This window comes from Archangium violaceum Cb vi76 (genome assembly GCF_000733295.1).
GTDB classification, from domain to species: domain Bacteria; phylum Myxococcota; class Myxococcia; order Myxococcales; family Myxococcaceae; genus Archangium; species Archangium violaceum.
Map to the genome: position 1 here is coordinate 1 of NZ_JPMI01000213.1, position 57,671 is coordinate 57,671.

Sequence of the window (57,671 nt, forward strand, 5' to 3'; positions counted from 1 at the left end):
CTCACCACGGAGACCGTGACACGGCGGTGGTGCGGTGACGTCCGGTGCTCCCAGACGTAGATGCCCTGCCACGTTCCCAGGTTCGCCTCGCCGCCCTTCACCGGCACGCTCAGCGAGTTCTGCGTCAGCACCGTGCGCACGTGCGCCGGCATGTCGTCCGGGCCCTCCGCGTCGTGGCGGAAGAGCGGGTCCCCGTCCTTCACCAGCCGCGAGAAGAACGACTCCAGGTCCTTCCGCACGTCCGGGTCCGCGTTCTCACACAGCAGCAGCGAGGCGCTCGTGTGGTGCAGGAAGAGGGTGCACAGGCCTTCCCGTGCACCGCTCTCCTCCACCGCTCGCTGCACCTCGCCCGTGATGTCGTAGAAGCCCCGGCCCCGCGTCGCCACCGTCAGTTCCTTCGCGCGATACATGGCTCGACTCCTCGGGGCCGGGATGGATTCAACGACTCGTGAGACGGGCGTGCAGGAACTCCGCCATCCGCTCCAGCACTTCCGGCGCGATCGTGTGCGGTCCGTTGAAGGGGAGGAACTCCACCGGCAGTCCCGCGGTCGTCAGGAGCTCATTCAGCCGCTCCGCCTGATGGAAGGCCAGGATGTCGTCGACGCGCCCGTGGCTCTGCAGCACCGGCAGGCTCGTGCGCTTCTCCGCCCGCTGCTTCCACTCGTCCTGGCAGATCAGCGTCCCCGACAGGATGCACAACCCCGCCGGTGCCTCTTCCAGCCGCAGCGCCACGTCCGTCGTGAGCATCGCGCCCTGGCTGAACCCGCCCAGGACGATCCGCCCATAGGGCAGCTTCGTCGCCGCCGCCAGCGCCGACACCAGGCTCATCACTCCGCGCCGTGCCTGGGCCAGCCCCTCCGGCGTCGAGACCGCGAACTGCTCCCAGTTCCGCTCCTGCCGCATCAGGACTTCCTCGGGCAGGTGGAACCACGCGGGGATCCGCTGCCCCATGAACTCCTGAGTCAGCGGCGCCGCCGGGAACACGAAGCGCACCTTCGGCCCCAGCTCCGGCTTCAGCTCCACCAGCTTCATCGCCGGTAGCATCAGGTCCGTGGCGGGCGCCCCGAAGCCGTGGCACAGCACCACCGCCAGCTCCGGGCTCGCTCCCTCGGCCACCCCATCCACCACCTGGCAGTCCAGCTCGCCCAGGCGCGTGCTCACACGTCGCATCGCGTGCCTCATTACTTGGGCTGCTCGTCGCTGATCGTCACCTTCTTGAGCACCACGTCCTTCTGCGGCCTGTTGCGATCGCCGGTCGGCACGTTCGAGATGCGATCCACCACCTCGTAGCCCTTCACCACCTCGCCGAAGATGGTGTGCCGGCCCGTCAGGTGCTCCGGCACCGACGTCGTGATGAAGAACTGGCTCCCGTTCGTCCCCGGTCCCCGGTTCGCCATCGCCAGCTGGCCCAGCTTCTCGAACTGCAGGCCGTTCTGGACCTCGTCCTCGAAGTTGTAGCCCGGCGAGCCCGCGCCCGTGCCCTCCGGGTCTCCGCCCTGGATCATGAAGCCCGGGATGACCCGGTGGAAGATGACGTCCTTGTACAGCGGCGCGCCCTTCTTCATCTCCCGCGTCTTCGGGTCCGTCCACGCCTGCTCACCGGTGGCCAGGCCCACGAAGTTCGCCACCGTGAGCGGCGAGGCCTTCGAGAAGAGCCGCAACACGATGGTGCCCTGGTTCGTGTCCATCGTGGCGAACAGCTCCTGGCCCTCCAGCGCCTTCTTCTGCCAGGGGCCCGGGTTCTCCGCGGGCGGCTTCGTCCGGGGCACCGCGCTGGAGCCGTGGACCTTCGGCTCGGTGGCGGCCTGCGTGTCCGCCGGGGGCGTCGCGGGCGCGGCCTCGGGAGGCTTCTGGGCCGCCGGAGGCGTCGTGCTCGGGGGAGGAGTCGTCTCGGCCTGCTTGTCCTTGCAGGCGGTCAGGGCGAGAAGCAGGAGTCCGGTCTTCAGCAGTCGATTGCTCATGGGACGGGCATCCTACAAAGCGAACGGAGGCTCGCAACCCGGCTCGTCGAGGAATGAACCGCTCTGAACCGGTGTTCAGAACCGCGCACGCCTGCTCCGAGCGTTCAGTGCCGTACCGTCCGGCGGATCCGGCCAGTCGGAACGGAACCGTAGAATCCCCGCTATCGTCAGTTCTCCTGGAGCTCGAGCGTGAGCGCCTGGGGGTGGGTGTCCCTCTCTGGAGGAAGCAATGGCCGCCGTCATCAAGGATGTCGTCGTTCTGCTGCCGGGTCTGCTCGGCAGCGTGCTCAAGCGGGACGGCAAGGAAATCTGGGGGCTGTCGGGCAGCGCCATCTTCCGCGCGCTCTTCAGCGGCACGGGCAGCGTGAAGTCCCTCACCCTGAAGTCCGACAGCGGGGGAGAGCTCGCCGACGATGGCGTGGAAGCCACCGCCATGCTTCCCGACACGCACCTCATCCCCGGGCTGTGGAAGGTGGACGGCTACACGCGCGTGGCCGAGACGCTGGTGAGCCAGCTCGGCCTCATTCCGGGCGCCAACTTCTTCGAGTTTCCCTACGACTGGCGGCGCGACATCCGCTTCACCGCGAAGCGGCTCGCCCAGCAGGCTCCGCGCTGGCTCCACGCGTGGCGCAACAGCCACGGGGGCCATCCCGACGCGCGCCTCATCCTCGTGGGCCACTCCATGGGCGGCGTCGTCTCGCGCTACTTCCTCGAGTGCCTCGGCGGCTGGAAGGACACCCGCGCGCTCATCACCTTCGGCACGCCCCACCGCGGCTCGTTCATGGCGCTGCAGGCGCTCGCGCTGGGCTTCCGCAAGGACCTCGGGCCGGTGAACCTCTTCGATCTGACGGCGATGGTGCGCTCGCTGCCCTCGGCGTACCAGTTGCTGCCCATCTACCCGTGCGTGCAGATGCCCGACGGGAGCCTCGTCCGTCCGGGCGAGGCGAAGGGCATTGGCGGGTTGGATCCCGTCCGCGCCGCGCAGGGCCTCGCCTTCCAGCGGGAGATCGAGAGCGCGATGCTGGCCAACTCGCGCAGCTCCGCGTACCTCGAGCAGGGCTACGACCTCCACCCCGTGGTGGGCACCTTCCAGCCCACGCTGCAGGGCGTGCGCGTCCAGGCGTCCGGCGCGGTGGAGATGCTCTACAGCGACCCGGACGGCACGGACAACGGCGGTGATGGCACCGTGCCGCGCGTCTCCGCCTTCCCCCTGGAGGAGCGGCACCACTCGCGCGTCATGTACAGCCCCACGTCCCACGCCTCGCTGCAGAACGCCTTCGAGGTGCTGGCCCACGTGCAGGGGGTGCTCACCGGCCAGGAGATCCACCTCGACAAGTACCGGGCGCCGGAGCAGGCGGCCAGGCAGCTCTCGTTGCACATCGAGGATGCGTACGCGCACGACGAGCCGGTGAAGGTGCGTGTCCGTCCCTCGGCCGAGCCCGTTTCGCTCCGGGCCTTCGTCACCCACGTGAAGACGCAGCAGACCTTCGCGGCGGAGCTCGAGCGGGACGCGGATGGCTTCCACGTGGGCACGCTGCCGCCGCTGCCGGCCGGCATGTACCGCGTGAGCGTCAAGGGTGGCCCCGAGGTCATCCCCGTCACCGACGTCTTCGCCGTCTTCCACCGTGCGGGCGAGCTGCCGGCGGACGGGGAGGACGTGGTGAACGAGCTGGTGAGCTTCCACACCTCGGGAGCCCCGGCTCCGGAGCCGGATACGCAGCGCAAGGTGACGAATCCGGTGGTGCCCGTGCTTCTCCAGCACAGCACCCTGGTGACGCCCGCGCCGGAGCCCACCGAGCCTCCGGTGTCGCGGGACGAGGGGCAGGCCATTACCCGCTATCCCTCGGTGGAGCCGCTCGTGCCCGCGCGGGCCGGGCAGAAGCTTCCGCTCACCGTGGACCTGACGCTGGCGGAGGTGGGGGCGGTGACGGAGTCCGCGGGCGTCACCCTGTCCGGACTGGCGCCGGACTGGAAGGATCTCCCCATCAAGGTCCGGCTGCTCTGCTCGGAGATGACGTTCCCCGCGGGACAGGATTCGGGCACGGTGTATGTGCGGCGCAACGAGGCCTCCACCCCCGTGACCCTGACCGGCACCGTCAATCCGGGCGCCTCGGGCGAGCTCACCGTGGTGGCCACCTTCGAGTACAACGGGCGGTTCTGCGGCGCGGCCCGCAGGCGCATCCCCATCGAGTCCTCTGGCTCGGGTGGTGTGGATCCGTCCTCCTCGCGTTCCCCCTCGACGCCGCCGGCGGGAATGACGCCCGCGTCCGCGAAGGAGGCGCCGGAGGGAGGGACGTTCGCCCTCGAGGCCGGTGCGCAGAAGCCCCACCTGACGGTGCAGATCCACAAGCTGGACAAGGGCAACCCGCGGCGCCTGTACTGGATGCTCCACGTGTCGGTGCCGTGCAAGGGATTGCCGGCGCGGCTCTCGGGAGACCTGGATCTGGGCTCGGACCCGTCCGCCTTCTTCCAGAGCGTGGCCGCCACGGCGCGCGAGCTGCGCTCCGGCGAGCACTTCCCCTGGTTCCTCGGGTTGGGGAAGCTGCTCTACCAGCGCACGCCCAACGCCTTCCGGGAGACGTTCCGGGCGCTGCGTCAGGAGTACGGGCCGGGCTTCCCCATCCAGTTCATCACGGATGATCCGCACATCCCCTGGGAGCTGATGGCGCCCTCGGATGTGCCGGACGCGGGGTTGCTGTGCATGGACCATCCGGTGGCGCGGTGGCTGCTGGACTACCAGACGTCGATGACGGCGCGCCTGACGCACGGGGACATTCTCACCATCGCTCCGGACTACCAGTACCACGCGCACCTGGCGCCGCTGCCGCAGGCGCAGGAGGAATCGAAGCAGCTCTCCAAGCGCTTCCGGGCGGTGCGTGTCGCTGGCAGGCGTCAGTCCGTGCTGAACCTGTTGGGCGGTGGCTACGCGCCCACCGTGGGGCTGGTGCACTTCGCGGGGCATGGCAAGTACAGCCCGAACAACGAGGTGTCGCCCTCCTGCGTGTTCCTGGAGGACGGGGAGCTGAGGACGCTCGAGGTCCGCAACTCCATGGTGATGCTGGGGCAGAAGTCGCGGCCGCTCGTCATTTTCAACGCCTGCGAGGTGGGCACGGCCACCGAGCTGCTCGGAGGCATTGGCGGCTGGGCCGAGACGTTCGTGAGCGAGTCCTTCGCGGGCTTCATCGCGCCGCTGTGGCCGGTGCAGGACGCGCATGCGCGCAACGCGGTGGAGCAGTTGGTGGCGGACCTGAAGGAGAAGCACCTCTCCGTGGGCGAGGCACTCCGCCGCCTGCGCCAGAGCGAGGCGAGGACGTCTCCCACGTACCTGTCCTACGTGTACGTGGGGGATGTGATGGCGCGCTTCGCTCCGGCGGTCGCCGCGGCCAGCACCGCCGCGGCGTGATGCTCAGGGTCGCGTCTCGAGGGCCAGGGCGACCATCGCCTCGGTGAGGTCGCCCGGGTAGTAGTTGGAGAAGCCGGGCAGGCCCGTGAGGGCCGCCTCCGCGTGGTCCATGTCGTCCAGCCGCACCACCCGCGAGCCCGGCACCTCCGCGTCCACCGCGTTCACCAATCCATCGCACGCCCACCCGTAGCGCTCGTGCACGTAGGCGCACAGCGGTCTCAGCAGCGAGCGCCTCGACAGCCGCGACGTCGCCAGTGACACAGTGGGGATGTCCATCGGGTGCGGGTGCTGGCGCACGAACTCCATCCGCCGCGCGTACGACAGGTCCTCCACCGAGCCCGCGTCCCCCTGGAACAGCGAGGGAAACGTCACGTCCAGCAACCGCCGCAGCGAGGGCGTCGTCACCAGGTCATTCGCGATGACCGAGCCGCCAAACGGCGACTGCAGCGTCACCACCGCGCGCACGTGCCGGCGCAACTCCGGATGGAGTGCCAGCGTGCTCAGCGCCTCCACGCCCCCCTTGCTGTGCCCCACCAGCACCACCGAGCGGCGGAAGTGGATGGCGTCCAGCAGTGCCTCGCGGACCACCTTCACGTTGTCCGCGAGCCGCCCCTCCGTGTCCACCGCCACTTCTCGCGTCTCCAGCCCCCGCTTCTCCAGCCGTGCCTGGTTGTCCTCCAGATAGCCGGGCACCTCGTCCCCCAACATCCCCTTCACCATCAGGTACAGGTGCCGCCGTGCCTCGTCCGGCAGCACCGGCTCGCCCTCGCGCACGCGCTGGTGCACCTCGCGGAACCGGGCCGTGACATCCGTGGGCGGCGGCGTCTCCGCCTTGAACCACCCGGCCAGCCCCCTGCTCCCGGGGCCCGGCTCGCGCACCGCCTCGGGCAGTTCTCTCAGCGACCGCAGGAGCCGGGCCACGGCCCCCGTGGCGGGCTGCCGCGGAGCGTTACGGAGAGTACGTACCCCCTCGATGGGGCGGGGGGGGCGGGGCAGGGGAAACGAGATCCTTCCGAGACATACGGGCCCTCAGCGTACCAGGACCGGGCCCGTCCGTTCTCCAGCACACACAGGCGGGGGGCTCGTGATAGAAGGTGGGGCTCGTAAGGGGAGGAAGGACGCTGACGACCGGACAGGAATGGCTCGTGGATGTGTGCGGGTGCCCGCCAGAGCGCCTGAAGGACACGGCTGCGCTCGCGGCCCTGTTCGAGGAGCTCATCGTGTTGCTGGAGCTGAAGGTGGTGGGTCAGCCGCAGTGGCACGTGTTCCCGGAGCCGGGCGGCATCACCGGTCTCACGCTGCTGGCGGAGAGCCACCTGGCCGTCCATACCTTCCCCGAGCACGGCTTCGCCGCGCTCAACGTCTACTGCTGCCGCACCCGCAAGCGCCCGGACTTCGAGGCGCTGCTGGCGCGGCACCTGGGCGCGGCCTCCTGCCGCGTCCGTGAGCTGCCCCGGGGGGTGGAGGCGTGACGCAGGGCAACTGTCCTTCCTGTGGAGCTCCCGTCGAGTTCTCCGCGGGCACGGCATTGGTGGTGGTGTGTGGCCACTGCCAGACGGTGGTGGCCCGTCAGGGCAAACACCTCGAGGCGCACGGGAAGATCGGCGCCATCGTCGACACCGACTCGCCCCTCCAGCTCAACGCCGAGGGCCGTATCGGCCGCGACGGCTACCGGCTGGTGGGCCACCTGCAGAAGGATCACGGCGCGGGGCCCTGGGACGAGTGGTACGTGGAGTTCGACGACGGGCGCACCGGCTGGCTCTCCGAGTCCGAGGGGGCCTTCCACCTGATGATCGCCTCCGGCACCGAGCCGGAGCTGGTGCTCGAGGACTTCGAGCCCGGCCACCGCTTCACGTTGCAGGGCCACCGGCTGGTGGTGGAGGAGCGCGGGCATGGCCACGTGGTGGCCGCCGCGGGCCAGCTCCCCAGTGACGTGGACCCGACGGCGGACAGCCACTACGTGGACGCCACGGGCCCCGGCGGCGTCTTCGTCACGCTCGACTTCGGCACCGGGGCGAGCGAGCCCGAGGTCTACGTCGGCAAGAAGCTGAAGCTGACGGAGCTGGGCATTCCCCCGGACCAGCTGCGGCCCAAGGTGCGCAAGGTGGCGCTGCAACAGGCGCGCTGCACCCAGTGCAACGGCCCCCTGGACCTGCACGCTCCGGACCGCACCAAACGCGTGGCCTGCCCCTTCTGTGGCGCGCTGTTGGACGCGAGCCGCGGCAAGCTGTCCTTCCTCCAACTGCTGGAGAAGCCGGAGCACCCGCCGCTCATTCCCCTGGGCGCCAAGGGCAAGCTGCGGGACGTCGAGTGGGTGTGCATCGGCTTCCTGATTCGCTCGTGCAGGGTGGAGGGGGTCCGCTACCCGTGGGAGGAGTACCTCCTCTTCAACCGCCAGCGCGGCTTCATCTGGCTGATGCAGTCCAACGGGCACTGGACCCTCCTCGAGCCGCTGGCCGCGGGTGACGTGGCGGTGGCCCCGGGCGTCGCCGCGCACCTGGACAACCGGCGCTACCGGGCCTTCCAGAGCGTGACCGCCGAGACCGAGACGGTGCTCGGCGAGTTCTACTGGGAGGTCCAGGCCGGTGAGACGGCACAGGCCGAGGAGTACGTGGCCCCCCCGTTCTCGGTGAACGTGGACCGCACCGACAACGAGGTGACGTACACGCTCGGCGAGTACGTGGCCCCCGAGGTCATCAAGGACGCCTTCAAGCTCGAGGAGCCCCTGCCCAAGCCGGAGGGGATTGCCCCCAGCCAGCCCAACCCGAACTCCAGCGCGGGCACCTGGAAGTGGACGGGCATCTGGGCCACGGTGCTGCTCGCCGTCTTCCTCGTCGCCAACATCAGCGCCGACAAGCGCACCGTGCTGGAGCAGGAGGTCCGCCTGGAGCCGGACGCGCAGTCCGGCACGCCCTCGGCCATGGCCTTCAGCGAGCCCTTCGAAATCCGCAAGCGCGGCAACGTGGAGGCCAACCTGTGGGGGCAGGTGAACAACTCCTGGCTCGGCGTCCAGGGAGACCTGGTGAACGAGGCGACCGGCGAGGCCGTCAGCTTCTACGAAGAGGTGAGCATGTACTCCGGCCGTGACTCGGACGGCTCGTGGACCGAGGGCAGCCAGCGCGAGACGGAATACCTGTCCGCGGTGGCCCCGGGGCGCTACGTGCTGCGCACCACGGCCTTCTTCGACGGCCGGCCCAGGTCGCCCCTGAGCTACAAGGTGAGGCTCGTGAGCGACACGCCGCGCGGCTCCTGGTTCTGTGTCGCGCTGGTGATGCTGTTCATCGCGCCCGCCCTGGCCTTCTTCCGCTCCTCCAGCTTCGAGTCGGCGCGCTGGGCGGAGAGCAACCTGGGTTCCAGCTCGGATGATTGAGAAGAGAGGGTGTCCATGAAGTACATCGGCGGAATCGTCGTCATCCTCTATGCCGTGGTGGCATTCACCGGCTGTGAGCCCTTCACCCGTTCGCAGCGTGGCCAGGCCGTGGCACGCGGCGGCGGTGTGCGAACCTGGACCGGCGGTTTCATGGGAGGGAAGTGATGTTCCTGGGAGTCCTGTCAGTGGTGGTGAGCCTGGACAACCTGCTGGCGAGCCTCGTGTACTCGCTCGTCGGTCTGGCGGTGTTCGTCGCGGGCCTGTTCGTCTTCCGGCTCATCATGCCCTTCGATGTGCACAAGGAGATCGAGGTGGACCAGAACACCGCCCTCGGTCTCGTCATGGGCTCCTTCATCCTCGGCCTGGCCATCATCGTGGCCGCGGCCATTTCGGGCTGACGCCCCGCCGCACAGGCAGTACCCGCTTTGAACAAGACGCTCCTCTTCTTCACCGTGCTCGTCATCGCCACGTGTGGGCTCATCTATGAGCTCATCGCGGGTGCGCTGGCGAGCTACCTCCTCGGCGACTCCATCACCCAGTTCTCCACGGTGATTGGCAGCTATCTGTTCGCCATGGGCATTGGCAGCTGGCTCTCGCGTTTCATCGAGCGCGGGGTCCCCCAGCGCTTCGTGGAAATCGAGCTGGGCGTGGCCCTGGTGGGCGGCCTGTGCGCGCCGATGCTCTTCCTCACCTTCGCCCTCACGGACATCTTCCGGGTGGCGCTGTACGGCAGCGTGCTGGTCATTGGCACGCTGGTGGGGCTGGAGATTCCCCTGCTGCTGCGCATCCTCAAGGACGAGCTCAAGTTCAAGGACCTGGTCAGCCAGGTGCTGACGTTCGACTACCTGGGCGCGCTGGCGGCGAGCATCTCCTTCCCGCTGCTCTTCGTGCCCAAGCTGGGGCTGGTGCGCACCTCGCTGCTCTTCGGGCTGCTCAACGCGCTGGTGGGCCTGTGGAGCACGTGGCTGCTGGCGCCCGTGCTGGCCCACCCCCTGCGGCTGCGGGTGAAGGCCGTGGCGCTCAGCCTCTTCCTGGTGGTGGGGCTCGTGCTGGGTGACCGGCTGACGAACTTCTCCGAGGAGCACCTCTACGCGGATGACGTGGTGCACGCGACGAGCTCGCCCTACCAGCGGATTGTGCTGACGCGCGGCAAGCGGGGCTTCTCGCTGTACCTCAACGGCAACCTGCAGTTCTCCAGCCTGGACGAGTACCGCTACCACGAGGCCCTGGTGCACCCGGCCCTGGTGCGCGCGGGCAAGGTGGAGCGCGTGCTGGTGCTCGGCGGCGGGGATGGGCTCGCGGCGCGGGAGATCCTCAAGTACCCCGAGGTGAAGAACGTCACCCTGGTGGACCTGGATCCCGCGATGACGGGGCTCGCCACGCGCTACGACGAGCTGGCCGAGCTGAACGCGCACGCGATGGCGGATCCGCGCATGCACGTCATCAACACGGACGCCATGGAGTACCTCCGGGAGAAGCCGGAGACGTGGGACGTCATCGTGGTGGACTTCCCGGACCCCAACAACTTCTCGCTGGGCAAGCTGTACACCACGGGCTTCTACAAGCTGCTCAAGCGGCGGCTGGGGCCGGAGGGCGTGGCCGTCATCCAGAGCACCTCGCCGATGTTCGCCCGGCGCTCCTTCTGGTGCATCGACACCACGCTGAAGGCGGCGGGTTTCTGGACGCAGCCCTACCACGCGCTGGTGCCCTCCTTCGGGGAGTGGGGTTACGTGCTGGTGGCGCATGAGCCCGCGCCGCCGCGCCGCCCGATGCCCGAGGGACTGCGCTTCCTCACCGAGGACACACACGAGGGCCTCTTCCAGTTCCCCATGGACATGAGCCCGCTGCCAGCGGAGGTGAACCGGCTGAACAACCAGGTGCTCGTCCACTATTACGAGGAGGAGTGGCGGCGGTGGAACTGACGCGGCGGGAGCTCGTCGCCGCGTTCCTCGGCTCGGCGGTGGCGGCCAGTGGGTGCCGGCGGATGCGTCCGCGAGAGCCGGTGCCCGGCGCCATCGTGGACCGCGCGGTGGACGTGGGGCACAAGCTGCGGGGCGGGGCACTGCCGCGCGCGGCGGAGGCCCAGACGGTGGACGTGCTGGTGGTGGGCGGAGGCGTGGCGGGCCTGAGCGCGGCGTGGCGGCTGGCGGCCGCGGGCGTGAAGGACGTGCGGGTGCTGGAGCTGGACTCGGAGCCGGGAGGCACGTCCCGCTCGGGGCGCAACGAGGTGTCCGCGTACCCGTGGGGCGCGCACTACCTGCCGGCGCCGCTGGTGGACTCCGGGCCGGTGATGCGGCTGTTGCGCGAGATGGGCGCGGTGTCGGGCGTGGATGCGCAGGGCTACCCCGACTACGCCGAGGAACTGCTCATCCACGAGCCCGAGGAGCGCATCTTCTACAAGGGCGACTGGTACGAGGGCCTCTACCTGCGCGCGGGGGCGAGTCCGGCGGAGCTGGCGGAGCTGGAGCGCTTCGAGGCGAGGATGAATGCCTTCGCGGCGGCGCGGGACGCCAAGGGGCGCAAGGCCTTCGCGGTGCCCACGGCGCTCTCCAGCGATGACGCCGAGTGGACGGCGCTCGACAAGGTGACGATGGCGCGGTGGATGGAGGCGGAGGGCTTCCGCTCGCCACGGCTGCGCTGGCTGGTGGACTACGCGTGCCGGGACGATTACGGCACCACGGCCGAGGGCGTCTCCGCGTGGGCGGGCATCTGGTACTTCGCCGCGCGGCAGGACGGGAAGGGCGAGCGCAGCGAGGGTTTCCTGAGCTGGCCCGAGGGCAATGGCCATCTGGTGAAGCACCTGCTGTCCTCGCTGGCGCCGGGACAGGTGGAGCGGAACGTGTTGGTGCATTCGGTGGAGCCCGTGGAGGGCGGCTGCCGGGTGGACGCGCTGGAGGCGGCGACGGGCAGGCCCCGGGCGTACCGGGCGCGGCAGGTGGTGCTGGCCTGTCCGCGCTTCGTGGCGGCGCACGTGGTGGCCCCGTGGCGCGAGAAGCGCCCCGAGTGGCTGGGCGCCTTCCAGTACGGGCCGTGGGTGGTGGCCAACCTGACGCTGTCGGACAAGCCGGCGTCCCATGGCTTCCCGCTGGCGTGGGACAACGTCTTCTACGAGAGCCGCAGCCTGGGCTACGTGGTGGCCACGCACCAGGGCCTGCGCATGGACGAGCGCGGGCCCACGGTGTTCACCTGGTACCTGCCCATGGCCGGGCTGGACGTGAAGGCCGAGCGCGAGAAGGTGCTGTCCGCCGGCTACTCCGAGTGGGAGGGGTTGGTGATGGCGGACATGCTGGCCGCGCATCAGGACATCGCCCCGCTGACCCGGCGCCTGGAGGTCATGCGTTGGGGCCATGCCATGGTGCGGCCCACGCCCGGTTTCCTCTGGGGACCGGCGCGCTTCGCGGCGCAGGAGAGCCTGGGCGACTCGCTGCACTTCGCGCACTCGGACCTGGGCGGCATGGCCCTCTTCGAGGAGGCCAACTGGTTCGGTGTGAAGGCCGCGGAGAAGGCATTGAAGGGACTGGGCCGCGCGGACCCGAGCTGGCTCTGAGGCCGCCCCCCATACCCTGCCACTGCTGTCCGGGAGTACTCTGGTGGGATGCGCCTACTCCCGCTCCTGCTCATGACCGCTGTCGGTGCCACCGCCTGCGATGATTCCTCCCAATCCGAGAAGTGGGCTCTCACCACCCGCCTCGTCGACAGTGACATGAGCCGGGCCGCGGGGGCCTCCAGGGCTCCTTCGGCCCGCTCCGCCCTCGCCGCTCGTTCCTCCCTCGTGCATGGCTTGCGTCTGGGTGAGCTCGAGGTCGTCGCGTACGACTACCGCCCCGGCAAGGCCGTGCAGCTCAACGCCCACTTCGGCTACGGCACCACGGGCATGGGTTCCACCGAATGGTCATACATGTCCCCCCTGCTGTCCGGACATGACAGCGCCCGGGACATCCTGCTGCGGAACAATGGTGTCGTGGACCTGTCGGTCCTGGCCAACGAGTACATCATGGGTCCTCCCACGTCTGGAGACCCATTCCTCACCCAGGTGGGTGCCTTCGACATCGACTTCCTCGAGGTCCACTTCTACCGCACGGGCATGCTCTACGACCTGGGCGGACTGGGGAATGTCGCCGACTTCCACTACTTCGGCATGGATGCCGACAACAACGGTCTGGACAAGCACCCGCTTCATCGCTACCCGCCGTTCGCCTCCGTCGGGGACTCCTACGTCACGCCCATCTTCCCTGACTGGAAGGCGAGGAGCGTGGCGCCGACTGGCAGGGTCCAGGCCATGAGTGTCCTGTTCTCGCGCAGGGACTGGTTCCCCGAGGCGCGCATCGTCGAGCTCGAGGACTCCGGCATGGGGGGCCCCTACCACTTCACCGGCATCGCCTATGACAGCCTGGCCGCGAGCACGCCGCTCTCCACCACCCAGAAAGGCTACCTGCTGAGCCTCGCCAACGAGGGGACGCATCGCCGGGGCTATGACCGCTTCGTCATCGTCCCGATGGACGGCCCCGTCCGCATCGAGTTCGACAAGAACGCCGCCGCCAGCGCGTCGCTCGAGCCGCGTGTCGCTCCCAGGACCTTCGATGCGGCGAACATCTCGATCGACCTTGGCTTCGACGTGGACGACCTCATCGACGAGCGGTGGACGAATCCGGTGCCGCACGAGTTCAATGCGCCCGGAAGGGTGGAGGCCTCGGTGGGCCTCGAGGTGGTGACGGTGGCGTCACCGGGCACCTACACCCTCAGCTACGAGGGCATCGACTACTCCTTCGATGTTCCCGCGGGGCTCTCCACCCCGTACGAGGTCATGCGCTCGCTGCATGAGCAGGCCAGGGCCGCCCTTCCCATGGCACGCATCGGCGAGACAGGCGGGGCCACCTTCGGAGCCTCCGGCTTCTATCCGCCACCCCTGGGCACCAGCGATGCCAAGCTCAGGCGCACCGAGACCCTGCCCACGCCCTTCGTGGTGTGGAAGGGCGACGCGAACCATGTGCCCTTCGGCCTGTCGGTGGGTTTCTCCACCTCGCATCCCCTCTGCGCGGTGAACGTGCCCTTCAACCCCAGCACGTCGTGCCACTCGGTCAGCCCGGGCAGCCCGCCGCCATCGGGATGCTGCGTCTGCCCGAACAACACCACGTACGCACCGGCTCCCGGCTCGACGGGCCAGTACCTGTGCAAGTGATGCGTCACTCCCAGGGCGTGTCCGCCCGCTGGGGGGCCGGGGAACGCGCGGCCTCCTGGCGGAGCATGCGCACCTCGCGAAGGAGCTCCGAGGCGGCCTCCAGGAGTCGTGGAGGCGCTGGGCGCGTGGCTTCGCCCGAGGGCCGTGGGCCCTGTTCGTCATCGGGGTCCCCCAGGCCGGAGTCGCGGGACTGCCGGAGGTGGTCGAGAATGCCGGCGCGAAGCTCCGCCGCGTTGTCCACCCCGCGCAGGTAGCCCACGTGCAGCCCGCCGTCGTGCGAATGCTCGCCAGCGTCTCCCTTGGCCTCTCCACCTCCCGCCGTCCACACCTCCACGTCGGCGATGCCCAGGAGCCGCTGGAGGGGACCCTGCCGGATGCCCACGTGCTGGACGTTGGCGAAGGTCATCGTCTGCTCCCGCATGGAGAGCACGCCCTCGCGGATGCGCAGGCCGCGGTCCGAGACCAGGTACCAGCGCAGCTCGTAGTCCAGCCGGAGGATCGTGTAGCTGATGAGAAGCTGCAGGAGGAAGCCCGCACAGGCCAGGCCTTCGATCAGCAGGGCGTACTCGATGAGGAAGGGGAGCCGGAGCCATCGCCACCAGAGGGGCAGCATCAAGTAGCCGACCACCAGGCCCACCGCGCCGCCGAACTGGGCGAGCCCCCAGCGCACCAGGCGGTAGCGGTAGTACGCGGAGGCCGCGCGGAAGACGCGGACCGAATCAGACGCACCCTCCGGGGGCTTCGGTTCCGGAGGAACCCGCGCCACCTGGAGCACCCAGTTCCGAAGCCGCTCAGTCGGCACGGGAGCCTCCCGAAGGGGGCCGCATGGCCTCTCGCAGCGCGCGCACTTCACTCGCCACTTCGCGAAGCGTCGCGGTCAGTTCCTCGAGCGTCGCTACCTCCGGCGAGGCGGCCCGGGACGGTTCGCGAGACGGAAGCGCTCCGGGCCGGGACCGGCTGCCGCGCATGCGGGAGTACAGGAAGTCCCGGAGCGGCTCGAAGAACTGAAGTCCCTCGATGACCATCTCCGCCTTCGAGCTCCCGCTCGCGGTCTGGACCTGGATGCGAGCGAGTCCCAGCCATCGCTCCACCACGTTGCTGGTGAGGTGGATGTCCTGGATGCGGGCATAGGTGAGGCTCACCTCTTGCCGGAAGAGGATGCCCCAGCGCATGGTGATGCCCTCCTCATCCACCTCGTACACGAGCGTGCGGAAGCGGAAGTAGGAGTACAGGAGCTTCACCCAGAACGCGGGGCCGAGAAGCAGGGACTCGAGCGCGGAGTAGGTGAGGAAGTTGGGATGCGGACGCAGCGTCGCGGGGAGGCGGGGGATGGGACCCCACACCGCCGGTGGGCCCGGGTCCGGCTGCTCGAGCGCGGGGTTCTCGTGTTTCATGAATCCCTTCCTCCAAGTCCACGTTACGTATCAGTCGGGCCCGCTATTGCGAACACCCCACCGATTCACGGGATGTTGCTGGGGAACTCACAGCCCTCGGCCGTGTCCTGGCCGGGGTCGTCGGCGCCGCCGCGTCACATCTTCCGGACGCTGGCACGCGCCAGGTCGCACTCCTCGCAGTGCTCCTCTGGTGCACAGAGGAACACGAGCGGGTCCGCCGCGAGGAGCTCGAGCGCCACGGAGACGATGGCGCTGGAGTCGCACAGCCGTGCCTGGGCGTGGCCCACGACGCCCTCGTGCTGCAACGCGCGCGCACGCAGCGGCGCGTCGACCCGGTTGAAGCCCCGGCAGCAGTGATCGGTCTCGGGAATCATCACGGTCCGGGCGGCACCGTCGACCTCGACGACGCAGGGGTGTTCGATGGAGTAGGGGACTCCCGCGAGGGCCTCCGCCAGGTGCAGGGTCGTGTCCTCGCTGTGGCTCACGCCGAGGAGCAACACCTGTCCGGAGAGGTCGTGGACCCGGCCCACCGGGCTGTCCGGGCCGTGTGGCGGCGCCAGCGGTTGGGGTGCGCAGATTCGCTCGGCCATCGGGCCCACGGCCGCGAACGAGCCTCCCGGGTGCGTGCTGCGCCGGACGCCCGGCTGTCTCCAGAACAGCTCGGCGGTGATGCCCATGTCGCACGTCGGCGTCGAGGCGGGATCGAAGATCGACTCACCATCGGTCATCGTCGGCATGACCAGCGTGCCCTCGTCCCCGAGCGCGGACCTCAGTGCGGCGATCAACCCCAGGGGGCCCCCCTCCACCGGGCGCACCGCCCTGAACGACGTGTGCACCAGCAACACGCCGCCCCGCCGTACACCCAGGGTCCGAAGCTGGGTGGTGACCTGCTCGATGCTCATCTCCACCATCGTGTCGCTCCGTCCGCCGGGTTCAAGGGAGGCGTTGGGACTCTACGATGGGGACCCGCCCCGGTGTCAGGCCACCGCGGCGGAGACGGGCGGGCGGCGCAGCGTGGCGGCGGCGGTGCCCAGGGCGGCCGTGACCACCAGTGCCAGGGCCCAGAGCCCCACCGCGTCCCACTGGACGAGGGACTGGCCCCGGAGCGCCTGCATCGCGAGCGCCAGCATCACTCCCGTGTAGGCGATGCCCGTGGCCCGGACGGCGGCCAGACGCTGCGCCTCGGAGCGGTGCCGCCGGCGCGCGAGCAGCGCCGCGAGGATGGGCAGCACCTGCATGGCGTGCAGCCCGAGGAAGTGCGCCGGCCGCATGTCACCGGCCTGGGTGCTCCAGCCGACCAGGGGCAGTCCCGGGCCACCGTCCGGCGCGCCGAAGGTGTGCGAGCCCGCTTCCACCACCCGCTGCCCGGCCCGCATGGCCTCGAGCTGCGCCGCGTTCGGGTTCGTCATGAAGTACCCGAGCCCCATGCCGATCACCGCCGCGATGAAGCCGATGCGCAGTGCCGCCGCGAGCGGGCGATCCGCCAGCCTCGAGCGCAGCAGGGCAACCGCGAGCACGATCATCGTCACCCACAGCACCGTGATGGCGATGCCCATCGTGCTGAAGATGGCGGCGTCGAACGGGGTGGCGATGTTGAAGTGGCTGCGGACCCCGCGCGCCGCCTGGAGCGTGATGGCGACCATCTCCAGGGCCCCCGCCGCGGCGAGGATGTTCCCCGAGATGCGCACGAGCCGCCGCTTCTCGGAGAGGAAGGAGAAGAAGTACAGCACGGTGGCGTTGTACGCGGCCAACGACACGTAGAACTTCATCGGCTTGAGCCAGATGGGCTCGCCCACCAGCTGCCGGGGATCCAGGAAGAGTCCCATCGTGGTGAGCACGGCCCCGAGCACCATGAGCACGGTGGAGATGGCGAGGGGCGGAGACAGGGCCCAGGCACGGCTCCAGAGCGAGCGCATGGACGGGGCGGAGGGGGTGGCGGACATCAGCGGACTCCTTCGTTGGCCAGGGGGGCGGCCGGCTGGGGCAGCGAGGCGATGGCGGGCAGGAAGCGCCGGGTGAAGAGACGGACGGCCGCGTAGGCGAGGTAGCCGGTGGGGCCGAGCAGGAAGGTCAGGACGAGGCAGGGCGCGACGAGCAGGTGGGGGATGCCGCGGCGCTGCGCATCCGCCAGCACGACCCGGCCCACCAGGAAGTCGAACGCGAGGTAGTGGATCCACCCGGCGAGCAGCATGCCGGGGCGCTGCAAGGCGGCACCGATGTGCTCCAGCGTGTCGAACTGGCTGAGCAACCCCGGCAGGTGCGGCGCCACCAGCGCCAGGTAGACGACACCAATCACCAGGGGAATCACGTCGCTCTCCAGCACCCACCGCGTGAACCGGGTCCGAGGGGCCAGGAGCATCGCCGCCCACCCCACCAGCACCGGGACGTTCAACACCTTCAGGATCAGCTCGCCGTCCATGGCTCCTCCAGCGGTTCATCCGCTTTGATGTTTCTCATGTAAACATCAGATGTGGTCAGTGTCAACATGCCGTGGAACGAAGGCCCGCCGGTGGGCGAGCCCCTGGCTCCTACTCGACCTTGCGAACCTGGAAGCCGAGGCGGGGGAAGTGCACGACGACCTCGCCCGCGCGCGCATCCACGCGCCGGACCGCGACCTCATTGGGGCGCGACAGCACGAGCTCACCCTCCACCGGGTCGAGGCCGTAGTCGGTGGGGGAGACCGTCACGCGTGCGCCTCGCGAGAGGCCGTGCAGGTCGAGGAAGGCCTCACCGTCCGTGGGCCGCGGCTTGCTGGCGGCGGCGAGCGCGACGGCCTCACCGCTCTCCATCTTGTCGAAGGTGCCGTGACCGATCGCCTGCATGCGCTCCATCCAGGCCACCAGGCGCGGGTGGGAATCGAGGAGGCTCGCGACGGCACCGGCCCGGCGGATGAACCAGAGCGGATGGTAGACGGAGAAGTCGGCGATGCTCGTGGAAGCGCCGAGCAGCCAGTGCCGGCCGTCCCCGAGCTGGGCTTCGAGTTGCTCGAGGTACAGCCGCATCGCTCCGGTGGCTTCCGCGGCGGCCATGGGTGGCACATTGGCGCGGAAGGCGGCGCGGTCGGCGAGGAACGCCTTGGCCTGCTCGGGCGGTAGACCCTCGAACATGGCCTTCAGGCCCGCGGGCTGGAAGGTGTAGGGAATGGCGGCCCAGAACAGCGCGGAGTCCGCCCACTGCGCCTGGGTGCGTGCCAACCCCGCCGATTCCACGGGGTACAGCGTCGGCGTGGGAGCGAGCCGCTCCAGCACGTCGGCGATCAACGCCGTATCACAATAGATGTCCGCGCCGATCTGCAGGAGCGGGGTCTTGCGATAGCCGCCCGTCAGCGCGATCACATCCGGCTTGGGCATGATCGGGGGAATGAAGACGGAGGTCCATTGCAGGCCCTTGAAGCCGAGAATGGCGCGGATCTTCTCGGAGAAGGGCGAGCGCGGGTAGTGGTGGAGGAGGAGTCGGGACATGCCCCGAGTCTTCCCGGGACGCGCTCACACAGGCGAGCGGGAAATTCCCGGGGTGCTCTCCACTCCGCATTCCGCTGCTGGAGCGGTGATCAGCCCGCTCTACCCGCCGGCCGTGGCTTGAAGCGCAGGCGCGAGCGCTCACGCGCTTTGTGGGCCTCGACCTCGCGGTCTCGTGGCTGGGCCGTCGTGGACAGGGAGTCGAGCAGCACGCGGGCGGTGGCCGTGACGTCCTCCACGGCTTTCGTGAAGGCCGCTTCGTTGGCCTGGGAGGGCTTGTTGAAGCCGCTCAGCTTGCGCACGAACTGCAAGGCAGCCGCACGGATCTCATCTTCCGTGGCGGGCGGCTCGAAGTTGAACAGCGTCTTGATGCTCCGGCACATGGCGGCCTCCAATGCTCGACCTGTGTGGAGGATAAGCGCAACGAGGCCCAGCGCGACGGGGTCCATCCCGGGCTCCTCTCCGCTCGCTCCGGACACGCCTCTCGGGCATGCCCCGAGGCTCGGCAGCCCCGTCACCGCACCGCCGGGCAGCCCGGGGCCCAGGCCTTGATTTAAGTCGGTTGACTTCATCAGTCGATTGACTTAATTCTCTTCGCGTGGGCTCGAGGACGAGCCACTACCCCCCGGAGGCCATGAGGTCATGATGAGTGCCGACGACCGCGCGCAGGTCCTGGATGAGCCGTTCCACGCTCCCCCTCCGCCGAAGCCTCCGATCGATCCCAAGACCCTGGTCCTGCCCGAGAACGCCTCCCTGTTCACCCGCCTGCGCCTGGCGACCCGGATCCTGAAGGTGATTCCAGGCAACGAGGGCAATCCCGACTACGGCCAGACGATCAACATCTGCCTGGACCTCAACGTCTACGCCACGCTCGTCCAGCGGCTCCAGCGCAGCGAGGACGGGCGCCGCATGCTGTCCGAGCGCCCCTCTCTCGAGGCCAAGGATCTGGATCTGAACGCGCTCGAGCGCCTGCCGGAGGGAACACTCGGCCGTGAGTACGCGCGCTACTACCGCGACAACAAGATCTTCCCGTTCGAGACGACGCTGAAGATCAAGAACGACATCGACTACATCGGCAAGCGCTACCGCGAGACGCATGACGTGTTGCACCTGCTGACGGGCTACGGCACGGACGTGGTGGGCGAGATGGAGCTGCAGGCGTACGTCCTGGGCAACCTGGGGATCCACACCGCGAGGCTCATCCTGACGATGGGCACGCTGGGACAACTCAAGACGCCGCAGTCCGGCGTGGCGCGCTCCGAGTACCTGCGGCGCGTGTGGGCCGCCTATCACCGGGGCCGTGCGTCCAAGCTGTTCCTCGACTTCTGGTTCGAGCACCACTGGGAGACGCCCGTGGCCACGCTGCGTGAGCGGTTGTGCGCCCACGTGGAGCCACTGCATTGAGCTCGGGCAAGTCCGACCGGAGCAGCGAGACCCGTGAGCTGCTCCTCGTCACGGCGGAGCGGTTGTTCGCGGAGCACGGGGTGGAGGCGGTCTCCAACCGCCAGGTGAGCGAGGCGGCGGGCCAGTCGAACAACTTCGCGGTGGGCTACCACTTCGGCACCAAGGATGACCTCGTGGTGGCCATCGTGCGCCGGCACTCCGAGTCGATCGAGCGGCGGCGGACCGAGATGCTGGCGGAGATCACCGGCTCACCTGATCTGCGCGACTGGATGTCCTGCCTCGTGAAGCCCAACGTCGAGCACCTCGCTTCGCTGGGCAGCCCCTCCTGGTACGCGCGGTTCCTCGCGCAGATCATGACCCATCCCTCCTTGCGGAAGCTGGTGAGCAGCGAGGCGGCGTCCTCGCCCTCGATGCAGGAGACCATCGAAGGCGTCTTCCGGCTGCTCCCGCGTCTCCCCGAGGACGTGAAGCAGGAGCGGGGAGACATGTGCCGGTTGCTGATCGTTCACATGTGCGCCGAGCGGGAACGCGCGCTGCAAGCAGGCACCGCGGCACCCCGCTCGACCTGGGAGTCCACCGCTTCCGGGCTGGTCGACGCGATCGTCGGATTGTGGCTGGCCCCCGTCACCGCCCGCCGGTGAGCTCGCTGGAGGAACATCGTGGCAATGGAAGAGCGCATCGTCATCGTGGGTGCCGGCCAGGCCGGTGGCGAGCTGGCCGCCGGCTTGCGGAAGCACGGCTACAAGGGGCGCGTCCTCCTGCTGGGAGACGAGGCGCATCCTCCCTACCAGCGGCCTCCGCTCTCGAAAGGCTTCCTGCAGGGGAAGGTGGCGCTGAGCGACCTCTACCTCAAGCCGCTGGCGACCTATGAGCGCTTCGAGATCGAGCTGAAGACCGGCACGCGCGTCGAGGCCATTCACCGCTCCTCGCGGGAGATCTCCCTCGGGGATGGGAGCCGGCTCGGTTACGACAAGCTCGTGCTGGCCACGGGAGGCCGGGCGCGTCCGTTGAATCTTCCCGGGCTGGAAGGGGCCCGGCCCGAGAACCTGTTCGCCCTGCGCTCCATCTCCGACGTGGAGGCGATGCGTGGGCGGTTCGTTTCCGGCAATCGGCTGGTCATCATCGGTGGCGGCTACGTGGGACTCGAGGTCGCGGCGGTGGCCGTACAGCTCGGGCTCCAGGTGACGCTGCTCGAGGCGGCGCCTCGCCTGCTCTCCCGCGTGACGGGGCCGGAGGTGTCCTCGTTCATCGAGCGGCTCCACCGCGAGCGGGGCGTACAATTCCGGCTCGCGTGCGAGGTGCGGGGCCTGGAGCTCGACGAGGCGCGGCGCCAGGTGCGCGGGGTGAGCCTCGCGTATCAGGGCGTACCGGAGCTGCTCGAGGCCGACCTGGTGCTGGTGGGAATCGGCCTCACTCCCAACACGGAGCTGGCCTCCGCGGCGGGCCTGGCCGTCGACAATGGCATCGTCGTGGACGAGTACGCCTGTACGGCCGATCCGGACATCCTCGCCGTCGGGGACTGCGCGAATCAGCCCAGTGCCTACACGGGTGGACGCATCCGGCTCGAGTCCGTGCCCAATGCCATCGAGCATGCGCGTGTCGCGGTGGCCACGTTGATGGGCAAGCGGGAGCCGTATGCCGCCATTCCCTGGTTCTGGTCGGACCAGTACGGCTTGAAGCTGCAGATGGTGGGGCTCTCCACCGGCTACGAGCAGTGCGTCACGCGGGGCTCCGCCGAGGGCAAGGAGTTCTCGGCCTTCTACCTCAAGGACAGACGGGTCATCGCCGCGGACGTCATCGGCAGGCCCGCGGAGTTCATGGTCGCGAAGCGGCTGGTGTCGAGCCGGGTGGAGGTGGACGCCACCCGCCTGGGCGATGCGGCCGTTCCGCTCAACAGCTTCGCTGCCTGAAGACAGACAACACCCGGAAGGAATCCAACATGGCGAAGATCACATTCATCGAGGCGGACGGGAAGGAGCACCAGGTCGAGGCGCAGGAGGGCCAGTCCGTCATGCAGGCGGCGATGGATAACCTCGTGCCGGGAATCGTCGCCGAGTGCGGCGGTTTCGCCAGTTGCGCGACCTGCCACGGCTATGTGGATGAGGCCTGGACGACGAAGCTCCCCGCGCCGGATGCGGCGGAGGAGGGGATGATCTCCTGCGCCTACCACGTGCAACCCAACAGCCGGCTGACCTGTCAGCTCAAGGTGACGCCCGCGCTGGACGGGCTGGTGGTCCGTCTCCCCGTCTCGCAGACGAGCGAGTGAGGACCGGACAGGTCCCCGCGCTTCTTCCTCCAACAACCCGAGAGTTCGAACATGAGCGCCTTTAGCGGACAGAAGTTGGACAAGATTCCCGCGCACGTCCCGCCGGAGCTGGTCTACGAGTACGACAACGCCAGGGATCCTCGGATGTTGGAGGATCCTCACGCCCGGATGCGCTCGCTCATCCTCGAGGCCCCGCCCATCTTCTTCTCCCCGTTCAATGGGGGCATGTGGTTCGTGACCCGGAAGAAGGCCATCGTGGACATCACGATGAACCCGGAGGTCTACAGCAACGGCTTCCTCGCCGCCGCTGCCTCGGGGGAACACAAGGAGGGCCACGCGGGGGGCCACAAGGAGCAGCAGGGGTTCGTGATGCTGCCCATCGCGACGGATCCGCCGCAGCACACGGCGTACCGGGCACCGCTCAATCAGCCGCTGGCGGCCAAGACCCTTGCCGGACTCGAGACGGCGATCCGGGACATGGCGAACGAGCTCATCGACAAGGTGCTCGCCGCGGGGCGCTGCGACTTCTTCTCGGAGGTCGCCGAGCCGCTTCCCGTCACGTTGTTCATGAAGCTGGCCGGCATGCCGACCGACCGTCTGGCGGAGTTCCGTGACCTGGCCACGCAGGCGACGTCCGCCACGGTGGATGCCGCGACCCGCGAGATGACCTTCAAGCGCATCGCGGGAATCCTGGCGGAGGTCATCAAGGCCCGGCAGGAGAAGCGCGAGGATGATCTGATCAGCAAGCTGCTCGACGCGAACATCCAGGGCCGCAACCCCACGTTCCAGGAGATGCTGGGCTACAGCATCACCCTGTTCCTCGGGGGGCTGGAGACCGTGGTGAATGCCTTGAGCTTCGGTGTCCGGCACCTGGCGCGAGAGCAGGAGTTGCAGGCGAAGCTCCGGGCCGAGCCTGGCCTCATTCCCGGCGCCATCGAGGAGTTGCTGCGGCTCTATGGCATCGCGTCCACGCCCCGGCGGGTGATGCGCGACGAGGTCTGCCATGGCGTCCAGTTCAAGCAGGGCGACATGGTGTTGCTGCTCCTGCCCGCGGCCAACTACGACGACACGGCGTTCCCCAACCCCGAGCAGTTCATCCTGGGCCGGAAGGATCCGCACCAGACGTTCAACACGGGTCCGCACCGGTGCGTCGGGCTGAACCTGGCCCGCCTGGAGATGAAGGTGTTTTACGAGGAGTGGTTGAAGCGCGTACCGCCATTCCGGCTGGACCCCCAGGCGCCGCCGAAGTTCATGGGCGGTTTCAACCTGGCGATCACGAGCCTGCCGCTGATCTGGTAATCACCAGAGACCCATGAACCCACCCGAAGAGACACGGGCCACTCGTTTCTGGCCGTTCATGTTCGCCCTGTTCATCGGGTCGTTCATGTCCGTGCTGAGCTCCAGCACGATCACCATCGCCCTTCCCGAGCTGCAGCGGCACTTCGGTGCCGAGCTCTCCCTGCTGCAGTGGACGCTGACGGGCTTCATGCTCGCGATGGGCACGAGCGCGCCGCTCACCGGCTACCTGGGCGGGCGCTTCAGCTTCAAATGGGTGTACGTGGCCAGCCTGGTGGGCTTCATCCTGACGTCCGTGCTGTGCGGGGTGGCCTGGGACACGAACTCGCTGGTGGGCTTCCGGTTCCTGCAGGGCGCGTTCTGCGGCGCCATCATGCCGGTGACGATGACGCTCATCTACCAGCTCGTCCCACGGGAAAAGCAGGCGTTGGCCGCCAGTCTCTGGAGCCTGGCCTCGAGCCTCGCTCCCGCGTTCGGGCCGACCTTCGCGGGCTGGTTGATCACCCTGGGCAACTGGCGGTGGTTGTTCTTCTTCAACGTTCCGCTGGGCCTCGTCGCCGTGGGCCTGGCCATGCGGACCATTCCCTTCTACCGCCTGCAGGTCCCCAAGGCGTTCGATCTCCCCGGACTGCTCACCGTCATCACCGGCACCCTGTCGCTGCTGATCGCCCTGAGCCAGGGGCGGGCCTGGGGTTGGATGGATGTGAAGACCGTGTCCCTGTTCCTGCTCGGGACGCTGTCGCTGGTCGCCTTCGTCACCCGGGAGTTGAAGACGAGCGCTCCACTGCTCGACCTGCGGGTGCTCACGAACGGCCGCTATGTGGTGACGCTGCTCATCTCGAGCATCATCACCATCAGCCTGTACTCGGGCGCGTTCCTCGTGCCGCTGTTCCTGCAGCAGGTCCAGGGCGTGACGCCGCTGGCGACGGGATTGATCCTCCTCCCGGCCTCCCTGGCCATGGCGCTCCTCATGCCCGTGGTCGGGCGCCTGTATGGCCCGATCGGGCCGAGCGCGCTCATGACGGTGGGCGTGCTGATGATCGCGGGAGGCACGTATGCGTTGAGCCGGCTGACGCCGGAGACTCCCCACGCCTACATGCTGGGGTGGATGGTGGTGCGGAACGTGGGAATCGCCCTCTCCATGATGCCGGCCAGCAACGCGGGCATGGAGCAGATCTCACGCGAGCTGAGCGGCCACGCCTCTTCCATCAGCAACTGGCTGCGAAACGTGTTCGGGGCGTTCTCGATCGCCATCTTCACGTCGCTCCTGTCCACCTTCACCGCCCGGGAGGCGGAGGTGCTCGTGAGGCAGGGGGTGACGGAGCGCCGCCACATCGAGTTGTTCTCGTTCGTGGAGGGCATCAACGACGTCTACCTGGTGGCCACGGCCATCGCCCTGGTGGCCGTGCCGCTCAGCCTCGGCATCCGCAAGCAGCAGCAGGTGAGGCTCCAGGCCGCCGCGGAAGCACGCTAGTGGAGTGTCCGCGAAGTCCTTGGACCTGGTCCGTCAGCGCTGTGGATGTCCCCTCTCCCTTTGGGAGAGGGTCAGGGTGAGGGTCTTCCCTCTGTACGACTGGACGTCAGCGCCGGTCCAGGTGCACGGCGAGCACCGGGGCCGTGGTGACGGCGCGCACCTCGGGGATGTGGGCCACGCGCTCGCGCAGGGCGTTCAGGGCCGTCATGTCGGGGACGCGTGCGCGGATGAGCATGTCGAGCTCGCCAGCGAGTGACTCGATGCTGAGCACTTCCGGCAGCTCGCGCACCTGGGGGGCCACACGGGGGCACGCGTGCCCCTCCAGCCGCACGAAGAGGTAGGCCTCCACGCCGGTGGGGGGCCCGCCGCTCCCTCTCCGGATGGTGTAGCCCTGGATGATGCCGTCGCGCTCGAGCCGGGCCACCCGCTCCTGGACCGCGGAGCGCGAGAGGCCCACCTTCGCCGCCAGCTTGGTGGCGGACTCCCGCCCATTCGCCTCCAACAGGGCGAGGATCCGCCCGTCCAGCTCGTCCAGCGCCATACCCGTCGCCTCCTCCCGAGGGCCCATCCCCGGTGCTCACCGGCACTTCGCCGGTGGAGCGGCAGTCCGCCACCTATCGACCGGCGGCTGTACTCCCTAGGGTGCCGTTTCACCACTCACGGGAGCAAGTACATGGAACTCCACGACCGCGCGGCGCTCATCTCCATCGACGTGCAGCAGGGCTTCGACGACCCTTCCTGGGGCCCGCGAAACAACCCCCACATGGAGGCGCACGGGCTCCAGCTCCTGGCGGCCTGGCGGCACTCCGGGCGGCCGCTCGTCATCGTGCGCAATGACAGTCCCTCGCCCACCTCGCTGCTGCGGCCAGGGCAGCCGGGCAACGCGCTCAAGCCGGGCTTCGAGCCGCTCGCCGGCGAGCCGCTGATCACCAAGAGCGTGAACAGCGCCTTCATTGGCACCGACCTGGAGGCGCGCCTGCATGCGGCTGGCGTGCGGCAGGTCGTTCTCTTTGGAATCGCCACGGACATGTGCGTCTCCACCACCGCGCGCATGGCGGCCAACCTCGGCTTCGAGCTGGTGGTGGTGGGTGATGCCTGCCACACCTGGGCGCAACGGGCACCCGATGGCACCTTGTTCGACGCGGACACCATGCACCGCGTGCATCTGGCCACCCTGGCGACCGAGTTCGGCCGCGTGGTGGACACCGCGGATGTGCTGCGGGCGCTCGCGGCGCGGGCGGCCTGAGACGCGCCCGGTGGAGTCAGTGGGCCAGGACGACCCATCGGAGCGCCTCACCCCGAGACGGCCTTCCGCACGGCCGGACGTTGTACGTGGCGCCTGACGTATTCCACCAGCCGCGGATGCCCGTCGAGCAGTCCGAGCGTGTGGGCCAGGTGCAGGATGGACACCATCACCACATCGGCGGCGGTGAACGCCCCTCCCACGAGGAACTCCCGGTCGCCGAGGCCTCTCTGGATGGTCTCGAGCATGGTCCCGAGGCGGGTCCTGTGCTTCGTGAGTTCTTCTTCCGAGTGCGCGCCAGGCTTCTGCTCCTCGGACGACCGGACGTCCCAGTAGAACGCCAGCACCACGGGATCGAGGCTCACCTCGGCGAAGGCCATCCAGTGGTAGTAGGGGCCGCGCTCCGCGGAGTCTATGGGCGGCGCCAGATGCTTCTCCGGGAAGCGGTCGGCCAGATAGAGGCAGATGGCCAGGGACTCGAGCAGCGTGACGTCTCCGTCCACCAGGGCGGGGAGCTCGCCCAGCGGATGCACGGCCAGGTAGGCGGGGGTGGTGTTCTCCTGTCGAGCGAGATCGAGCCTGACCAGCTCGTAGGGCACCCCGAGCTCCTCCAGCAGCCATCGGGCACGCGTCGCTCGGGTTCGAGGGGCAAAGTAGAGCTTCATGTGTTGCGCTCCTGCGGTGGGCGGGAGGCGCCAACATGCGACGTCCGGGGGGCCCGAACAATAGGGGCGCGGGTGGACGCATTGTCAGGCTAGGCTTGACAGTCATGATCTCACCCGCCGACATGATGCTCTTCGCCGCGGTCGTTCGTGAGGAGAGCTTCACCCGGGCCGCGCGCCAGCTCGGCATCACCAAGCAGACCATCAGCGAGCGCATCAGCAAGCTGGAAGAGCGGCTCGGCGTGCGGCTCCTGGAGCGAACGACACGGCGCGTGCGGGTCACCGGGGCCGGAGTGACGTACTACGAGCGTTGCGCCGCCATCGCCGCGCAGATCGAAGAGGCGAACAGTGAAGTGCAACAGCGTCAGGCGGAGCCCGTCGGCCTGCTGCGGGTCTCCTCGCCGGTGCTCTACGGGCGGCGTTACCTGACACCCGTGATTTCGGAGTTCCTCACCCGCCATCCCCGGACGCAGGTGGAACTGGTCCTGGCGGATCGCCGTGTCCACCTCATCGAAGAGGGGCTGGATGTCGGGATTCACATTGGTCCGCTCGACGACTCGTCACTCGTGGCGCGAAAGCTCGGCGAGGGTCCAGTCCACTTCGTGGCGAGCCCCCGCTTCCTGTCGAAGTACGGCACGCCGAGCGCCCGCGAGCTCCGCTCCGCGCGCTGTATTGGCTTCAGTGCGTTCGAGACGTGGGAGGCGGAGGGGGTGAAGTCGCGAATCGAGCCGGTCCTGACCGTGAACGACCTCGAGTTCGCGTGTGAGGCGGCCATCGCCGGGGTCGGCATCGCGCGCGTGCCGGCCATCCTCTGCCGGGACGCGGTCCGGGACGGCCGGCTGAAGGTGCTCTTCGGTCCCAGGCCCGCCATGCTGCGGGCCATCCACGCCGTCTACCCGAGCCGGCTGAATCTTCCGGCCAAGGTCCGGCTCTTCGTGGACGCATTGGCAACGCTGGCCGAGCCGGTGCTGCCGCTCCAAAGCGGCTCGCGGCGAAAGCGCTCGTGAGAGGATGGCTGCCATGCTCTTCAAGATGTCGGTGTCGGCCCTCCCGGTGACCTTCACGCGCGGGCTCCTGTGTTGCGCATGGCTGGGGCTTGGGGCCCTGATGGGCACGAGCTGCCGGCCTCCCTTCGCGGCCTGCACCGATGACGCGCGGGAAGACGATGACACGCGGGAACAGGCGCTGGCGAACCCTCCCCTGTCACACGTCTTCGGCCATGGACCGTTGACGCTCGACGGCCAGGTGGCGTGCCCGGGGGATACGGACTGGCTGTACGCCTATGCGGACTGCTGCCACCCGGCCGGGGTGCGCGTGCGCTGGGAGGCGGCTCGGGGAGCGCTGGAGGTCGACCTCCTGGACGCGGAGGGCGTCCCCCTGCCGGTCCCCGGCACCTCGAGCGGCGATGGCCTCGGTGATGCTGAGCGCCGTGGGGGTGGAGAGGGGGCGCGACAGCTGGAGCTCCGCGATTGGCATTGGAGGCGCCGGGGCCGCACGGACGCCCACGGGCGTGTGGATCAGGCGAGTGACATCGTGGCAAGAGTGTGGAGATGAATCCAGAATCGGCTCTCGAGAACCTGCGGCGGTTGCTTCTGGGGCAGCGATGGATCGAGGGGACGCGGACCCTCGCGCCGTCCTCGCTCCTGTCCCTGTTCTACGGCGACCAGAGCTCCTTGAAGGAACTGCCCGCGCTGTCCGCGGCCATGGAGATCTGCGCGCGTGCTCATCCCACCATGCGCGCGGAGGAACTCGCGAGGCTGGATGACGCATTGTCGGAGGTGCTCGGAGAGGCGCAATCCGAGTTGGATCGCTGGCTCGAGGCCTGGCTGGATTCGAAGGTGGAGAAGGTGACGGAGCCGGATGAGCGCTTCGCCAGGAGTTCGGCCTTCGTGGAGCAGCTCCTCGGTGTCCCGGACGCACCTCGCATCCGGCTGAGCCTGCAGGACATCGAGCGCATGAATCAGGTGGACAGGGCCTTCACGAAGCTGTTCCGCCTGCCGACGCTGAAGTTGCTCGGCGGGGCCGGTGCTGCATGGCTGGTCGCATCACCCTCTCGGAGCCTCCGCCGCTGACGTGTCAGCCTCCATCACTGACGTGTCAGCCTCCGTTGCTGGCATGCTCCCAGGGGCGGGCATCACCGTAAGGGACTGAAATGACTGGCGCCTGTCTTCCGCGGGCTCCCTGGCGCGGACGTTGCTCTCCACGACATCCATCCACAGCACCCCCACGACAACCTCGGAGATCCTTGTGCAAAACAAAACCTGGACCGACGCCGCCCTCCTCGACCATCTCCAGAAAGCCGTCTACCTGGAGCTGTGGACCATCCCCCTCTACCTGACGGCCGCCTATTCCTTGCAGGTTCCTGGCACGGGCGCCGATTCTCCACCCCATGAGGTGACCCTCCGCGGCAAGAAGAACCCCAATCGCAGCCGGGAGCAGCTCGCCTTCAACAACATCTATTCGGTCGTCGTGCAGGAGATGCTGCACCTCGAGCTGGCCAGCAACCTCTTCAATGCGCTGTTCGCCCCCAAGGGATACTCGCCGAAGTTCACGGGCGAATGGGCGCCGCGGTACGACAGGTTCCCGTCCTGGATCGCGCTCAACAGGCCCGTGCAGCTCGGACCGGTGAACCCCGAGCAGATGTCCCTTCTGGCCGCCATCGAGACCCCCGAGCCCAAGACCGATGGCGCGCCGAACGGGCCGCAGGAGGTCTACGATTCCATCGGCCAATTCTACATGGCCATCGAGCAGGGCATCAATCAGCGCTGGAACGAGCTCTACCAGCCCGGCGCGGACCACCGGCAGAAGAGCGAGTTCGCCAACCCGCAGTACAAGAACGACGATTACACCGGATTCAGTAGCACCATCGGCGGCGACAGCCGCACCGCGCTCAAACAGGCGAATGGGGTGATCCAGGCCATCATCGGGCAGGGTGAGGGCAACCAGGGCCCGGTCATCGAGTCGGACCTTCGCCCCGAGGACGCGAACGATCTCGAGGATCAGTTCAGCCATTTCGCGCGATTCCGCATGGTGCAGGCGATGCTGAAGTTCGGCGGTCCGCTGAAGACCTATCCCACCACGGGGAGCAGTGGGCTCGCGGCCGCGCAGCAGCAGCTCACCGCGGGCTTCACGAGCCTCTTGTCCGCGTTGGAGAAGGGCTATGCGGGGGACGACGAGCTCGACCTCGGTAGCATGTGGGCTCTCCCCACGCAGATCGTGTCCGTGTGGGCCGCGGGAGGAGTGCCGCGGTTCTAGGCCCTCCGTACCCCATCCCGTCCGGGCGGGAATAGAACCCGCCCCGGAGCGGGCCTGGCGGATGAGCCGGAAAAATCATCGTGAGGCGGGGCCATGTCACGGCCGGCCCGGGTGTTTCGTCCTGGGGGCGGGCAGGTATTTTTCGCCCGGAATGGAGCCGCACATGGACCCGAGGTTGAATCCCTTCGCGACCGCGCCGGAACTGTTGAAGGCCATGATTTCCCTGAGCGAGAAGGTCGAGAGCAGTGGGCTCGAGAAGAGCCTCCTGGAGCTGGTGAAGATCCGCGCCTCGCAGCTCAACGGATGCGCTTTCTGCATCCACATGCACACCCGTGACGCCCGCGCGCACGGGGAGACCGAGGAGCGCATCTACCTGTTGAATGGTTGGCGGGAGTCGCCCCTCTACACGGAGCGCGAGCGGGCGGCCCTGCGCTGGACCGAGGCCCTGACGCTCGTCTCCCAGACGCACGCCCCGGACGCGGACTACGAGGCGCTCCAGGCGCACTTCTCCCAGGAGGAGGTGGTGAAGCTGACCCTGGCCATCACCACCATCAACGCCTGGAACCGGATTGCCATCGGTTTCCGGAGCATTCATCCGGTAGCCTCGCGCAGTGATGCCGCCTGAAGACAGTCCCACGAGTACCTTCGATCCACTCCGCCCGCGCCTGCTCCGCATCGCCTACCGGATGCTGGGGAGTGCCGCGGAAGCGGAGGACGTGGTGCAGGACGCCTACCTGCGCTGGCACCAGACGGACCGGGCCGCCGTCCGGGACGCTGGCGCCGTGCTCGTGCGCACGGTGACGCGCCTGTGCCTGGACATCCTGAAGTCCGCCCGCGTCCGGCGCGAGGAGTACATGGGCACGTGGCTGCCCGAGCCCATCGTCGAGCCCATGGAGGGTGATGACTTGACGCTGACCCTGATGATGGCCCTGGAGCGCCTGTCACCCCTGGAGCGGGCCGCCTTCCTGCTCCACGACGTGTTCGGCATGGACTTCGACGAGGTGGCCCGGGCGATTGACCGCGATCCCGCCGCCTGCCGGCAGCTCGCCAGCCGGGCGCGCGGCCACGTGCGCGAGGCCCGGCCCCGCTTTCCCGTGACGGAAGACCAGGGGCGCGAGCTGGCCTCGGCGTTCTTCACCGCGACCCGGAGCGGAGACCTGGGCGCGCTCCAGGCGCTGCTCGCCCAGGACGTGGTCCTGTACTCCGACGGCGGCGGCAAGGCGAAGGCGGCCCTCAATCCCATCTACGGACTGGAAAAGAACCTGCGCTTCGTCACGGGGCTGCTGCAGCGCACGGGCCCCAACGCCTCCCGCCTCGTGTACGAGGGGAAGATCGACGGGCTGCCCGGCTTCGTGACCGTCGAGGCCGATGGCTTGTGGCAGAGCACGGCCCTCGCCATCGAGGAGGGCCGGATCGTCACCATCTACATCACGCGCAACCCCGACAAGCTGCGCGCGCTCCTCAAGTCCTTGCATGAGGACACGCCGTCCTAGCGGACGTCCCTCCATCCGGGTTCGCCCCCCTCTCCGCTTCCACTCCAGGGCAACCTCCAGTTCCTCTGAGCGGTGGGGGTTGCTTCCCGGCTTCGCGGCAGACGACCTTGTCGTGCCACCCCCTCAACGGAGCTGATGCTCTTGGATGTACCGTGCGTGGTTGTCTCCACCGAAAGCCGTTCCCGCCAGCAGCGCGCCTGCCAGTGTCAGCAGCTTCTTCGCTTGTCTCATGGCCCTCTCCTTTTGACCGCCAACGTCGGCCCCCGGGGCTCGAGCAAGGTGTACGTGCATTCCGTGGAGCGCGCCTCGCGCCAGCACCGCTTCTCCCGTGAGTGCTCGCTCCCGCTGCCGGTGCTCTCCATCGCCATGCCGGAAGAGACCTTCCGGGACTTCGCCGTGCCCGACGGTGGCGGCGTCCTCTACTCCGTCCGCACCCTGGAGGGCGTGACGCTGCGGCGCTACACCTGCCGCCGAGCCGCTGTCCGGTCAGAACCTGGTACGGATTTTCAGAACTTCACGACGACCGACTCGGCACTGCGGTTCGCGGGCCCGTGGAACACCACTTCCACGTTGTTTCCATCGGGATCGAGCAGGAAGGCCGCGTAGTAGCCGGGATGGTAGGGACGGATGCTGGTTCACCACCGTCACCACCTTCGGAGCCCCGCTTCATGCGCTGGCCGAGGAAATCACCATCGAGCAGTTCCATCCGCGCTGAGCCATGGGCGGCAAGAAGCGCCAGGCGGTGGACCGTGTATGCAATCAACTCCGAAGCTTTTCGTAGGCGTCTTGCCACGGCGGCTCATCACGAGCCCTCCCCGGAAGCCACCCATGAACCAGACTCCGTCCCGATTCGCCTCCATCACCCTCGCGGGCCTCGCAGCCATCGGTCTTCTCACGGCCGCGGACACGCGCAAGCCCGCCACCCAGTGGCTCGCGCGCCCCACCGAGGCCGCACGCATCGCCCGGGTGGAAGCGGGCCTCTCACCCATCACCCTCCCCGGCGAGGCCCCCCGTAGCCTGTCGCTCCAGCAATGGATGGAGCTGTACAAGATTCCCGGCGTCAGTATCGCCGTCTTCGACCAGGGCGCCCTCGTCTGGGCCAAGGCCTACGGCGTCAAGCAGGCCGGCGGCTCCGAGCCCGTCACCGTCGACACCCTCTTCCAGGCCGCTTCCATCAGCAAACCAGTCACCGCCCTCGCGGCCATGCACCACGCCGAGAAGCGGCACTGGCCGCTCGACGCGAACATCAATGAGCTCCTCACCTCGTGGAAGGTGCCGGACAACGACTTCACGAAGGAGCAGAAGGTCACCCTCCGCCGGCTGCTCGCCCACAACGCCGGCACGACGGTCCACGGCTTCCGCGGCTACGCGGCGGGTGAGCCCGTTCCCTCTCCCCAGGGGATTCTCGACGGCGAGACACCCGCGAACTCCGGCCCCGTGCGCGTCGACACCGTGCCCGGCACCGTGACGCGCTACAGCGGCGGCGGCACCGTCATCGTCCAGCAGATGCTCGTCGACCGGCTCCAGAAGCCCTTCCCGCACATCATGAAGGAGACCGTCTTCGCACCGCTCGGCCTGAAGCACAGCACCTTCGAGCAGCCCCTCCCCAAGGCCCTGGAGTCCCAGGCCGCCATCGGCACGCGCCCCGGCGGCACGAGCCTCGAGGGCCGCTGGCACACCTACCCGGAGATGGCCCCCGCCGGCCTGTGGACCACGCCGTCCGACCTGGCTCGCGTCGCCCTCGAGGTCTCCAAGGCCTGGAATGGCAAGTCCCGGCGCATTGTCTCCCCGGCCATGGCGAAGCAGATGCTCACCCGCCAGTCCGAGACCTTCGGCATCGGCTTCATGCGCAGCCCCGGCGTGGAGTGGTTCGGCCACGGCGGCGCGAACGAGGGCTACCGCGCCTTCTTCATGGCCTTCTCCGACTCGGGCAGCGGCCTCGCCATCATGACGAACTCGGATGACGGCTCGCGCCTCTTCGATCGACTCATCGCCAGCGTGGTCACCGAGTACGGCTGGAAGGGCTTCACCGCCATGCCCGACAGCCCGGCCACGACGGTGGACCTGGTCCTGCGCTTCCAGGGCACCGACGCCGCTCTCGCCTGGTTCAAGAACCACGAGAAGAACGCGGGCCCGGATGCGGAGCCCTCCTCCAGCATCCTCAACGAGATGGGGTACTCGCTGCTGCGCGAGAAGAAGGTCGCTGACGCCGTGAAGGTCTTCGAGGCCAACGCCGAACTCCATCCCGACGACGCCAACACCCACGACAGCCTTGGCGAGGCCTATGCCGAGGCTGGCCGGAAGGACGAGGCCATCAGCCGCTACAGGAAGTCGCTCGAGCTCGACCCGAAGAACGGCAACGCCGTGAAGATGCTGGAGAGGCTCGGCGCGGCCACCACGAAGTGATTGGGCTCTCGGGTTGGAGCCGCGTCAGGAAGGACAGGTCGCGTGCGGCTTCGGGGGCCACGACGAGGCGCGCGGCCTGGATCCTGATGACAGGCTCCCCTCCGAGAGGAGGGGCTCGCCTGTCCCTGGCTACCTCCCCCACTTCCCGAACACACAGGTGAGCACATTCCTACATGGTGGCTCGGTGGGGAACGGACGCGCGAAACGCGGAAATATGATGATCATCATATGAGCGGACCGTTTCCCAACCCCGGAACAACCCAGGAGCTGAACCATGGAGATCAAGAATGCAGTCGCGCTGGTGACCGGCGCCAACCGTGGCCTTGGACTCGCCTTCGCGCAGGTGTTGCTCGAACGCGGCGCACGCAAGGTCTACGCGGCCGCCCGAGATCCATCGACCATCTCATTGCCTGGCGTCGTGCCGGTCCGGCTCGACGTGACCCGGCCCGAACAGGTCGAGGCGATCGCGCGTGAGGCCCGGGACGTGACGCTGCTGATCAACAACGCGGGCATCCTGAAGCCGACGACGCTCCTCGCCCATGACGCCCAGGCCGCCGCGCGAGCCGAGCTCGAGACCAATTACCTGGGGCCGCTGGCGACGAGCAGCGCCTTCGCGCCGATCCTGGCCAGCCATGGCGGTGGCGCGATCGTCAACGTGCTGTCCGTGCTCAGCTGGCTGGCGTTCCCCGGCACGTCGACGTACAGCGCCTCGAAGGCCGCGGCCTGGGCGCTGACCAACGGACTGCGCAACGAGCTGCGTGGGCAGAAGACCCAGGTGCTGGGGCTGCACGTCGGCTACATGGACACCGACATGGCCCATGGCGTCAACGCGCCGAAATCCAGCCCCACCGAGGTGGTGCGCCTGACACTCGATGCGCTCGAAGCCGGTAGGGACGAGGTCCTCGCTGACGAGGTGAGCCGCAACGTCAAGCGGGGTCTGTCCGCCGAGCCGGGTGTCTATCTCGGCATTCCTGGCGCATGAGGCGCTCCCGGCCAAGAAGCTGACCGGGGAGCTCTACCTGCTGGCGACGAATGAGCTCACGGCGCACCAGATGGGCTACCCGGGACGCGGTGCCTGGACCGTGTTCGTGAGGAGGCCGGACGGTCGCCTGCGTCGACAGCGGGTTCGTCGTTCAATCGGAATTTGTCGGCGTTGCATGGGTCCTTTTTTCCTAGAGTGCTCCGGCCATGCAACTCACCCGAGACACCTTTCTCGCCCAGGCCGAAGCGACGCTCACCAGGCTCGACGGTTCCGTCCTCGCAGCCATCTCCCATCACGACGAACCCGATGTCGCCACCCTCGCGAACGCCTTCGGAGCAGGCAGGGCGCGCTCCGTCACGGAGTTCATCCAGGCGCTGTGCCCTGGGCCCCTCACGCACATCGGTCTCGCGGCCGTGGTGTTGCGGGAGCTGCTCGAGGCCCGGGACGAAGTCCTGGACGGCACGGTCTCCGAGCCAACGGTCGTCACCGGCCATGCGCGTGTCTCCGGGTCGCTGAGCGTCACCGCACCGCTCGTCGTCCTCGGTGACCTGGAGGTGAAGGGCGTCATCCGCGACGCTGGGCCCGACTCGACGGTCGTTGTCGTCGGCCGGTGCACCGCCTGGGGCTTCAGACGTCGGGGAACTTCCTGGTCCTCGGAGACCTCGTCGTGCGTGACGCCATCCAGGGCGTCTACAACGACGAGAGCCTCGTCGTCGCCGGTGCGCTCGAGACGCGCTTCCTCGACGAGAATGACCACGACATCGCCGTTCACGGAGAGGAGCGCGTGAAGCACCGGTTCGAGCTGGGACGCTCCGGAGAGGAAGCGGCGTCGCTGGCCTCCACCTTCCTCGTCCCCGGCCTCTACGACGTGGACCAGGGCGAGGTCCATCACGACGAACTCTTCGAGCGGATCTCCCGGAACGAGCCTGTCTTCACGGAAGCGCCCCAGCCGCGGCAGGTGAAGGAGCCGGACGCGCCCACGGACGAGGAGCTCCAGGGCATCGACGTGGCGGGCCTCGTCGCGCGTGCGCCGGTCCCGGTGAGCGCGCGCGCCATCCTCTACGCGCAGCGGAAGACGGGCGAGGTGTGGCTGACGGGCTCGGGTCAGTTCCCGGTGGTCATCTTCGACGGTGAGAAGTTCCTGGGACTGGAGCCCTCGCCGGCCCTCGAGGCGACACGGGCCTCGGAGCGCGTCACCTTCTGGCGCAAGCGTGGCGATCTGTTCCTGGAGATCGAGCGCTTCGAGGCCATCGTGCAGGTGCACGCGGGCTACAACAACGGAAGCAAGACGACGCTTCGCTTCGCCTTCGACAGCACGGACGAGGCCGTGCGCGCGGTGCGGCGGCTGGAGGCGCGCTATACAGGGGACTTCCTCCGCGTCACGACCGGGATTCCTGGCCGGGGCCTCCTGGAGCGGGAGCTTTCCAAGTACGCCAACGGGAAGTCCGACTACACGTCGGCCATCATCCAGGGGACGACGCTCGTGACGAGGGATGGCGTGAGCAAGACCTTCGACGATGAGGCCTCCGCGCTGATGGGGCTCGAGGACTGGCTTGCCCAGAAGCGGCAAGCCGGATTCGACCTGAAAATCCTCGAGTGGAAACCGTTCGGCCTCCTCGCGGCGCGGTAGGCGGTCATCACCGCGATTCGATTGCGGCAGGAGTGAAGCATGGTGGACGCGGCACCTGGCTTGAGCTACCCCCCCGCGGATGTCCATGCGTCCACGCCCCGGCTCTGGTGTGTTGCGGCTGGAGGTGGAGCTGGGTCCCGGGGACATGCTCCTGCTGCCCGTGGGCGGGTGGCATGGGTACTCCGCGGTGGAGCCTCCTCCTCCGCCGAGAGCGCGAGCGGGCTGAGCCGCCGCGTGGATGCACTGCGTCGCGCTCAACTCCAAGGACAGCTTCCAGCCCATCTACACATGCCTGCCTGGGGGGGGGACGGCTTGCGGAACCTCCGTCAGGCGAGCGCAAGATGGGGGCGTGCGCTTTCCCTCTCCCACCGCGCCAGTCCCCTCGGAACCGTCTGCCCTGGAGCAGCGCTGCCGCGAGCTGGAGCAGCGCTGCCAGGCGCTGGAGGCCAAGGCCCGGAGCCTCGACGCCCTCAGCCGCCTGGCGTCCTCTCTGTTGCACCTCCAGACGGACATTGATGACATCCTGTGGGACGTGGCCAATAGCACCGTGGCTCACCTCGGTCTGGAGGACTGCGTCATCTACCTGCTGGACGAGGAGCGCCAGCATTTGATCCAGCGTGCGGCCCACGGCCCCAAGAACCCGGGGGCGAGGGAGATCCTCGACCCCATCCGCATCCCGGTGGGGAAGGGCATCGTGGGGACGGTGGCGGTCACCGGCAGGCCCGAGCTCATCGCCGATACGCGGAATGATTCCCGCTACATCCGGGACGACCAGATGCGGCTGTCCGAGCTGGCCGTTCCGCTCTTCTTCCGCGAGGAGGTCATCGGGGTGCTCGACTCGGAGCACTCCCGGGAGGGCTTCTTCACCGAGGAGCACCTCCACCTGCTGACCAGCATCGCGTCCATGACGGCTTCGCGCATCAGCCGCGCGCTCCTGGACGAGCAGCTCCAGGACGTGCGGCGGAGGACGGACTCCATCATCGAGTCGGCCCTGGACGCGATCATCACCGTGGACGGGAAGGGCCGCATCATTGGTTTCAACCGTGCCGCCCAGACCATCTTCCGGTGCGAGCCGCCGGCCGCGCTGCTCAAGCCCCTCTCCGTCTTCCTTCCCGGGTACGACGTCTCCCCTCCGCCCTCGGGGCTGCTCGAGCTGACGGGCATCCGCGCCGGGGGCTCGCGGTTCCCCGTGGAGGCCTCGGTCTCCCACGTTCCCGGCCGGCACGAGGTGCTCACCACGCTCATCCTCCGCGACATCTCCGAACGGCTGCGCGCCCAGCGGCAGATCGAGGAGTTCAACCAGGGACTGGAAGCCCGTATCTCCGAGCGCACCCGGCAGCTGAGCCAGGCCAATGAGCAGTCGGAGAGGCTGCTGCTCAACGTGCTGCCCCCGCCCATCGCCGAGCGGCTCAAGCGTGGCGAGCAGACCATCGCCGAGCGCTTCGAGGACGTGACGGTGTTGTTCGCGGATTTAGTGGGCTTCTCCCGGTGGGCGGCTCCCATTGCTCCCGAGGAGGTGGTCGAGGTGCTCGGCCATGTCTTCACCGTCTTCGATGCCCTCACCGAGCGCCATGGGTTGGAGAAGATCAAGACGATCGGCGATGCCTACATGGTGGTGGCGGGAGTGCCCACGCCGCGTGAGGACCATCGCGAGGCGATGGCGAGGATGGCGCTGGACATGCTGGAGGCGGTGGCGCGATTGAAGGAGGCGGGGATGGTGCTGGACGTGCGGGTGGGGATGCACAGTGGGCCGGTGGTGGCGGGCGTCATCGGCACCCGCAAGTTCGCCTATGACCTGTGGGGAGACACGGTGAACATGGCCAGCCGTCTGGAGTCGCATGGGCTTTCCGGCCGCATCCAGGTGACCGAGCCCACGCGTCTGGCCTTGCGCGAGCGCTTCGACTTCGAGCCACGGGGCGAAGTGGACATCAAGAGCATCGGGCCGGTGAGGACCTGGTGGCTGACGGGAGAACGGAGTTCACGATGACCCTCACTGAGGGTGCTGCGCACCGCGACCCTTGAGGGGCCCCGGCGCGCGGTATTCGCTCCAGCACCTGCGTCAGCTCCAGAGGGCTGACGCGTCAATCCCGTGCTCTTGACGTGTCAGCCCGGTGCCAGACGCGTCCGGCATGGAATGAAGCGCCGTGCAAGACCGCTTCCGTCCTCGGAGCCGGTCGTCTGGTGACCCGGCCACCAACTTGCAGAGCTCCCCGGTACTACCGGAGGAGCGTTGCAATGGGCACGAGTTACAAGATCCACCCCGCGGTCGGGGTGGCCCGCGTCGGGGATAGCGAGGACTACTACCTGGGGCCCGAGGTGGCGAAGGGCCTGCCCCAGGAGCGGACGGGGGGGGACGTGACCCGCTTCCGGGACGCGGACGGCGCCATCCGCCGGCAGGCGGCCCGGTTCCAGATACACACGTTCGATCCCAGCAACCCCACCGCACCGGGCAAGCGCGTCCAGCCGGGGCAGGACGGGGTGGTGGACATCGAGTGGACCGTCCATGTCGCGAACAAGAAGGCGGCCTGGTACGAGTTCCAGCAGCAGCAGGGCGCGGACGGCCGATACGACTCCAATCACCCCCTGCGCAACCCGCGCACGACGGACGAGGCTGGGCGCAAGGCGCTCATCATCGACCCGGGGCCCCGCACCGTGGCCTGCCGGGGCAGCAATCAGCACCCCCAGCGCGCGGAGTTCTCCAAGGACGACCCGCAGGGCCAGTCCTATCCCCGGACCTTCCCCAGGTCGGGCCTCATCCCCGGCAACAGCGACATCACCACGCTGGGCAGTGCCATCGCGGATGACCAGGGCTACCTGTACACGCTGGGAGGCTATGGCCGCTCCGGTACGACGGCGGTGTGGAACCTGTCCACGGGGTTGATTGACAACATCCTGAGCGACGACCCGACCCTCACCGACTCGCAGCGCAAGCGCCTCGTCGAGCTCAGGCAGGTCGCCGACCAGTGCTACGACACCCAGGACGCGCTCCTCGCCGCCATGACGATGGAGCTGGAGAAGGACAAGAACAACAGCCAGGCCGACATCCAGGAGACGGTCTCCTTCATGAAGGAGAAGGCCTACATGCAACCGCGCCTGGACACGTACGCGAACAACAACTTCTGGTGGGACGACGTGTCGGATGGGCCCGTCACCGCGACGATCATCCTGGAGAACCAGGTGCGGGTGGAGGTGCAGTTCCCCGCGTGGATGATGGTGGCGCCGCCAGCCTACGCGCCCCAGCTCCTCAACATGATCACCCTGTACGACACCCTGCGAGACACCTTCGTCACCCAGTGTGATCTGGAGCCCGAGCTCTGCAAGGGCGGCACGTTCAACGACGGCTACAAGCCGAACTTCCAGGCGGACATCCTGCCCATCCTCCAGCGCCCGTCCGACTACCAATGGGTGGCGCGCATCAACGATCAGGGCATCGACGCGCACGCGGAGCTTCCCCGGTCAGGCTCGCACAACTTCATGAAGTTCGTGCGCGACCCGCAGTCCGTCAATGACTACCCGGGCCGCATGCCGAAGATGGCGGGGGACAACCCCCTCACGCCGGACGTCCCGCGGAACTTCCTCACCCTCACGCGGACGCAGTACTTCTTCCTGAGCCAGTTCAGCCAGGGCCACTACGTCGACACGCCCCCCACGTCCACGGCGACGCCGGGCCAGCTGTTGGACCGGGGCGTGCTGGAGAACTGCGTGGGCGGGCCCTTCTGCCCGGGCATCGAGATGACGTGGATCTGCCGCGATCCACACTTCTTCATGGAGCCGTTCCGCTTCAAGCACCGCCAGGTGAGGGGCCCCGGTCTGCAATGGAACACCAACCCGCATGACGGACAAGGGCTGGAGCCGGGGGACGCCACCAAGTACATGGCCTTGCCCTGGCAGGCGGACTTCAACGAGTGCTCCAACCAGGTCGTGCAGAACACGTCCCTGTGGTGGTGGCCCTCGCAGCGGCCCTACGAGGTGAATTACGTCGACCGCAACGGAGAGTGGCAGCAGGGATACTGGACGCGCCCCTCCGACATCAACTTCGACAAAGACGAGGAGATGGTCGCCAAATGGAAGGGCCTGGGCTTCATCCTCCGCCGGCAGGACGCGCCTCCCTCCGAGCAGGGCCCGTCCAATCAGGGGGGTGATCCGCCGCCCGTGTACATCGAAGTGGAGCGCAGGCTGCCGGATGGTGACATGCCGTGAGTGCCGCCCTCTGCGACGTCGCCGTCCTCGGAGGCGGGCCCGCTGGCGCGGGAGTGGCGCTCGCCCTGCGCGCCCAGACGCATCTGTCCGTCACGCTGGTGGAGCGCACGGTCCATGATGCGCCGCGTATTGGCGAGACGCTGCCGCCGGACGCACGGCTGCCCCTGGTGAGGCTGGGGGTGTGGGACGGCTTCATGCGCGATGGGCACCTGCCCTCGCGCGGCACGGCGTCCTGCTGGGGCTCCTCCCTGGTGGGGTATCACGACACGCTGATGTCACCCTGGGGCTCGGCCTGGCATCTGGACCGGGCCCGCTTCGACGCGAGCCTGTGCGCCCAGGTCGCGGAGCGGGGCGGCACCGTCCGCACCGCCACCACGCTGACCGCTTGCGAGGAATTGGGCGCGGAGGGGTACCGGCTGCACCTGACACACCCCACGGAGGGCACCTCCACGCTGGGGGCGCGTTTCGTGGTGGACGCGACCGGTTGGAAGGCGGCCTTCGCCATGGCCCAGGGCGCGCGGCGGTGGGTGGTGGACCGCTGCTTCGCCCTGTACGGAGACTTCCGCCTGCGGGCGGGCATGGCCTTCAGCACGCAGGCGCTGGTGGAAGCATGCCCGGAGGGCTGGTGGTACTCCGCGCTGCTGCCCGGCGGCCGCGTCGTGGTCGCGCTGGTGGGGGACGGGGACTCTCTGCGGGGCGTGCACCCGCGTGCCCCGGAGGAGTGGTTGTCATTGCTGGCGCGCACCCGCGCCACCCGCGAGCGGCTGGAGGCGTGTGACTTCACCGGAGAGCCGCTGCGGGCAGTGCCGGCGCCCGTGAGCCTGCTGGATCGGCCTCACGGGGAGCGCTGGCTGGCGGTGGGCGATGCGGCGTGCACGTATGATCCGCTGTCGTCCCAGGGGATCTCCAAGGCGCTCGGCTCCGCGCTGCTGGCGGCCGAGGCACTTCAGCGGCAACTGCGGGGCCGCCCGAACGCGCTCGACGCCTACGCGGCCCAGGTACACCAGGGCTTCGCCGGGCACCTGCGGACACGGGACCACTACTACCGCCAGGAGCGGCGGTGGCCCGACGCCCCCTTCTGGCGCAACCGGCGTGAGGCCCTGGCCTCGAGCGCCCTGGCCGCGTGACGGCCGCCTCTTCACCTCAACTGGAATGGATCCATGAAGACAAGTCAGCAACGATATCTCCTGCTCGCGCTGGGAGGCGTGAGCGCCCTGACGGTGGCGGTGGCCCTGGTGGGGCAGGGGAGGAAGGACTCTCCGGCATCGGGCTCCAGCCCGCCGCCCGTCGTCAGCCAGGCCGTGGGCTCGTCGCTCGCGGTCAAGGTCACCTCGGCTCCCACGCCGGGGACCGTACCGCCGCCCTATCCCGTCTTTCCCCATGGCAACAAGCTGACCCAACCGCTGGCGGAGAACGACCCCCAGGCCCAGAAGTTCCTCGACTTCTATGCCAGACAGGGCGGCGTCGGCTTCCCATCCCTGACCCGGGGATCGCTCACCGCGCTGCCCGACCGGACCCTGGACATCGCGCACAACGGATTGAACCTGGGCAGCCAGCGGTTCAACTCGTCGCTGGTGTGCCAGTCCTGTCATGACGCGGACTGGCTGGCCAACAGCGACATCACGCCGCCTGACGACGCCCCGTCCACCTACAAGGCCCTGCCCACCATGGCCTTCTGGCAGATGCCCACCGTGGATAAGTTCTGGGACGACAACACGCCGCCATCCTTCCTGGATCCCCAAGCGGCCCTGCCGCTCGCGGCGAACTGGTCTCCCTTCGGCGACTGGAGCGCGTCCGTGAAGGCCCTGGCGGGTCGCGATCCCATCTTCCTCGCGCAGGTGGAGACCACGCGGAGCCTGTCGCCCCACCAGCCCGACTCGGTGGACAACCTCTGTCTGCGCTGCCACTCCCCCCTGGCCCAGCGCCAGGCGGCGAGCTCGCACCGGCCCTTCACTCACGACCTGTTGTACGCGACGCCAGAGAATTCCAAGGAGGACCCGCAGAAGGCGGTGCTGGGCGCGCTGGGGCGCGACGGCATCTCATGCAGCGCGTGTCACTCCGTGGCGCCCGACGGCGGGCAGCCCTGGAACGGCACCGATTACGCGGCCTTCTACGGCACCACGAGCGGCACCCTCTTTGGCGACAATCTGACGGCCCGCCTCAAGACGCGGGCGGATACCGTCCAGCCACCGCCGTTCCCCTTCACGTCGTCCATGAACCTGCACCCGGGCACCATCGTGGGCCCGGACAAGCACCTCAACACGCAGCCCATGGCCGCCGCGGGCCTCAGCCTGGAGACGGCCGCCACCGTGGGCGGGCACAGCTACCTGCGCGACTCCCTGGTGTGCGGCTCGTGCCATGTCGTCATCCTGCCCAGGGTGCCCACCAATTACCGGGCCTCGATGCCCATCGCGGAGGCGGAAGCCCACGGCGCCTACGAGCGCCCCGCGAGCTGCCCGCCCGGCCAGACGACCTTCAGCGGCTCCGCCGACTTCCTGTCCGACCCCTGTGTGGAGCTGGCCTATGAACAGACCACCTATTTCGAGTGGCTCAACAGCGGCTATGCCCCCTCCACGGCCACCTGCATGACGTGCCACATGCAGATCACCGCGCCGGATTCGCCCTATGACGGCAGCATGAAGGTGGCGCAGCAGAACGATGCCCTGGCGGCCTTCTACCGGGACAACACGTCCCTGCCACCCCGGCAGTACAACCGTCACACGCTGCTGGGCATCAACCTGTTCGTCCACGAGATGTTCCAGCAGTTCCCTGACGTGCTGGGCCTGGACTTCTACGCCCAGCAGGACTCGCGCGTGCCGCCGTACCTCCAGAGCCCGGAGATCCGCGAGCGCACCCCCAACCTCGTCACCAACCCCGGCGCGGAGGACGGGCCGAGCGCGGATCTGAAGGCCGACGGATGGACGCCGGACCCGGGGCAGACGGTCACGGTGGCGTCGCGGGCACAGGGACTGTCCCAGCAGACCATCAAGCCCAGCCATGGCGCGGAGTTCTTCCAGCTCAGCGGCGGCGCGACGTTGACCGTCGACGTGTCCGCGTACCAGGGTCTCATCGACAAGGCGGCGGGCGCGGCGACCGTCCTGTGGGGCGCCACCACCTACTGCGATGGTGTCGTGCCCTGCGGCACGCTGGCGTTGCAGCGGAAGTCCGCCCAGGGGACCTGGACGGCCACGAGCGGCTCCATCCCCATGAATGCGACCCAGCAGCGCTGGCTCGGTGTGCAGGTGGCGAGCCCCACCCCGATTCCCGCCGGGACGAGCGCGCTGCGCCTGGCCTTCCAGCCCGGCCGCGAGCTGAAGGTGGACGACGTGTTCCTCGCGCTGAAGTTCCCGGATGGCTCGGTGGCGCCGCTGAAGGACGGGACTCGTGGCTACACCTTCGCGCAGAACCTGCTCAACGCCGAGCAGTCCATCCTGGACCTGGCGGTGAACACCGCGCAGGGCGTCTTCGATCCGACGCAGCCCGCGGTCCTGGTGTCCGTGGCCACGCCCACGGAGAGCGGCGGCATGCTGAGCGTGCCCGTCACCGTCACCAGCAACGTGGGACACAAGTTCCCCAGCGGCGCGGGCTTCCGCCGGGCGTTCCTCCAGTTCGAGGTGCTGGACGCGTCCGGCAAGGTGCTCTGGGCCTCCGGTCAGCCCAACGCGCTGGGCGTCATCTGCAATGGTGTGTGCAAGCCGGATGACAGCGCGCTGCTGGCGAGCGAGTTCACCACCGACCCGTCCAAGCTCCAGCCGAACCATCAGGTCATCACCCAGCAGGACCAGGCGCAGATCTACGAGCTGCGCGCGGTGGATGACTACAACCTCCTCACCAGCCTGGAGCTCCAGCAGTTCAGGGAGGTGAAGGACAACCGCCTGCTCCCCGAGGGGTGGGTCTCCCCGGCCCAGCGCAAGGCGGACGAGATGCTGCTCGGCCTGAGCCTCAAGCAGCTCGCGAGCCTCACCGAGCCGCTCAGCACCGTACTGGGGGCCAACGACACGAGCGTGTCCGGTGACCCGGATTTCAACACCTCGCCCGCGAAGGGCACGGACCACATCACCTATCAGGTGAAGCTGTCCGAGGTGAGCGGGTGGAAGTCCATCCGGGTGCGGATGAACTACCAGACCATTCCGCCGTCCTACCTGAACGCCCGCTTCCGGGACTCGCTGCGGGATGCCCAGGGCAAACCCAAGCAGCCGGGGCCCGCGATGCAGCGGCTCATCTACATGAGCAGCCACCTGAACACGAAGACGTCGCTGACGTACAAGCCCCAGGGCCAGGGCGCGCAGCAGGTGGACTTCATGAACAACTGGTCCATGGTGTTGAGTGAAGCCACCGTGACGAAGAACTAGGCACGCGGGACGGGTTGGAGCCTGGCGGCCATCGGGAGTGGGCAACGCGCCCGCCCCCGGTGGCCGCTTCGTCGTGTCATGGGAGCCCCGCGGCGCGGGCGGGCCGCGGGCATGAGAAAAGCGGCCATCGGTGACGGTCGGACAACCCGTCCCGATGGCCGCTTCGAGATGCCGCGCGGGTGGCTCAGCGGCCCACGGTGACGTGTGAGCCGAGCACGATGCCGCGCTTGCCGCGCATCATCAGTGCGAGCTCCGGCGGCGCACCGAGCCGCTCGGGCGTGTGGAGCCGCTGGAAGAACCGGCTGCTGTCGTCGACGTAGTGCATGACCTTGAGCTTGATCTGGAATCCCGGCGGGGGCCTGGTGCCATTGGCCCAGTACGAGTAGATGATGTTCGTCTCGTAGTTGGCGGGAACGTCGCAGGTGACGGACGTGTTCCAGCTTCCCTCGTTGTCCGGCACGGTCGTCTTCTCCAGGACGATGTGCTTGCCGCCGGTGACGGGCGTGCCGGAGGAGAAGGCGACGCTGGCGCCGCCCGGGACGTTGGTGCACTCGAGCTGGAACACCATACGTCCGGCATCCTGGCCCTGGGCGTAGGCCACCGACGTGTCGAAGGTGGGCGCGTTGACGTCCGTGAGGCTGACGTTGCGCCAGCCGAAGCCCGGGTGGTTGAGGATGAAGTCGGTCATGTCACTGTAGCTGCCCACCACGGGGATCTCGTTCGGGTGCTCTTTGGTGGAGACCCGGGAGATGAGGCAGTAGTGGTCGTTGCTGATGGCGGACGGCTCCCAGACGAACGGGTTGTCCGTCACGGCGATGTCGCCTGTCTTGCTGGCCTGGACGTAGACCCCGGTCTGCTGATCGCTGGTCTTGAGCTGGTTGTTCTGCCACTTGTTGGGATAGAGCACCAGGCTGGCCGGCGTGTAGTACAGCGACACCGTCCCGCCCTCCGCGCCTTGGGCGAGGTTCTTCATGCGCAGGTAGATGTAGTTCGGGCCGCCCGTCACCAGATTCTGTCCCACGTCCTGGTCGTAGTTGCTGGCGAAGTGGGCCTGCGGATTGGAGACGGGGTAGATGCCGGAGGGGATGATGTCCGGCGACTCGTAGGCCAGCGGAGGCGACGGAACCTCCCCGTGGTCCTTCAGGTTGGTGCGGAAGAACAAGTCGTCATACTGGGTGGCCATGAGCGCTCTCCTGGTGGATGGGAATGACATCCGCGAGCGAATGGATTCCGCGCGGACTCAGGGCCTTCAATGCATCCACCAGGCCAATGACCTGCACGCCCAACCGGGCGAGAAGCATGGGACGTCCCCACGCTACGGCCTCGCTGACACGTCAGGACCGGACGTTGACGCGTCAAGCCTCCCCGGGTTGTCGGGGGCTCAGCTCATCTCGGCGCGGACGCCCTCGAGCATGCCGGCCTCGGCCTCGCGGTAGACGGAGCCCGGCTCCAACACGGGCTGCCCCGGGGCGACGAGCGACTGGATGGCCCCCTCGAAGGGGGCGCCGGGGAAGTGTGTGCGCACCCAGCCGCTGCCCGGTTGGCGCAGGTCGGCCTCGGGGACCCAGGCACTCGTGCCCGTCCACGAGTCGTGGATGAGGAGCTCCCTCCCGGACTCACCGTCCCGCATGGCCGTGGCGCTCATCCAGTGGCCGGCGAGGCCGATGGCCACGGGCTTGCCCTCGGCGAGCTGCGTGGTGAGCGCGTCCACCGCCTGGCTCCGGTTGTGGGGTTGGATCTCCGTGGCCTCGCCGCCGAAGCGCTCGCTCACCTGGCGCTTCATCATGTACGTGCCCCAGCCCTGCGTGGTGCCGCCCGGCCGCGTGCCGAGCGTGAAGCGGTTCTCCGGATCCGAGCGGAGCACCGCGCCCTCGTACTCCGCGCGCTCCTGGGGGGACATGGCCGCGAGTTGGGCCGCGCGCTCCGGGTCCACCGCGGCCTCCATGGACATGAGGGCGTTGGCGCCGCAGGTGTTGTTCCACGCCTGGGGTGCATTGCCCGCGGGGTTGGTGGCCCCTTGCGTGCTGGTGGGCCTGGCTTCCGGGCTCCCCGGCCAGGTTCCCTCCGCGAAGGCCAGCTCGGGCGTGGTGTGTCCGATATAGGGGCCGGACTCCTCGGAGAGCTGGCCGATGGACGAGAGGTGCACGCCCGGGGCGCCGGGGTAGCCGGAGGTGATGACCTCGGGGGTGCCATCCGCCGCCGTGTTGCCGGTGGCGATGCAGATGTGTCCATCCATGTCGTTCTTCTCGTCGGCTCCGAAGAAGACGATGTCGCCCGCGCGCAACGGAATGCCCGAGTCCGGCGGCACTATCTTCCCGTTCGCCTCGAGACCGTTGAAAGCGCCAATGGCGTTGTTGGTGCCACTGGCGAAGTTGATCTCGGGAGAGCGCGCGGCGGTCTGGTGGATGGCGTACGCACCCTTCACGAAGTCGAGGCACTGCTCGTCGTAGCCGGTATTGCCCAGTCGTTCGTTGGCCCAACCGAGGGCCGTGGCCGGGCTTCCATCACGCACCACCGGGCCCTGCACCGGGGCGGGCGTGCCTCCGCTGAGGTCCACCAGCGGGGCGGCGTTGCTGGCCGCCTCGAAGACGCTCTGGGCCGTGCTCGCGGCATTCTGGGCCGCGGACGTCACCTGGTCGCTCACCGTCTTCGCTATCTCCTTGGCGGTGTTGACCACCTGGGTGGCCGTCTGGAAGAGAGAGGAAACACCGGGGCGGATGGTACCGGACATGCGGAGCCTCCTGGAGCGTGGGCACTGTCCTCCATCATGCCACGTTTTCCTGACTGCCCCCACGGCCCGCTGCGCGCGTGGCGGTCAGGGGTGCTCCGGCGGGGCGGTGTTGCTTCCCGCCCCACCGCGACCAACCAGACTTCAGGGACCTTGCACCCGCACGGGTGTCAGGCGGCTGCTCGTGGTGCCATCTCCCAGTTCGCCGGAGGAATTCTGGCCCCAGGCCCACAGCGGGCCGTTCGAGCGCACCACCAGCGAGTGCAGGCAGCGGCTTGACCGCCGCCAAAAACTGCGAAACTCGAACTAAGGGCGCTGGACGAAGCAGCGGCCCTCGGCCCGGCGCGTGAGATCCTCGGCCACCGTGCGCAGCAGGCCCCGTGTCAGCGCCGAGCGCTGTGCCTCCGTCTTCTCCCCCTGCGTGAGCCACTGCGCCACCTTCCCCAGGCTCGCCGCCGTCACCACCTGTAGCCGGACTCCCACCTCAACTTCGAAGCTGGCATCGGCCTCCGGCTCTTCCTCCAGCGTCCACGCCACCCGCTCCAGCTCCAGCGTCCCCACGCCCGCCAGCGGCCTGCCGTCCAGCACCCAGCGGCCCTCCTTCGCCGAGTACGCCAGCACCTGTGTCAGCCTCGCCGCGTCCATCCGCTCGGAGAACCACAGCGGCCGGCGCCGCAGCAGCGTCAGCTCCAACTCCAGACGCCCCGCCAGCCCCAGCCGCATCAACCGCTCCAGCTCGGGCGCCACCAGCGCGAGCGCCTCGGGCCGTACCGTCACGCGCCGCCCCGCCCGCGCCGCCGAGCACGTCACTTTCGGCGCCTCCTCGCCCCGGGCCGTGGGCGCGAGCAGACCCAGCGCGGCCACCAGCGCCACGCCGGGTCTTCTCCGTCTGCTCGTGCCAGTTGACCGCATGGTGTCTCAGAAGGGCCGGACGAAGAGCAGCCGCGCCTCGGGGCTGATGGTCGCGCGCTCGTCCGTGCGCCAGGCCACCGACAGGTGCACCGAGTCCCCGAAGTACACCTGCGCGCCCACGCCCAGCTTCGGATCCATCCAGCCCAGCTCCTTCCGCTGCACCGTGCCCACGTCCGCGAAGACTCCAATGAAGCTCCACCGGTACTCCGCGCTCGCCAGCAGCGAGGCGTCCCCGCGGAACTCCTTGAAGGCGTAGCCGCGCAGCGCGCTCCACCCGCCCAGGGCCTCCTGCTTCTGCAGGGGCAGGTCCTGGCCGCCCGCCGCGCGCACGCGCAGCCGCAGGCCGTCATCGTGGCCGGTGTTCACGTACAGCACGTTGTCACTCACCACCTTCCAGAAGCGGTACTCCGCGCCACCGCCCAGCTCGGGGCTGCCCACCTCCACCGTCAGCAGGCTGCGCAATGCCGTCCGCTCCGGCCAATCCCAGCCGTGCCGCACCAGGGACAGCTCGGGGTTGCGGAAGAGCGGGCCCGTGCGCTCGGCCCGCTTCTCGTCGCTCGCGTACTCGAGGCGTCCCACCACCGACGTCATCCGTCCCTCGTCCACCAGCGGGTTGGGGAAGGGGGCCGAGTCACGCCGGAAGAGCGAGAAGGGCGGCGAGAAGCTCACCAGCGAGTCATACGTGTCCCGGCGGTACTCCGCTCCCACCCGCCACTGCGGCGAGAGGCGCCAGGTGGCGAAGCCCGTGAAGCCCTTGCGCCGGAAGTACTCCGAGTCCGGGCGGTTGAGCAGCGCGGAGTAGATGTACGAGTCGATGGCTCCCATCCGCCACCGGTCGTTGGTGTCCGTGAAGTCGTAGAGCTGGACGCCCACTTCCGCGAGCCGCACCGCCGGCACCTCCACCTTCGCCCCCACCAGCCAGTTGAGCCGCCGCTGGAAGGCCGTGCGCTCCGGGTCGCCCGGAATGCGCTGGCCGCCCCAGCGCAGGGGAATGGTCAGCGCCCCGTCCAGTGTCACGTGGGCCCGATTGTGCACGTCCCACAGCTTGAGCGAGCCCGACAGGCCGGGCGCGAAGCCCGTCACCTGTGTGTGCATGGGGATGAGCTCCGCGTTGAAGCTGGAGCCCCTCGGGCGCACGTGCACCACCACACGGCGGCCCACCGCGGTGATGGCCTCGTCCCCGGAGTCGCGCGTCCAACTCTCCGCCAGCTCCTCCCAGGACAGCTCCACGTCGTCGTCCCCGTGCTCGTGCTTCTTTTCGCGCCGCTTCTCCTCCACGGGCCGGTAGCTCCTCCCGCCGTTCTCCTCGCGCACCTCCTCGAAGCGCGTGTCCGGCCTGGACTCCGTCTCCACGTCCTTCAGCTTGAGGAAGGGCATCTCCAGCTCCAGGCGCTCCTCCGCCCGGCGCAGATCGCTGCGCAGCAGGACGTCGCCGGGCTTGATGCCCATCACCTCGCGCACCCGCGCCGCCACGTCCTCCTCCACGCCCCGCACCTCCACCGCCTCCACCTTGCCCTCGTCCACCCTCAGCCGCAGCTGCCCCTCCGGCGTCAGCGTGGCGTCGAGGCGCGCGAGCAGGTAGCCCTCGTCCTCGATCTCATCCTGTGCGCGCTCCAGCGCCTCCGGCAGGCCCTTCCACACGATGCCCGGGTGGAACTGGCCCTCGTCATCGAACCAGGCCAGCAGCTCCTTCGGCGGGTCCGGCTCCAGGCACTTCCGGGAGGAGATGTGTACCCGGATTCCCTCCTTCCCGAGGCGCACGTTGGCCACCGTGTCGTCGTCGTCATCGTCATCGTCGTCGCCGTCCTCGTGGGAGGAGGCGGACGGTGGCAGCCGGAACAGTTGCTCCTGGACGTCCTGGAGTTCGTCCTTCTGCAGGCCGGTGATGTCCACGCTCGTGACGTGGGGCTGCTCCTCCAGCGCCACCACCAGCACCGGTGTCGAGCCCTCCGAGAGCCGCACCGTGGGCGTCACCTTCGTGAACAGCCCCGTGCGCGCCAGCCGCTCGAGCAGGAGGGCCGCCTGCTCCGGGGAGAGCGTGCCCTTCTCCGGAACGTGAGCCAGTGCGCGCACCACCGGCTCGGGGATGCGCTGGAGTCCCTCGAGCTTCACGTCCGACAGCGCGCGGTTCTCCCCGTTGACGCTCAGCCGCAGCGCGCCGAGCACCTCGGAGTCCGACTCGCTGTCCGCCTCGGCCAGGCAGGGATCTTCTGGTGGCTGTGACGGTGGCGCCTGCTGGGCGGCGGGCGGAGGCGTCGTGCCGTCCTTGCCGGAGGGCTCGGGGGTCTGGGGCGCGGCGATGCCCTGGGCGTTGGCCGCGAGTGACAGGAAGCAGAGAAGGTGTGCGATGCGGTTCATGCGGGACGGGAAGAGCATGAGGCGTTCCAGGCCGGCGGACGCTGCAAGTGCGCGAAACCACAGGGGGCCGCTCCGCTTGGAGGATGTCATCTCCACATCCTGATGTCGCGGGGTGATGTGCGGATGACATCGCGGCCGTGGCCGTGGCCCGCGAGGTGTTGAGCGCGTTGCGTGAGCACTGAGGAGACGGCCTCCTCTCACGTGGCGGGGATGCCGAGCGCCTTGAGGCGGCGGTGGAGGTTGCCCCGGTCCACCTGGAGCAGGCGCGCCGCCCCGGCGATGCTGCCTCCTTCCTCCAGCGCCGCCTTGATGAGCGTGCGCTCGAAGTCGTCCACGTGCTCGCGGTAGCTCTTCTGCCCGAGCACCAGCCGCGCGGGGGCCGCCGCCGTCAGCGCCGCCGCGCCCGTGAGCGACTCGGGGGTCAACGAGAGCGGACCCTGGCCTCGCAGAAGGTTCTGGCGCTCGATGTAGTTGCGCAGCTCGCGCACGTTGCCGGGCCAGGGCCAGGCGCGCAGGGCCTCCTCGGCGCCGGGCGCCAGCACCAGTGGCACGTTCGGCCCGGCCAGCTCCGCCGCGAAGGCACGCGCCAGCGGGAGGATGTCCTCGGGCCGCTCGCGCAGGGGGGGCAGGGTGAGCGGCAGCACGTTGAGCCGGAAGTAGAGGTCCTGCCGGAAACGCCCCTCGCGCACCGCGAGCGCCAGGTCCCGGTGCGTGGCCGCCAGGATGCGCACATTCACGGCGATGGGCATCCCTCCGCCCAGCCGCTCCACCTCCTTCGTCTCCAGCACGCGCAGCAGCTTCGCCTGTAGCTCCAGCGGCATGTCCCCCAGCTCGTCGAGGAACAGCGTGCCGCCGTGTGCCTGCTCGATGCGGCCGAGCCTCCGCGCCGTGGCGCCCGAGAAGGCCCCGCGCTCGTGGCCGAACAGCTCGCTCTCCAGCAGCGTGGAGGGGATGGCGGCGCAGTTGACCGCCACCAGCCGCCCCTTGCGTCCGGAGGCCAGGTGCAGCGCCCGCGCCACGCGCTCCTTGCCCGTGCCCGTCTCTCCGGTGATGAGGATGGCCGCGTCGCTCGGGCCCACGCGGGCGATGAGCGTGCGCAAGGACTCCATGGCCGGGCTGTCCCCCACCAGGTGCCCGGGCCGGGCCAGCTCCTCGCGCAACCGCTGCTGTTCCTCGCGCAGCTCGCTCAGCACCAACGCGTTGCGCAGCGCGGTGAGCAGCCGCTCGGGCGAGGGCGGCTTCTCCACGAAGTCGGTGGCTCCCAGCTTCAGGGCCTGCACGGCTTCCGCGGGGGAGGCCTCGCCGGAGAGCACCACCACTGGCACGGGAAGCGGCCGGGGCAGCCGCGCGAGCAGCTCCAGCCCCGTCTCTCCGGGCATGCGCAGGTCCAGCACCATCAACGCTGGAGGCTCGCCGGGCGCGTCGAGCAGACGCACGGCCTCGGCGGCGGAGCGGGCTTCCACGGGGGAGAAGCCCTCATCGGAGAGCAGGCCCCGCAGACCCTTGAGGACACCAGGGTCGTCATCCACCAGGAGGATGCGCGGGCCGGAGGTCTGGGAGCGCGGGGCGGCGAGAGGGGCGTTCACGGGCCCAGCGTAGCGCACGGCCGAGCCGGGGCCGTGGCGGGGGAGTGGGGGGCGGGCCGCTCCCTGTTTCTCCCAGGAGTGGGTGGATAAGGTACGGCATGGGGGCATGGCGGGCTTTTCGGCTCGAGCAGGCGTGCATGGCGCTCCCCTGCTTGCTTACGCTCCCACCGGACCTTCCCCTGGGAGGTGGGACAGATGCTGGAGCTCGAGTTGCCATCCGTGCCTGGCGCCAGTCTGGAGAGACCAGGCCTCCTCTTGTCCCTTCTGCGCTCACGCAGCCAGTTCCTCGGGCGGATGAGCCGCGAGCTGGCCTCGTGCGCCTCTCGGGAGGAGGTGTTCCGCTGCCTCGGCCGGGGGGTGATGCCGGAGCTGGGCGACTGGTGTGACCTGGACGTGCTCCAGGACGGCGTGCTCCAGCGGGTCGCGGCCTTCCGGGCTCCCCATGGCGAGCTCCATGGCCCTCGGGGAAGCGCTCCCTCGTTGCTGGCCCGGCGGGTGGCGCGTTCGGGCCGTTCCGAGTTCCTCCAGGGGCCCGATGAGCAGGTGGCGGTCCTCCTGTCCTCGAGCGAGGAGGAGCTCCCCCGCATTCAGGCCGCGGAGCCGCTGGACTGCATGGCGGTGCCCCTGCGGTCCCGTGGAGCGCTCGTCGGGGTGCTCTCCTTCGCCTCGCGCGAGCCGCGGCTGCACCTGGACGAGGACGCGCTGGCGCTCGCCGAGGACCTGGCCGGGTGTGTGGCGCTCGCGCTCGAGACGGACCGGTTGCGCCAGGAGTTGGAGCGGACCCGCTACCACGCCCAGCGTCAGGCCGCGGATTTCCAGACGCTGCTGGACGTCATCCCCGTGGGCATCGGCATCGCCTATGACCAGGAGTGCCGGCACATCCTGCAGAACGCCTGGTTCGCGCGGGTGCACGGCCTGCCGCTCGAGAGCAACATCTCGCTCAGCGCCCCGGACGGCGAGCGCCAGCCCATCCGCTACCTCGACGAGAAAGGTCATGCGCTCACTCCCGAGGAGCTGCCCATGCAACGGGCGGCGGCGACGGGCCGGGAGGTGCTCGACGTGGAGCTGGAGCTCGAGGTCAACGGACAGCGGCGGGGCACGCTCGTCATCTCCGCGGTGCCGCTCTTCGACGAGGCGCACCGCTCCCGCGGCGCCATTGGCACCATCCAGGACGTCACCGCGCGCAAGCGGGCCACGGAGGCGCAGCGCTTCCTGGCCGAGTCCAGCGCGGCGCTCTCCTCGTCGTTGGACCAGGAGCAGACCTCACGCACGTTGGTGCGTCTATGCGTCCCCGCGCTCGCCAACGTGGCGGCGTTCTGTGGCTGGCGGCCGGATGGGACGCTCGGGATGCTGACGGTGACGCACGCGGACCCCGCGCTCCAGCACATCGCCGATGAGGTGGCCCGCACCTTCGCCATTCCCGAGGGTCATCCCATCCACGAGGCCATGACGACGGGACGGCCCCGCCTCATCCCCGTGCTCAAGGAGGTGGATAGCTGGTACGCGGGCGGGGAGGCGCAGCGGCAGGGCCCGTGCCATTCGCTCGGCGTGCACTCGGTGATGCTCATTCCGCTCACCACCCCGCAGGGCGTGGTCGGAGTGCTCCTGCTGGGCTCGCCGGAGCGGGTCTGCACCGAGGACGACTTCACCTTCGCCAAGGAGTACGCCGCCCACGCCACCTACGCCATCGACAACGCGCGGCTCTACCGCGAGGCCCGGGAGGCCATCGCCCTGAGAGACGAGTTCCTCGGCATCGCCGGCCATGAGCTGCGCACGCCGCTCACGGCGCTGCAGCTCGGGCTCCAGCGGCTCGTCCGCGAGAGCGCCACGCCGGGAGACCCCACGCGGTTGTCCAAGTGGGTGGTCACGTGCCAGCGCCAGGGCGAGCGTCTGGGCCGGCTGGTGGGAGATCTGCTGGACGTGAGCCGCATCACCTCGGGCCGCCTGCCGATGGTGCTCGAGGAGATGGACCTGTCGGCGCTCGTGGAGGAGGTGGCGGCGCGCATGGGGCCGGAGCTGGAGAAGGTGCGCTGTCCGCTCGTGCTGAAGCTGCGGTCACCGCTCCCCGGACGGTGGGATCGCTCGCGGCTGGATCAGGTGCTGACGAATCTGCTCGGCAACGCGATGAAGTACGGGCAGGGCCGGCCCATCGAGGTCTCCGCCATGGCCACGCCCGAGGGGGTGTGCGTGCGCGTCCGGGACGAGGGCATCGGCATCTCCCCGGAGGACCAGGCACGCATCTTCGGGCGCTTCGAGCGGGCCGTGTCCGAGCGGCACTACGGCGGGCTGGGGTTGGGGCTGTGGATTTCGCGGCAGATCGTCACCCAGCTGGGCGGTCACATCCGCGTGGAGAGCACGCAGGGCCAGGGCTCGAGCTTCACGGTCGAGCTTCCGAGGTGGGTGGAGGACTGAGGGGCTGGATGATGCTAATGCCGCCCCAGCGCCCTGTCCCAGGCCGCCAACTGCACGGCTACCGTGTATTTGTAGGCACTGGAGAAATCATCGAAGTCCTTCGCGGGAAGCGTGGAGAGACGCTCGCGCAGGAAGCCTGGGTCGCTGAGCACCTCGGGGTGCTTGAAATCGGCGACCGCCGCGACCAGGGAGGGAATCATTCGCAGCAGGGCCTCGATGCAATCCTCCCGGGTAGCGCGAGACATGCGCTCCACCGTCAGGACCATGTGCTCGCGGACCGAGGCAGGGCCTCCGGGGCACCAGGCCTCCAGGGTCCTGCGGTAGATGTCATCCATGAGCTCTTCCAGCGTGTACTTCTGATCGAATGACCAGAACGCGTAGCGAAGGCCCTGGAGCACATCCCAGAAGCGGAGCACGGCGGCGAACCGTTTCGCCATGCGCTCAGCGCTCCGCAAGGGATGCGGAGACACGACATGCTCGATGGCCCCCCAAGGGGTGCTCAGACAGAAGGACTCGAAGGTGTCTCTCATGCGCTGGTGCTCTTCGTCCGGGACTTCCTCATCCAAGTACATGAAGACGCCGCCGAACATGTGCATCCGCCAGCGGGGGTCACCCGTGTCGAAGTCGGCCCCTGAGTGCATTGCCAGCACTTCGCCGGGCTGCACCTGGCGGATCTCCCGGGGCTGGGGAAAGGCACCGGTCTTGAGGTACTCCCGGGCCCACCAGAGGCCTTCGGCACCCACCTTGCGGCGGATGGCGGCTTTGGTGCCGTAGAGCCACGCTGGGAACTCGAGTACCTGGGAGTGTTCGGTGTTCATGGCCTTGCGCCCTACCACAGCGGTCAGATGTGCCTCAAGCGCCAGACACTTCGCTCGCGCCAGGAGCGCAGACGCCTCCCGCCCGCTCAGCGGCAGTCCGCGGGCAAATAGACCTGGCCCTGGAAGCCCTTGGGACGTTCGCCTCCTTCATAAGCGCCCCGGATCGCCTGCTCGGCCAATTCGCCGCGCTGCTCTACCTCTTCCCGGGGCACCTCCTCTTCCTTCTGAGCGGCCCGCTCCTTCCAGGAAGCACCGGGCTTCTTGCGCCGGTAGCTCCAGCGGTACAGCGTTACTCCGGGCTCAGGCGTGCGCCAGGACAACCTCCAGAGTGCGCCCCCGTTCTCGAATTCGAGGAAGAGCGACCCTTCGAAGCCGGTGCCTCCCGCGAGCTTCTTGTCAGGCTCAACGACTTCATTGAGCGCCGCCAGATAGCGCCCCGCCTGTTCTCTCCCTTCACTGCGTGACGCCTCATCGTCTGGTTTGATCTCGAACAGCACGAGGGTGAGGGTGTCCGTGATGTCCGGGCGCAAGAGCCTCACGAACTTCGAAAGACGCTTGGAATTCCCCAACTTCCCATCCCCCACAATGGTGGAGAGGTCTGTATCAAGGAAGACGGGGTTGAAGGGGTACTGCCTCTGGTACTCTCTGCCAATGGCATAATGTGCGGCCTTGCCAAGGAAAGCGCCCCAGGGCTCCCTGGAGTCAGGCTTCCGGCCAGGGAGCTTGGAGGCGGGCGGCTCCGCCCGGGCACCGAGGGCCGCCACGAGCACCAGGAGAAAACCCGCCAGCCTCCAGGTGCGCCCCGTCCTGCTTCCACTGCTCCTCATGTCGATCATGCTCCTTCCGGTGCGTTTGGGGCTTGGGGCAGCTCCACGAGCGCGATCGTGCCGCCTCCGGGCGCGGGCTCCAGGCGCAGGGTGCCGCCGTGCTCGTGGACGATCTTCTGGGCGATGGGCAGTCCCAGACCGCTGCCCTCGGGCTTGGTGCTGAAGAGGCCCCGGGTGAGCGCGGGGCCCTCGAGCACGCCGGAAATCCCACTGCCGCCATCGCGGATGGAGACGCGCACCGCGGCGGAGAGGGCCTCAATGGAGATGTGCACGGGCGCGGAGCCGGGCGTGGAGGCCTCGGTGGCGTTCTTGACGAGGTTGCCGAAGAGGCGGCGCAGGCCGTCCGGGTCCGCGGAGAGCGAGGGCTCGGGGCCGGGTCGCAGCTCCACCGGCACGGGTGAGGTGTCCTGGTAGAGGGAGCACACGTCGGCGAGCAGGGGGCGCAGGGCCACGGGCTGGAAGCGCGGCGCGGGCAGGCGGGCGAAGTCCGAGAAGCTCCGTGTCATCCGCATGAGCCGCTCCACCTCCTCCTGGAGCAGGGCCACGGACTCGGTGAGGCGGGTGGCATCCGGGGGCGTGTCCCCGCGCGACAGCCGCGCCAG

At 68.8% G+C, this 57,671-nt stretch carries 52 protein-coding genes and 1 pseudogene (1 of these 53 running past the window's edge); 31 read left to right on the forward strand and 22 right to left on the reverse strand.

Annotated elements, in window-relative coordinates; genetic code table 11:
• The 3 genes from Q664_RS27725 to Q664_RS27735 form a co-directional block, all read right to left on the reverse strand.
• The coding region (locus tag Q664_RS27725) for a secondary thiamine-phosphate synthase enzyme YjbQ (protein WP_043402336.1) at positions 1–410 on the reverse strand (410 nt) is incomplete at its 3' end.
• Positions 411–438: 28 nt separating this feature from the next.
• A complete protein-coding gene (locus Q664_RS27730) occupies positions 439–1,170 on the reverse strand; it encodes an alpha/beta hydrolase (protein WP_235216900.1) in 732 nt (243 codons plus the stop codon).
• Positions 1,171–1,181: 11 nt separating this feature from the next.
• The gene (locus tag Q664_RS27735) at positions 1,182–1,961 is read right to left on the reverse strand and encodes a peptidylprolyl isomerase (RefSeq protein WP_043402342.1); all 780 of its coding nucleotides are present in this window, start codon (positions 1,959–1,961) and stop codon (positions 1,182–1,184) included.
• A 229-nt stretch (positions 1,962–2,190) separates the two neighbouring features.
• Here Q664_RS27735 and Q664_RS52715 point away from each other — a divergent pair, with 229 nt between their 5' ends.
• Positions 2,191–5,364, forward strand: a complete 3,174-nt coding sequence (locus Q664_RS52715) for a lipase/acyltransferase domain-containing protein (RefSeq protein WP_052518740.1) — start codon at positions 2,191–2,193, stop codon at positions 5,362–5,364.
• Between the two features lie 3 nt (positions 5,365–5,367).
• Here the strand turns inward: Q664_RS52715 and Q664_RS62285 are convergent, their stop codons facing one another.
• Positions 5,368–6,285: a PGAP1-like alpha/beta domain-containing protein gene (locus Q664_RS62285; RefSeq protein ID WP_268811415.1), complete on the reverse strand. Its 918-nt coding sequence runs from the start codon at positions 6,283–6,285 to the stop codon at positions 5,368–5,370.
• 224 nt (positions 6,286–6,509) lie between these two features.
• On the opposite strand from Q664_RS62285, the gene speD reads away from it, so the two are divergent.
• From speD to Q664_RS27775, 7 genes are all read left to right on the forward strand, one after another.
• A complete protein-coding gene (gene speD / locus Q664_RS27750; protein ID WP_043402350.1) occupies positions 6,510–6,836 on the forward strand; it encodes an S-adenosylmethionine decarboxylase in 327 nt (108 codons plus the stop codon).
• A complete protein-coding gene (locus Q664_RS27755) occupies positions 6,833–8,734 on the forward strand; it encodes a DUF4178 domain-containing protein (protein ID WP_043402353.1) in 1,902 nt (633 codons plus the stop codon). The genes speD and Q664_RS27755 overlap by 4 nt, the downstream gene beginning before the upstream one ends.
• 15 nt (positions 8,735–8,749) lie before the next feature.
• The gene (locus tag Q664_RS60165) at positions 8,750–8,899 is read left to right on the forward strand and encodes a hypothetical protein (RefSeq protein WP_200883775.1); all 150 of its coding nucleotides are present in this window, start codon (positions 8,750–8,752) and stop codon (positions 8,897–8,899) included.
• A gap of 5 nt (positions 8,900–8,904) precedes the next feature.
• Positions 8,905–9,132, forward strand: a complete 228-nt coding sequence (locus tag Q664_RS27760) for a DUF350 domain-containing protein (protein WP_043402496.1) — start codon at positions 8,905–8,907, stop codon at positions 9,130–9,132.
• 27 nt (positions 9,133–9,159) lie between these two features.
• A complete protein-coding gene (locus Q664_RS27765) occupies positions 9,160–10,656 on the forward strand; it encodes a polyamine aminopropyltransferase (RefSeq protein ID WP_043402356.1) in 1,497 nt (498 codons plus the stop codon).
• A complete protein-coding gene (locus tag Q664_RS27770; RefSeq protein WP_200883776.1) occupies positions 10,647–12,281 on the forward strand; it encodes an FAD-dependent oxidoreductase in 1,635 nt (544 codons plus the stop codon). The genes Q664_RS27765 and Q664_RS27770 overlap by 10 nt, the downstream gene beginning before the upstream one ends.
• A 72-nt stretch (positions 12,282–12,353) precedes the next feature.
• Positions 12,354–13,913 (forward strand): hypothetical protein, encoded by a 1,560-nt coding sequence (locus Q664_RS27775; RefSeq protein WP_160174518.1) that lies wholly within the window; start codon positions 12,354–12,356, stop codon positions 13,911–13,913.
• Positions 13,914–13,917: 4 nt separating this feature from the next.
• Here Q664_RS27775 and Q664_RS27780 read toward each other — a convergent pair whose 3' ends face one another.
• The 7 genes from Q664_RS27780 to Q664_RS27810 form a co-directional block, all read right to left on the reverse strand.
• Positions 13,918–14,715 carry a PH domain-containing protein gene (locus Q664_RS27780; protein ID WP_063934770.1) on the reverse strand — a complete coding sequence of 266 codons (798 nt, stop codon included), beginning with the start codon at positions 14,713–14,715 and terminating at the stop codon, positions 13,918–13,920.
• Positions 14,705–15,307, reverse strand: coding sequence for a PH domain-containing protein (locus Q664_RS27785; RefSeq protein ID WP_084610410.1), 603 nt, complete (start codon positions 15,305–15,307; stop codon positions 14,705–14,707). The genes Q664_RS27780 and Q664_RS27785 overlap by 11 nt, the downstream gene beginning before the upstream one ends.
• A gap of 134 nt (positions 15,308–15,441) precedes the next feature.
• Entirely contained in the window at positions 15,442–16,218 is a 777-nt protein-coding gene (locus tag Q664_RS27790; protein WP_043402364.1) for an AAC(3) family N-acetyltransferase, read from the reverse strand.
• Between the two features lie 66 nt (positions 16,219–16,284).
• Positions 16,285–17,250: a hypothetical protein gene (locus Q664_RS27795; protein WP_052518743.1), complete on the reverse strand. Its 966-nt coding sequence runs from the start codon at positions 17,248–17,250 to the stop codon at positions 16,285–16,287.
• A complete protein-coding gene (locus Q664_RS27800; RefSeq protein ID WP_052518744.1) occupies positions 17,250–17,726 on the reverse strand; it encodes an ABA4-like family protein in 477 nt (158 codons plus the stop codon). Before Q664_RS27800 ends, Q664_RS27795 begins: the two co-directional genes overlap by 1 nt.
• A 109-nt stretch (positions 17,727–17,835) precedes the next feature.
• Positions 17,836–18,768: a glutathione S-transferase family protein gene (locus tag Q664_RS27805; protein WP_043402366.1), complete on the reverse strand. Its 933-nt coding sequence runs from the start codon at positions 18,766–18,768 to the stop codon at positions 17,836–17,838.
• An 89-nt stretch (positions 18,769–18,857) separates the two neighbouring features.
• Complete coding sequence (locus Q664_RS27810; RefSeq protein ID WP_043402368.1) at positions 18,858–19,148, reverse strand: DUF2277 domain-containing protein; 291 nt, start codon at positions 19,146–19,148, stop codon at positions 18,858–18,860.
• 259 nt (positions 19,149–19,407) lie between these two features.
• On the opposite strand from Q664_RS27810, the gene Q664_RS52720 reads away from it, so the two are divergent.
• From Q664_RS52720 to Q664_RS27840, 6 genes are read left to right on the forward strand one after another with little or no spacing between them, the layout of a single operon-like run.
• Positions 19,408–20,169, forward strand: a complete 762-nt coding sequence (locus tag Q664_RS52720; protein WP_052518745.1) for a Coq4 family protein — start codon at positions 19,408–19,410, stop codon at positions 20,167–20,169.
• Entirely contained in the window at positions 20,166–20,810 is a 645-nt protein-coding gene (locus tag Q664_RS27820; protein ID WP_043402369.1) for a TetR/AcrR family transcriptional regulator, read from the forward strand. Before Q664_RS52720 ends, Q664_RS27820 begins: the two co-directional genes overlap by 4 nt.
• 24 nt (positions 20,811–20,834) lie before the next feature.
• On the forward strand, positions 20,835–22,079 hold the full coding sequence (locus Q664_RS27825) for an NAD(P)/FAD-dependent oxidoreductase (RefSeq protein ID WP_043402371.1): 1,245 nt from the start codon (positions 20,835–20,837) through the stop codon (positions 22,077–22,079).
• 29 nt (positions 22,080–22,108) lie between these two features.
• Complete coding sequence (locus Q664_RS27830) at positions 22,109–22,435, forward strand: 2Fe-2S iron-sulfur cluster-binding protein (protein WP_043402373.1); 327 nt, start codon at positions 22,109–22,111, stop codon at positions 22,433–22,435.
• A gap of 51 nt (positions 22,436–22,486) precedes the next feature.
• Positions 22,487–23,734 (forward strand): cytochrome P450, encoded by a 1,248-nt coding sequence (locus Q664_RS27835; RefSeq protein WP_063934771.1) that lies wholly within the window; start codon positions 22,487–22,489, stop codon positions 23,732–23,734.
• A 13-nt stretch (positions 23,735–23,747) separates the two neighbouring features.
• Positions 23,748–25,205 (forward strand): DHA2 family efflux MFS transporter permease subunit, encoded by a 1,458-nt coding sequence (locus tag Q664_RS27840; protein WP_043402379.1) that lies wholly within the window; start codon positions 23,748–23,750, stop codon positions 25,203–25,205.
• Between the two features lie 106 nt (positions 25,206–25,311).
• Here Q664_RS27840 and Q664_RS27845 read toward each other — a convergent pair whose 3' ends face one another.
• On the reverse strand, positions 25,312–25,746 hold the full coding sequence (locus tag Q664_RS27845) for an Lrp/AsnC family transcriptional regulator (protein ID WP_052518746.1): 435 nt from the start codon (positions 25,744–25,746) through the stop codon (positions 25,312–25,314).
• 132 nt (positions 25,747–25,878) lie between these two features.
• Here Q664_RS27845 and Q664_RS27850 point away from each other — a divergent pair, with 132 nt between their 5' ends.
• The gene (locus Q664_RS27850) at positions 25,879–26,451 is read left to right on the forward strand and encodes a cysteine hydrolase family protein (protein WP_043402384.1); all 573 of its coding nucleotides are present in this window, start codon (positions 25,879–25,881) and stop codon (positions 26,449–26,451) included.
• Between the two features lie 47 nt (positions 26,452–26,498).
• On the opposite strand, the gene Q664_RS27855 is transcribed toward Q664_RS27850, so the two are convergent.
• The gene (locus Q664_RS27855; RefSeq protein ID WP_043402386.1) at positions 26,499–27,113 is read right to left on the reverse strand and encodes a glutathione S-transferase family protein; all 615 of its coding nucleotides are present in this window, start codon (positions 27,111–27,113) and stop codon (positions 26,499–26,501) included.
• 104 nt (positions 27,114–27,217) lie between these two features.
• On the opposite strand from Q664_RS27855, the gene Q664_RS27860 reads away from it, so the two are divergent.
• The 15 genes from Q664_RS27860 (at position 27,218) to Q664_RS27925 (ending at position 45,428) form a co-directional block, all read left to right on the forward strand.
• Positions 27,218–28,117: a LysR family transcriptional regulator gene (locus tag Q664_RS27860; RefSeq protein ID WP_043402389.1), complete on the forward strand. Its 900-nt coding sequence runs from the start codon at positions 27,218–27,220 to the stop codon at positions 28,115–28,117.
• 13 nt (positions 28,118–28,130) lie between these two features.
• Positions 28,131–28,664, forward strand: coding sequence for a hypothetical protein (locus tag Q664_RS27865; RefSeq protein ID WP_043402392.1), 534 nt, complete (start codon positions 28,131–28,133; stop codon positions 28,662–28,664).
• Positions 28,661–29,182, forward strand: coding sequence for a hypothetical protein (locus tag Q664_RS27870; RefSeq protein WP_043402394.1), 522 nt, complete (start codon positions 28,661–28,663; stop codon positions 29,180–29,182). The genes Q664_RS27865 and Q664_RS27870 overlap by 4 nt, the downstream gene beginning before the upstream one ends.
• A gap of 175 nt (positions 29,183–29,357) precedes the next feature.
• A complete protein-coding gene (locus Q664_RS27875) occupies positions 29,358–30,365 on the forward strand; it encodes a ferritin-like domain-containing protein (RefSeq protein ID WP_043402396.1) in 1,008 nt (335 codons plus the stop codon).
• A gap of 163 nt (positions 30,366–30,528) precedes the next feature.
• Positions 30,529–30,990 carry a carboxymuconolactone decarboxylase family protein gene (locus tag Q664_RS27880; RefSeq protein WP_043402398.1) on the forward strand — a complete coding sequence of 154 codons (462 nt, stop codon included), beginning with the start codon at positions 30,529–30,531 and terminating at the stop codon, positions 30,988–30,990.
• Positions 30,980–31,858, forward strand: a complete 879-nt coding sequence (locus Q664_RS27885; RefSeq protein ID WP_043402400.1) for a sigma-70 family RNA polymerase sigma factor — start codon at positions 30,980–30,982, stop codon at positions 31,856–31,858. Before Q664_RS27880 ends, Q664_RS27885 begins: the two co-directional genes overlap by 11 nt.
• Before the next feature lie 243 nt (positions 31,859–32,101).
• Positions 32,102–32,464 carry a hypothetical protein gene (locus Q664_RS62720; protein ID WP_160174519.1) on the forward strand — a complete coding sequence of 121 codons (363 nt, stop codon included), beginning with the start codon at positions 32,102–32,104 and terminating at the stop codon, positions 32,462–32,464.
• A gap of 222 nt (positions 32,465–32,686) precedes the next feature.
• The gene (locus Q664_RS27895) at positions 32,687–34,264 is read left to right on the forward strand and encodes a serine hydrolase (protein WP_043402406.1); all 1,578 of its coding nucleotides are present in this window, start codon (positions 32,687–32,689) and stop codon (positions 34,262–34,264) included.
• A gap of 274 nt (positions 34,265–34,538) precedes the next feature.
• The gene (locus tag Q664_RS27900) at positions 34,539–35,246 is read left to right on the forward strand and encodes an SDR family oxidoreductase (protein WP_043402409.1); all 708 of its coding nucleotides are present in this window, start codon (positions 34,539–34,541) and stop codon (positions 35,244–35,246) included.
• A 667-nt stretch (positions 35,247–35,913) separates the two neighbouring features.
• A complete protein-coding gene (locus tag Q664_RS27905) occupies positions 35,914–36,876 on the forward strand; it encodes a hypothetical protein (RefSeq protein ID WP_235216901.1) in 963 nt (320 codons plus the stop codon).
• Positions 36,877–36,955: 79 nt separating this feature from the next.
• Positions 36,956–37,102, forward strand: a complete 147-nt coding sequence (locus Q664_RS59385) for a hypothetical protein (RefSeq protein WP_160174520.1) — start codon at positions 36,956–36,958, stop codon at positions 37,100–37,102.
• Between the two features lie 123 nt (positions 37,103–37,225).
• On the forward strand, positions 37,226–38,863 hold the full coding sequence (locus Q664_RS52725; RefSeq protein ID WP_052518747.1) for an adenylate/guanylate cyclase domain-containing protein: 1,638 nt from the start codon (positions 37,226–37,228) through the stop codon (positions 38,861–38,863).
• A 248-nt stretch (positions 38,864–39,111) separates the two neighbouring features.
• Entirely contained in the window at positions 39,112–41,076 is a 1,965-nt protein-coding gene (locus Q664_RS27915; protein WP_043402413.1) for a LodA/GoxA family CTQ-dependent oxidase, read from the forward strand.
• Positions 41,073–42,203, forward strand: a complete 1,131-nt coding sequence (locus Q664_RS27920; RefSeq protein ID WP_043402416.1) for an FAD-dependent monooxygenase — start codon at positions 41,073–41,075, stop codon at positions 42,201–42,203. The genes Q664_RS27915 and Q664_RS27920 overlap by 4 nt, the downstream gene beginning before the upstream one ends.
• A 33-nt stretch (positions 42,204–42,236) precedes the next feature.
• A complete protein-coding gene (locus Q664_RS27925) occupies positions 42,237–45,428 on the forward strand; it encodes a hypothetical protein (protein WP_043402419.1) in 3,192 nt (1,063 codons plus the stop codon).
• Between the two features lie 184 nt (positions 45,429–45,612).
• Here the strand turns inward: Q664_RS27925 and Q664_RS27930 are convergent, their stop codons facing one another.
• The 6 genes and pseudogenes from Q664_RS27930 to Q664_RS27950 form a co-directional block, all read right to left on the reverse strand.
• Positions 45,613–46,611, reverse strand: coding sequence for a hypothetical protein (locus tag Q664_RS27930; RefSeq protein ID WP_043402422.1), 999 nt, complete (start codon positions 46,609–46,611; stop codon positions 45,613–45,615).
• A 198-nt stretch (positions 46,612–46,809) separates the two neighbouring features.
• On the reverse strand, positions 46,810–48,159 hold the full coding sequence (locus Q664_RS27935) for a hypothetical protein (RefSeq protein WP_043402426.1): 1,350 nt from the start codon (positions 48,157–48,159) through the stop codon (positions 46,810–46,812).
• 147 nt (positions 48,160–48,306) lie between these two features.
• Positions 48,307–48,420 (reverse strand): annotated as a pseudogene (locus tag Q664_RS55235) (hypothetical protein); the annotation flags it as partial.
• Between the two features lie 42 nt (positions 48,421–48,462).
• A complete protein-coding gene (locus Q664_RS27940) occupies positions 48,463–49,029 on the reverse strand; it encodes a hypothetical protein (protein ID WP_235216902.1) in 567 nt (188 codons plus the stop codon).
• Between the two features lie 45 nt (positions 49,030–49,074).
• A complete protein-coding gene (locus Q664_RS27945; RefSeq protein ID WP_043402517.1) occupies positions 49,075–51,426 on the reverse strand; it encodes a BamA/TamA family outer membrane protein in 2,352 nt (783 codons plus the stop codon).
• Positions 51,427–51,623: 197 nt separating this feature from the next.
• The gene (locus Q664_RS27950) at positions 51,624–53,012 is read right to left on the reverse strand and encodes a sigma-54-dependent transcriptional regulator (RefSeq protein ID WP_052518749.1); all 1,389 of its coding nucleotides are present in this window, start codon (positions 53,010–53,012) and stop codon (positions 51,624–51,626) included.
• 255 nt (positions 53,013–53,267) lie between these two features.
• Here Q664_RS27950 and Q664_RS52730 point away from each other — a divergent pair, with 255 nt between their 5' ends.
• Positions 53,268–55,424: a sensor histidine kinase gene (locus Q664_RS52730; protein ID WP_160174521.1), complete on the forward strand. Its 2,157-nt coding sequence runs from the start codon at positions 53,268–53,270 to the stop codon at positions 55,422–55,424.
• Positions 55,425–55,438: 14 nt separating this feature from the next.
• Here Q664_RS52730 and Q664_RS27960 read toward each other — a convergent pair whose 3' ends face one another.
• The 3 genes from Q664_RS27960 to Q664_RS27970 all read right to left on the reverse strand — a co-directional run.
• A complete protein-coding gene (locus Q664_RS27960) occupies positions 55,439–56,242 on the reverse strand; it encodes a hypothetical protein (RefSeq protein ID WP_043402432.1) in 804 nt (267 codons plus the stop codon).
• A gap of 86 nt (positions 56,243–56,328) precedes the next feature.
• Positions 56,329–57,078, reverse strand: a complete 750-nt coding sequence (locus Q664_RS27965) for a hypothetical protein (RefSeq protein ID WP_043402435.1) — start codon at positions 57,076–57,078, stop codon at positions 56,329–56,331.
• Positions 57,075–57,671 carry the 3' portion of a sensor histidine kinase gene (locus Q664_RS27970; protein ID WP_043402438.1) on the reverse strand. The gene runs 606 nt beyond the window's last position, so only the last 597 of its 1,203 coding nucleotides appear in the window; its start codon lies beyond the right edge, outside the window; it ends in the stop codon at positions 57,075–57,077. Before Q664_RS27970 ends, Q664_RS27965 begins: the two co-directional genes overlap by 4 nt.

Excerpts from the sequence above, each read along its gene's own strand:
- Q664_RS52720 (WP_052518745.1), top strand. The coding sequence starts at position 19,408 with ATGATGAGTGCCGACGACCGCGCGCAGGTCCTGGATGAGCCGTTCCAC.
- Q664_RS27935 (WP_043402426.1), bottom strand. The coding sequence starts at position 48,159 with ATGTCCGGTACCATCCGCCCCGGTGTTTCCTCTCTCTTCCAGACGGCC.
- Q664_RS27795 (WP_052518743.1), bottom strand. The coding sequence starts at position 17,250 with ATGTCCGCCACCCCCTCCGCCCCGTCCATGCGCTCGCTCTGGAGCCGT.
- Q664_RS27855 (WP_043402386.1), bottom strand. The coding sequence starts at position 27,113 with ATGAAGCTCTACTTTGCCCCTCGAACCCGAGCGACGCGTGCCCGATGG.
- Q664_RS27825 (WP_043402371.1), top strand. The coding sequence starts at position 20,835 with ATGGAAGAGCGCATCGTCATCGTGGGTGCCGGCCAGGCCGGTGGCGAG.
- Q664_RS27735 (WP_043402342.1), bottom strand. The coding sequence starts at position 1,961 with ATGAGCAATCGACTGCTGAAGACCGGACTCCTGCTTCTCGCCCTGACC.
- Q664_RS59385 (WP_160174520.1), top strand. The coding sequence starts at position 36,956 with ATGTCCATGCGTCCACGCCCCGGCTCTGGTGTGTTGCGGCTGGAGGTG.
- Q664_RS27930 (WP_043402422.1), bottom strand. The coding sequence starts at position 46,611 with ATGGCCACCCAGTATGACGACTTGTTCTTCCGCACCAACCTGAAGGAC.
- Q664_RS27900 (WP_043402409.1), top strand. The coding sequence starts at position 34,539 with ATGGAGATCAAGAATGCAGTCGCGCTGGTGACCGGCGCCAACCGTGGC.
- Q664_RS27775 (WP_160174518.1), top strand. The coding sequence starts at position 12,354 with ATGACCGCTGTCGGTGCCACCGCCTGCGATGATTCCTCCCAATCCGAG.
- Q664_RS27730 (WP_235216900.1), bottom strand. The coding sequence starts at position 1,170 with ATGCGACGTGTGAGCACGCGCCTGGGCGAGCTGGACTGCCAGGTGGTG.
- Q664_RS27895 (WP_043402406.1), top strand. The coding sequence starts at position 32,687 with ATGAACCAGACTCCGTCCCGATTCGCCTCCATCACCCTCGCGGGCCTC.
- Q664_RS27830 (WP_043402373.1), top strand. The coding sequence starts at position 22,109 with ATGGCGAAGATCACATTCATCGAGGCGGACGGGAAGGAGCACCAGGTC.
- Q664_RS27845 (WP_052518746.1), bottom strand. The coding sequence starts at position 25,746 with ATGGCGCTGGACGAGCTGGACGGGCGGATCCTCGCCCTGTTGGAGGCG.
- Q664_RS27945 (WP_043402517.1), bottom strand. The coding sequence starts at position 51,426 with ATGAACCGCATCGCACACCTTCTCTGCTTCCTGTCACTCGCGGCCAAC.
- Q664_RS27810 (WP_043402368.1), bottom strand. The coding sequence starts at position 19,148 with ATGTGCCGGAGCATCAAGACGCTGTTCAACTTCGAGCCGCCCGCCACG.
- Q664_RS60165 (WP_200883775.1), top strand. The coding sequence starts at position 8,750 with ATGAAGTACATCGGCGGAATCGTCGTCATCCTCTATGCCGTGGTGGCA.
- Q664_RS52715 (WP_052518740.1), top strand. The coding sequence starts at position 2,191 with ATGGCCGCCGTCATCAAGGATGTCGTCGTTCTGCTGCCGGGTCTGCTC.
- Q664_RS27790 (WP_043402364.1), bottom strand. The coding sequence starts at position 16,218 with ATGGTGGAGATGAGCATCGAGCAGGTCACCACCCAGCTTCGGACCCTG.
- Q664_RS27870 (WP_043402394.1), top strand. The coding sequence starts at position 28,661 with ATGAATCCAGAATCGGCTCTCGAGAACCTGCGGCGGTTGCTTCTGGGG.
- Q664_RS27860 (WP_043402389.1), top strand. The coding sequence starts at position 27,218 with ATGATCTCACCCGCCGACATGATGCTCTTCGCCGCGGTCGTTCGTGAG.
- Q664_RS27835 (WP_063934771.1), top strand. The coding sequence starts at position 22,487 with ATGAGCGCCTTTAGCGGACAGAAGTTGGACAAGATTCCCGCGCACGTC.
- Q664_RS27925 (WP_043402419.1), top strand. The coding sequence starts at position 42,237 with ATGAAGACAAGTCAGCAACGATATCTCCTGCTCGCGCTGGGAGGCGTG.
- Q664_RS27840 (WP_043402379.1), top strand. The coding sequence starts at position 23,748 with ATGAACCCACCCGAAGAGACACGGGCCACTCGTTTCTGGCCGTTCATG.
- Q664_RS27785 (WP_084610410.1), bottom strand. The coding sequence starts at position 15,307 with ATGAAACACGAGAACCCCGCGCTCGAGCAGCCGGACCCGGGCCCACCG.
- Q664_RS27915 (WP_043402413.1), top strand. The coding sequence starts at position 39,112 with ATGGGCACGAGTTACAAGATCCACCCCGCGGTCGGGGTGGCCCGCGTC.
- Q664_RS27805 (WP_043402366.1), bottom strand. The coding sequence starts at position 18,768 with ATGTCCCGACTCCTCCTCCACCACTACCCGCGCTCGCCCTTCTCCGAG.
- Q664_RS27965 (WP_043402435.1), bottom strand. The coding sequence starts at position 57,078 with ATGATCGACATGAGGAGCAGTGGAAGCAGGACGGGGCGCACCTGGAGG.
- Q664_RS27850 (WP_043402384.1), top strand. The coding sequence starts at position 25,879 with ATGGAACTCCACGACCGCGCGGCGCTCATCTCCATCGACGTGCAGCAG.
- Q664_RS27885 (WP_043402400.1), top strand. The coding sequence starts at position 30,980 with ATGCCGCCTGAAGACAGTCCCACGAGTACCTTCGATCCACTCCGCCCG.
- Q664_RS27865 (WP_043402392.1), top strand. The coding sequence starts at position 28,131 with ATGCTCTTCAAGATGTCGGTGTCGGCCCTCCCGGTGACCTTCACGCGC.
- Q664_RS27800 (WP_052518744.1), bottom strand. The coding sequence starts at position 17,726 with ATGGACGGCGAGCTGATCCTGAAGGTGTTGAACGTCCCGGTGCTGGTG.
- Q664_RS27960 (WP_043402432.1), bottom strand. The coding sequence starts at position 56,242 with ATGAACACCGAACACTCCCAGGTACTCGAGTTCCCAGCGTGGCTCTAC.
- Q664_RS27880 (WP_043402398.1), top strand. The coding sequence starts at position 30,529 with ATGGACCCGAGGTTGAATCCCTTCGCGACCGCGCCGGAACTGTTGAAG.